The organism is Paenisporosarcina sp. P4_B8, assembly GCF_056402175.1.
The window spans coordinates 57,672-115,342 of the sequence record NZ_JBFUHX010000011.1 but is presented as its reverse complement, the minus strand read 5'-3'; the positions used below and the strand labels follow the sequence as shown (position 1 = coordinate 115,342).

Here is a 57,671-nt window from a genome sequence, read left to right as displayed (position 1 = left end):
ACATTATCTTCCTACACCTGCCCGTATTGTTGAAGGGATTGAAAAAGTGGTTCATTTTTAAGGGGGAAATGCCATGCTCGAAGTAAAACTACATGACATTGGAGAAGGGATGACCGAAGGAGAGATTGTCCATTACTTGGTTAAAGTTGGGGACTCCGTGCGTACGGATCAACCACTTGTTGAAGTACAGACCGATAAAATGGTTGCAGAACTTACTTCTCCCTGCTCAGGTATCGTAAAAAAAATCATTATCGATGCCGGCGAAACGGTTAGAGTCGGAACTAGCCTGATTTATATCGAAGCGGATGAATCAGTAAAAACAGTACAAAAAACATCCCCTGAAATGAAACAGGAAGTAAAAAACGAAATGATTACTCCAACTGTCTTTAAAGAAAAGAATACGCAGACGACTTTCACCCGTGTCTTGGCAGCGCCATACACTCGTAAAATAGCACGTGAACATAATATCAATATAGAAGATGTCCAAGCGACTGATCCATCTGGAAGAGTGACGGAGGAAGATGTTTATCGATTCCTGAAAGGTCATCAAACTAAAACTCATCAAGAATCAGTTATGGCGGTCCCTCAGTCAGCAGTTCGTCAGGAAACACCTGATGAAATTCCGTTTAAAGGCATACGTAAAAAAATCGCGGAAAAGATGACGAAATCATTATTCACAATTCCGCATGTTACCCATTTTGATGAAGTGAACATGACGAACTTATTTAAAATGAGAGAAGAATTGAAAGCGTCCGGTGAATCGGTCAGCGTCTCTGCTTTCCTCATTAAAGCTCTAGTCATTTCATTAAAAGACTTCCCAATTTTCAATGCCGAACTTGATGAAGAAAACAGTCGGATTCTTCTTAAGAAAAATTATCATATCGGGATCGCCACAAACACAGATAGCGGCTTGATTGTTCCTGTAGTTCACGATGCGGATAAGAAATCGATTAAAACGATTCATGCAGATGTAAAAGGTTTGACAGAAAGAGCGGTCGCCGGGAAACTGCAACCGTTTGAAATGCAGAACAGTACATTTACTGTAAGTAATGTCGGTCCGCTTGGCAGTACAGGTGCTACACCTATTATCAACTATCCGGAAACGGCATTGATTGCTTTCCATAAAACTAAAAAACAGCCGATTGTCAATGAGCTGGATGAAATTGTCATTGGTCATATCATGACACTTTCCATGGCTTTTGACCACAGAGTCGCAGATGGTGCAACCGCTGTAGCATTTACAAACCGCTTTGCGAGCCTTATTGAACACCCACATAAACTGATGATGGAGATGATTTAATATGGTTGTCGGTGAAATCAGTCAACAACGAAATCTCATCATCATCGGTGGGGGTCCGGGTGGATATTCTGCAGCGATACGAGGTGCGCAGCTTGGGTTGTCGGTTACTTTGATTGAACAGTCCTACATGGGCGGGGTTTGTCTGAACAAAGGCTGTATCCCATCAAAAATCTTTACTCACGCGGCAAAGAAACGGGAAGAAACGGACCATTTACACGAACTTGGGATTGGTGAAGGTGATGATACTTTCAATTTGACTAAGCTGCTGAGTTATAAAGACAAAGCAATTAATGGTCTAAGAACAGGCGTCGAAAGTCTCTGTAAAAACAATAAAATTGAAGTGATTCAAGGCAAAGCTACTTTTCTCGGAGCAGACAAAATCGGTGTAGAAAATGGTCATCAGTTCGATATTTTTGAATTCGAGCAGGCGATCATTGCAACCGGGAGTTCTCCAATTCTGCCGGACTCCATCAAAGTAAAAAGTAAACGAATACTGTTATCACACGAAATATTTGAACTAAATGAAATGCCAGAGCACTTGGTCGTTTCAGGACAGGATTATATTGCCCTTGAAGTGGCTTCTAGTTTTGCGGCACTGGGTGCAAAAGTGAGCATTCTATTTGAGGACAAAGCAAATTTTGCTTTTGATGAATCCATCCATAAAGAATTGCTGCGTTTATTTAAACGTAGAAAAATAAATATCTATAAAGATGCTCATTTGCTCTCTACTGAAGATCATGATCATGAAATTGCTGTTACGTTCAAAAATGACAAAAACGTCGAAGAAACGATTCACGGCTCGCATCTTTTTGTAACGGGATACCGTAAACCTAATATTAAACCACTTGGCATAGGCCGCATCGGTGTTGCACAAACGGAGGAAGGCTACATTCACGTCGACGCATCTATGCGTTCATCGATTCCATCCATTTACGCAATAGGAGATGTAACCGAAGGTCCTTTGATGGCAATTAAAGCAATTAAACAAGGAAAAGCTGCGGTTGAAGCGATTGTCGGACATAAACCTGAAGTCGACATGACTTTCATGCCTGTTGTGGCACATACCATTCCACCGATTGTTTCGGTTGGTCTTACTGAAGTAAACGCCCGCAACTTTGGGTTCGATGTTCGGGTCAGTCAATACCCTCTTGGCGGCAACGGCTACGCAGCCATAACTGGAAAAAAGGATGGTTTCATCAAAGTGATTTCCGATCCCGCAACAGAAATTATTAGCGGGATTCATATGATCGGTGAAGGGGCTATCGAAATGTCCAGTTCCTTTGTTCAGTTACTAGAAATGGCCGCAAAAGAAGAAGACGTCAAATTCCCTCATTATGCTCATCCGGGAATGGGTGAGGGCATGCTTGAAGCGGTGGAAGGATTAATCGGACAAGCCATCCATGCCGGACCTGCTAAGAAGAAAGATTTATTAATCATTTGAATCGAGAAAATTTTTCACAGTAGCCTCCATTCCTTTGGTTTCAAGTTTGAAAATATAACTAATCTTGTAGGGGGAATTGTAATGAAGTATGGTCTGAAAAAAATCGGAGTTGTACTACTCGGTTCCGCATTGCTTCTAGGGGCATGTGGGGATGGGGAAAATAAGACATTTAAGATTGGTGTATCACAAATTGTCGAGCATCCTTCCTTAAATGCTGCTTACGATGGCTTCAAAAAAGCTTTGGAAGATGCAGGGATTGAAGCAGAGTACGATGTTCAAATTGCACAAGGTGATCCAAGTATCAACACGACTATAGCAGACAACCTTGTCAGTGCGAATGTTGATTTAATTTTTGCAAATTCAACACCAAGTGCTCAGGCTGCTGTGAGTAAAACAAGCGATATTCCGATTGTCTTCACTTCAGTAACAGATGCAGTTGGGGCAGAGCTTGTCAAATCGATGGAAAAACCGGGCGGCAATGTAACAGGAACGATTGATAGTCATCCTGATGCGATTTCCAATACGATGAAATTCCTGAAAGAGGAATTAGGAGCTAAAAAAGTTGGGATGGTTTTCAACTCGGGAGAGCAAAATTCAGTTGCCCAAGTGGAAGCGGTCAAGGCGATGCTGAAAGATATGGATATGACGGTTGTTGAGGCATCGGTTGCAACGTCTGCAGATGTAAAACAAGCAACAGAATCATTGATCGGCAAAGTAGACTCTTTGTACATCATTACAGATAATACTGTTGTTTCTGCGCTTGAATCGGTCATTGCCGTCGCAAATGAAAATAAATTGCCGATGATGGTCGGTGAATTCGATTCTGTCAAACGAGGCGGTTTAGCTGCATATGGATTTGAATACTATGACATCGGGTACGAAGCTGGTCAAAAAGCTGTGAAAATCCTTAAAGGTGAAAGTAAGCCAGCCGAAATTCCAGTAGACATTCCACAAAAGTTAAAATTCATCATGAACAAAGATACAGCAGAAACAATCGGACTTGAGATAAAAGACGAGTGGAAAGCTGAATACAGCAAATAAATCAGGAGGTGATTCTACATGTTTTCAGCAGTATTTGGCTCTGTAGAGCAAGGAATCATCTATGCAATCATGGCACTTGGTGTATATATTTCATTTCGTGTTTTGGATTTTCCGGATTTAACCGTTGACGGAAGTTTTGTATCAGGAGCTGCGGTTGCTGCCACGATGATCACCTTAGGATATCATCCAGTGGCAGCGACGGCGCTTGCCGTCATTGTCGGTTTTCTTGCAGGCTGTGTCACCGGCCTTCTACATACGAAAGGGAAAATCAATGCTCTACTTTCCGGGATTTTGATGATGATTGCGTTGTATTCCCTTAATCTTCGAATAATGGGACTGACCTCGGAAAATTCCATAGGTCGTCCGAATATCCCTTTACTAAATGCAGAGTCAATGTTCAATCAATTCCAGTCTTTTTGGGGTTCTCTCGGAATCGACACCGCGGTGAATAATTTCCTCAGCATGCTGGGGGTACAGCATTTGCCATCTACCTGGGGTACTTTATTCATTATGACCATCATCGTTTTGCTCATTAAATTTGTGGTGGATTGGTTCTTAAGAACCGAAATTGGCCTAGCGATTAGAGCGACCGGCGATAATAAGAAAATGATTCGTAGCCTGTCAGCCAATACTGACACACTCATTATTGTAGGACTTGGTTTCTCCAATGCTCTGGTGGCATTCTCAGGTGCACTGATTGCTCAATATGCGAAGTTTGCCGATATTGGGATGGGAATAGGAATGATCATCATTGGTCTCGCTTCCGTAATTATCGGTGAAGCAATATTCGGGACGAAAACCATTGTCCGTACGACATTTGCCGTTATAGCAGGAGCTATTATTTACCGAATTGTACTCGGACTTGCACTGAGAGTGGACTTTCTTGATACGGGAGACATGAAATTGATTACAGCGGTTATTGTAATCGGCGCATTGATCCTCCCTCAATACTTTGATAAGCGAAGAGAGAAAAGCAGAAAAGCCAAACGGCATGCGGAACGGTTAATGGAGTATCAATCGCGTTTAAAAGGGGGAGCTGCAGTTGCTGAAACTCGTCCAGATTAACAAATTATTCAATGAAGCCACAACAGATGAAAAAATCGCTTTGGACCAGATCAATCTCCATTTAAATCCAGGTGATTTCATGACGGTTATCGGAAGCAATGGCGCAGGGAAATCCACTATGTTGAATATGATTTCCGGCGCTCTGTCTCCTGATTTTGGTGAAATAGAAATCTCCAATAAAAATGTTACAAAAATGCCGGAGTATAAGCGTTCGCAGATGATTGGACGTGTATTTCAAGACCCGATGGCTGGTACAGCACCTTCGATGACGATCGAGGAAAATCTAGCAATGGCCTATTCACGCAATAAGAAACGTTTATTAAGAATCGGCGTTGACAGGAAACGACGGGAACTATTTCGTGCATCTCTTGAAACACTTCATTTAAATCTTGAAAACCGCTTAAATGCGAAAGTGGGTTTACTTTCAGGTGGTGAAAGGCAAGCTCTTTCTCTATTAATGGCAACCTTTACACAACCGTCGATTTTACTACTGGATGAACATACAGCGGCACTGGATCCTTCCCGTGCGGAACTGATTACCAATTTAACAAAACAACTGGTTGAAAAGGATCAACTAACCACGCTGATGATCACGCATAATATGCAACAAGCTTTGGACTTAGGAAATAGATTGATCATGATGGACAAAGGACAAATCATTTTGGAATTTGACGCACAAGAGAAGAAGAATTTGACCATTCCGAAACTAATGGATGAATTCCAGCGTATACGTGGCGAAAAACTTACCAGTGATAAAGCCTTATTGTCTGTTTGATTCAGGATGCCTTTTCAAAGTGAGTTCTGAAAGAGTCTCATTCTTAAACATGTTCAATTTTATATAGCTTGTAGTTATTGAACCGATAAACAACTAGTTTAATAACTTAAGGAGTGATTCGAATGCTTATTGCAAAGATCAAAAGAACTGATTCAAGAGAATTATATTCCGTATCTGTGAATACAGAAACAAATTCAATCGAATTTGAAGGTAATGAGTTAGGTATAAATGATATACCCTTGGACATCCCCGTGACTGGAACGGTTTATGGTACATTATTGAACTTTCATGGTGGCCTTGAACGACTTGGTGATAAAGTCAATGATAAACCATACCTTTCGCCTCCAGTTGCTCCTGTTTTATACATTAAACCTGAAAATACATTGAATCGATACGGAGCAAGCATACCGGTCCCTAAAAGCGAATCGAAACTTGAAATGGGTGCTTCACTTGGAATTGTCATCGGCAAAACAGCAGTTGCGGTAACGGAAGAAACAGCAATGGATTATGTGGCAGGCTATACGATCGTTAACGACGTGAGCGTTCCGCATACAAGCCTATTTCGACCAGCTGTACAACAAAAATGCCGCGATGGATTTTGTCCAATCGGACCATGGGTTATTGATAGGGACGAAATGAAAAATCCGGATGATGTAACCATCCGTGTGTTCATTAACAATGAACTGCGACAGGAAAATTCAACAAAGAATTTAATCCGCCCCGTTGCCCGTTTACTTGCTGACGTGACTGAATTCATGACCTTAAGTCCAGGAGACGTATTACTCGTAGGGGTACCAGAAGATGCGCCACATGCAAAAGCAGGAGATAAAGTCCGGATTGAGATAGAAGGTGTCGGCAAACTAGAAAATGTACTGGTTGACGAAGAATCTTTCAACCGGAGGTGGGCGCAATGAGAACAGCAAGGATATCCTATGGCGGCGCTATCCATCAAGCGATTGAATGGGAAGGCCACCTGAAGCTTGATGATGGACGGATTGTTGAGGAAAGTGAAGTTGTGTGGTTGACGCCAATCGTCCCGCGTACCGTATTTGCTTTAGGGCTTAACTACGCGGATCATGCAGCCGAACTGGCATTTGATGCACCATCAGAACCACTGGTTTTTCTGAAGGGACCGAATACGTTTATCGGCCATAATGCATATACCCGTCGCCCTACTGACGTCACGTACATGCATTATGAATGCGAATTGGCCGTCATTATCGGGAAGACAGCTCGCAATGTGAAAAAAGAAGAGGCTTATCAGTATGTCAAAGGTTACAGTGTAGCAAATGATTATGCACTTCGGGATTATCTTGAAAATTATTACCGTCCGAATTTGCGTGTCAAAAACCGTGATACGTGTACACCATTTGGTCCTTGGCTCATCGATGCGAATGATGTGGCCAATCCGATGGAACTGAAGTTAACTACACATGTCAATAACAAGCTTGTTCAAGAAGGAACGACAGCGGATATGATTTTTGATATTCCGACGCTCATAGAATATTTAAGCAGCTTCATGACATTGAGTGAGAATGATGTCATTCTTACAGGCACTCCTAAAGGTTCCGTCAATACTGCAGTCGGTGATGAAGTCGTGACAGAAATTGAAGGAATCGGACGATTGGTCAATACCATTATCGGGGATGAAGCGTTCTCGAACCGGTAACGTGAACAGGAGGAAACCGCATGCCGCATTTTACAGTGGAATATACGGATAATATCAAAAATGAGGCGAATATCGCGCTGCTATTTGAAGAAGTTCATAAAGTCCTCATTTCACGGGACTCCGTTTTCCCTATAGGGGGCATCCGTTCAAGGGCAATTGAATTAAAAGATTACCGGGTTGCTGACGGGGCTGAAGACGACGCTTTTGTCCATGCCGTATTGAAAATAGGAGCAGGACGTTCGGCAGAAGTTAAAAAAGAAGCTTGCGCTGCATTATTTGCCGTATTGAAAAATCATTTTTCGGAACTCATGTCTAAACGTTACATGGCATTGTCGATGGAACTGATCGAATTCAGTGAGGCCGGCACATATAAGCAAAATAATATCCATTCACGATTTAAATAGAAGTCTATGCTCTGATTTATTCATCAATTTAAATATTAATATCAGAAAATTTAAATTACTATCATGGTCAGTATAGATAGAACCGAAATAGGAGGGAATTAAATGGGCGCTCGAACAGGAAAAGAATATATCGAAGGCATAAAAAAACGGAACACAGAAGTGTGGATTCACGGTGAGAAAGTGGAAGACGTCACGACACACCCTGCCTTTAAAAACGTCGTGGAAAGTGTAGCTGGACTATATGATCTGCAACATGAGAAGCCAGAGAAGATGCTTTATACTTCACCGACTTCAGGAAAAAAAGTTGGGCTTTCCTTTATTGCACCGAAAACCAAAGAAGATTTATTTAGAAGACGTGAAATGCATTCCGAATGGGCTGGTTTTTCCGGTGGCATGATGGGACGTTCTCCAGACTATTTAAATACTAGCATTATGGCTTTTGGTACTGCCAGTGAATTTTTCGCACAAGAAGGTGGAGGCAGTAAGCAATTTGCCAAAAATGCCAGAGACTATTATGAATATGCACGTGAAAATGACATCAGCTTAACTCATACATTAATCCACCCACAAGTGAACCGATCGACATTGACTCAATCGGATCAAAAAGATCCTACACTATCCGCACGTATAACCAAAAAGACACCAGACGGAATTATCGTGAACGGTTGCCGCCTGTTGGCCACTTTAGGTGGTATCACTGACGAACTGGTCGTTTTCCCTTCCACTATCAATCGGACTCCAGGAACGACGGACGATCCGTATGCTTTCGCATTTGCTATTCCAAATAATACGGCAGGGCTGAAATTCTTGTCTCGTGAATCATTCGACTATGGGAAGAGCAAATGGGATCATCCGCTCGGTGCCCGTTTTGACGAAAGTGATGCGATCATCTCGTTTGAAGACGTGTTTGTTCCATGGGAAAGAGTATTTGTAAGCGAAAGTACAAACATCTGTAATCGCACGTATACGGAAACGAATGCGGTCATACATATGACGCATCAAGTCATCGCCAAAAACACGGTGAAAACAGAGTTCATTCTCGGTGTGGTCGTCAACATGATGGAAGCAATCGGAATTGACCAGTTCATGCATGTAAAAGAAAAAGCTAGCGAAATCATGGTCATTTTGGAAGTGATGCGTTCTCACCTGTACCGCGCCGAACACAACGCCAAAATCGATCAATATGGCAATATGACACCTGACTTTGAACCGTTGAACGCAGCCCGTAACTGGTACCCGAAAATGTACCAACGCATGAATGAAATCATTAAAATTCTTGGCGCATCCGGCTTGATGGCATTGCCAACAGAAGCAGACTTCAGTAGTACGGATGTCGGAACATTAGTTCATCGTTACACGCAAGGTGCCAACATCAATGGTGAGGAAAAAGTTCAATTATTCCGCTTAGCATGGGATATTTCAATCAGTGCCTTCGGTAACCGCCAAGCACTGTATGAGTACTATTTCTTTGGAGATCCAGTGCGGATGTCAAATGCTTATTACGATCAATTCGACAAGCAACCATATAAAAACATGGTGAACGACTTCCTGAACAGAGCGAAAAAAGAAGCGGGTATTTTATCTTAATCAAATAATAGACTCGTTAAGTTAGTGGAAGGGAGATTAGAATATGCACAACGACGAACATGAAGTGGATGATCGATTGTTTCGTAATGCAATGGGAAGTTTCGCAACGGGTGTCACAGTCATAACGACCGAAGTCGCTGGTGAGGTACATGGCATGACCGCAAATGCGTTCGTGTCGATTTCATTAAACCCGAAACTTATTGCCGTCAGCATTGGTGAAAGAGCTAGAATGCTACAACATATCAAAGAAGCAAAACAATTTGCTGTCAATATCCTGACGTCCAAACAAGTAAATGAGTCCAAGCAATTCTCCGGTCAGTTAAATTTAGAGGATGAAATAACGTTCTCTTCTTATAAAGGACTTCCTGTTCTTCCGGATTCACTGGCAGTTGTGACGTGTAAACTGCATAGCGAATATGTAGCTGGCGATCATACGATTTTTATCGGGCAAGTAACGGGCGTCAAACTGGAACAACATGACCCGTTGCTCTACAGCCAGGGAAAATATCGTGAACTGAAAGAACTTCAGGAATAACATTGACGTACATTAATTCCTTAAAGGAGTAGATGAATTTGGCATACAAAGAAGCGAAAAGAAAATTAAGAGGGTCCATTTGTCCGGTCGTTACCCCGTTTACAGAAGACGGTGCAATTGATGAAAAAGCATTTATTGAGTTAATTAACTGGCAAATTGAAAGTGGCAGTCATGGGATTTCCGTTACGGGAACAAGCGGGGAACCGAGCTCTTTGACAATGGCTGAACGAAAAAGAGTGATGGCCCTTGCAAAAGAAACTATAGACGGCCGTGTCTTTTTCGCGCCTGGAACAGGGTCGACAAACCATGACGAAACAATGGAATTGACAAAGTACGCTGAAGAAATCGGCGCAGATGCTGCGATGGTAATTGTGCCTTATTACAACAGGCCAAATCAGGAAGCCCTTTACCAGCACTTTAAAACAGTCGCTGATTCAGTGACAACACCGATTATCATTTACAATATCCCGGGTCGTTCTGCAGTCAATATGGAAGTAAGCACGATGAAACGTTTAGTGGAAGATTGCCCGAATATCGTCGGTGTAAAAGAAGCGAACAAAGACTTCGAGCATGTCAACCGTGTATTGCTGAACTGCGGCAGAGACTTCCTTTTGTATTCAGGAATTGAACTGCTGTGCTATCCGATGCTTGCCATTGGTGGGGCCGGATTCATCAGCGCAACAGCGAACGTTGAACCGGTGAAAGTGGCCGAATTATACAATGCATGGGAAGCGGGCGACGTAGCAAGATGTCAGGATTTGCACTTCGAATTAATGCCATTAAACGATGTGTTGTTTAAAGATACCAACCCTGGACCTGCAAAAGTAGCGCTTGGCATGATGGGGAAAATCAATCCGAAACTTCGACTGCCTTTAGGATTCCCTTCAGAGGCTCTGAAAAAAGAAGTTCGCGAAACACTCGTCGACCTTGGGAAACTTCCAAAGGAAGCGGCTATAAACTAATAACTTAGTTGATGATCACTACAAACTTAAGAATATAGGTGATAAGTATGGTATCTTCACGAGAAAAAGTGGCGTTTAAACATGAAACGCAAGACAATATCCTACTCTATATCAATGGGGAATTCACTTCTGCTGCTAGTGGCAATACGATAATCAATATGAATCCATTTACAAATGAACAAATCAACGAAGTTGCTGAAGGACAAGCAGAAGACATTTATAAAGCAGTAGCTGCTGCACGTGATGCCTTTGACCATGGTCCTTGGAAGACGATGAAACTTACAAAAAGAATGGAATACATTTATCGGATAGCGGACTTGATTGATGAAGAAGTAGAGAGAATTGCTTACTTGGAAGCGCTCGATACGGGACTTCCAATCAGCCAGACCAAAAAAATGGTTGGCCGTGCTTCGGAAAACTTCCGGTTTTATGCACGCATGGTGGAAAGCCGCCTCGTCGGCGATGCCTATCAAGTGGACGATGAATTTATCAATTATACAATCAACACGCCTGTTGGTGTAGCAGGGTTAATCACTCCGTGGAATGCACCATTTATGCTGGAAACATGGAAAGTGGCTCCAGCACTGGCAACCGGCAACACGGTTGTGTTGAAGCCAGCAGAACTGTCGCCACTGTCGGCGAACTTGTTAGCTGAAATCATTCATAAAGCAGACCTGCCAAAAGGTGTCTTCAACGTGGTTCATGGCTATGGAGAGACAGCGGGGGATGCGCTCGTTAAGCATCCTGAAGTTCAACTGATTTCATTTACCGGGGAGACAAAAACCGGCTCGACTATTATTAAAAATAGTGCTGATACTTTGAAAAGCTGTTCGATGGAACTAGGTGGGAAGTCACCGATTATCGTCTTTGATGACGCTGACTTTGAGCGGGCAATGGATGCATGCGTCTGGGGAATTTATTCCTTTAACGGGGAAAGATGTACCGCGAACTCCCGCTTGTTTGTTCAGGAATCCATAAAAGATGAATTTATTGAAGCGCTGAAAAAACGTGTAGCAAAAATCAAGATGGGAGATCCACTAGAAGCCGACACAGAAGTGGGGCCCTTAATCGATAAAGGTCATTATCAAAAAGTAAAAAGCTACTTGGATATTGCCAAAGAAGAAGGCGCGGAAGTCATTACGGCAGTTATCCCTGAAGAAATGGCAAAAGGGAATTTTGTTGCGCCGACTCTACTGTTGAATGCAGAGAATCATATGCGCATCGCCCAGGAAGAAATTTTCGGACCGGTACTGACTGTCATGACATTTAAGGATGAAGAAGAAGCTATTAAACTGGCTAACGATATCAATTACGGGCTGGCAGGATATGTATGGACAAATGACATCAAACGTGGTCACCGTGTAGCGCATAAAGTGGAAGCTGGCATGTTATGGGTGAACGCTCAAAATGTGCGTGATTTAAGAACTCCATTTGGAGGCTCGAAGTATTCGGGAATCGGTCGTGAAGGCGGACATTACGGTTTCGAATTTTATACCGAGCAGAAAATTATTCATGTTTCCATAACCGATCATCATATTCAACAATTCGGAAAATAACGGCAGAGGGGGGTGACCACAATGGATTTTTCTATCATTCGAATCGCGAGGACAGTTCTTCATGTAACCAATTTACAGGCTTCCCGTGAGTTTTACGTCAATGGTTTAGGCATGATTGAAACAGAAAGTGATGACCAGCATATTTACTTAAGAGGTCTCGAAGAACATGCTCATCATAGTCTTTTATTAAAACAAGCAGAAAAAGCAATGGTGGAAGTACTCAGTTACAAGGTGGCGAAAGAACAGGATCTTGACGAAATCGAAAAGCTCTTTACATCCAAAGGATTGAAAACAAAATGGATGCCTTCCGGAACGCAGCATGCGATCGGAAGAACACTGCGTGTGCATGATAACTCTGGAATTCCATTGGAGTTTTTTGCTGAAATGAAGACAACCGATCGCATGCTCCAACGCTATGACTTATACCGCGGAGCGAAAATTCAACGGATTGACCACGTTAATTGCGCAGTGCCTGACGTTCAAAGAGCTTATGATTTCTACGTTGACCACTTAGGCTTCTCCTGTTCAGAATATACGGAAACTGAAAATGGTGACTTGTGGGCAGCGTGGCTTTACCGCAAGCCAACCGTTCATGACCATGCATTCATGAGTGGTCCAGGACCAAAACTTCATCATTTTGCATACTCTCTGACAGACCGAATCAGCATTCTTGATTGTTGTGACGTCCTTGCCAGTATGGGCTATGCACAATCCATTGAACGAGGTCCAGGACGTCATGGCTTGTCAAATGCATTCTTCCTATACTTGAGAGATCCGGATGGCCATCGTATTGAACTTTACACCGGTGATTACTTAACTACCGACCCAGACTTGAAGCCGAAACGCTGGGATTTGAATGATCCACTTCGTCAGACATTTTGGGGACACGAAGCTCCAGACCGCTGGTTCAATGAAACGAGTTCGTTTATTGATATTGAGACTGGCGAGGAAATCTCTTACAAAGAACCGGTTTTGGAACAAAGAAAACCAGAAATTATGGCTTGAGTGTATGTAATTGATTGATTGCTTAAAAAGTCAGCGAACTCCTTTTTTTCAAGGATTTCGCTTTTTTCTTTTTTCCTGTTATACAATGGAAGCTGACGACTTTTGTTTTAATGAAACCAATGAAGATGAGATTCGTATATGTATTAATAGGTTTGTGAAAGGATGGATGAAAAAGTGAATACGTCACTTGAATACCGTTTATATGACCGTACCAGTTCATATAAACCTTTATTTCACTATGAAGTGATAGATTTACATCAAGTTCTTGCGCGCAGAGAATGCGATTTTTATGTGAAAGAAGGAATAGTCTATAAACAGACATCATCTGCTATTGAAGGCGAATGGCATGTAATTTATGTAGAAAAGCAAAAAGAAGGCGAAAAGGAAAAAGAAGAATTCAATCTTAACAATACGTTGAAATTGGAAATGCGTAGATTTAATGAAAGAGAAAACTATCCACTCCTGCAAACGCTGGAGTTCGAACACCACATTGACATTCTTTCCCGAATCGGTTCCGTTTACCACTATATAAATGGTCAGGAGTGGGAAAAAGATTCCGCGGAAATCGATGAAGATCGTCGTGTCTATGTTCTTTACCTAATAGAGACCGGATATAAAATGGAGGGACTCAATAAATGAATAAGACAAAAAAATTGATGGTAGGCGTAGCGACGTCGGTTATGGCCATAGGGTTGACCGGTTGCGGCCAAGATGAATACGAATCTAATACCACATTGCCACCTGAACCTACTGAGTACGATTGCGATGACTGGGAATGGGATGAAAACGAAGCAACCTACTATTGTGACGATAGCAGATCCTCACATTTTGGTGCATATTATCTTTTCGGCAACATGTTCAGTAACAAATCTGCGTTAAGAAAATCACCACATTATTCGACTAACTTCAATAACTACAAAAACACACAAAGCAGTACAAGTGGCTATAAATCAGGAATCGGCAGTGGCTCCAAAGGAGGATCTGGCGGGTGAGTGATCCACTATTTCATTTGGATAGACAAAAAGTATATGAACAAGTTCCTTACTTTTTCCCGGACTTATACGAAGTAGAATATGCTTTATTGGATATTCGGAAACACTCACATGCTGAATTACAGGAAATCAGAACAGCGGCGGAACGAGTTGGGGCAATATTCAGAAAAGCGGTTCCTCTATTAAGGGAACTAGATGATAATACGCTCCTACAACTTGGTTTTCCAATTGAAGCTCTAACATATTGTCGCTTGAAAACAATTCCCCAAGAAACCATTATTGGCCGTCTTGATTTTGTAGTTTCACATTCTGGAATCAAACTGATGGAATTCAATTCCGATACCCCGACGTTTATCAAGGAAGCTTTTCAGGCGAACGAGTATGTATGTAATTACTATGGAGTTGAAAATCCGAATAAATCATGCGTGGACTTGTTACGTAAAGAAATGAGGAAAGCTGTTGCCGCTTCCTGGAAGCATTTAGACCGTCCTGGTACGCCTAAGATCGTCTTCACTTCCCATGGTGACAATATAGAAGATCTATGGACGACACGTTTCTTACAGGAACACCTTGATTTGCCATCAGAATACGTTAGTCTGGACCAGCTTCAAGTACTGACGGAACCTGTGGAGGTGAATGGGGTTATCACGGATTCTGGCCTTTTTACGCCAAGTGGGGAACGGATCGACATTTTATACCGACAAACGTACCCGGTCGAACATTTAGTGAATGACAAAGACCCAACGACCGACGAGAACATTGGGCAGGAACTGATCAAACTCATTATTGAGAAAAAAGTGATGGTCATCAATCCTCCTTCTGCTTTTTTATTGCAATCAAAGGCAGTCCAGGCACTTATATGGGGCTTACATGAGGATGACCAGTATTTCACCGCTGAAGAACATCAAGTGATTGAGCAATACTTTTTACCAACTTATTTGGAACCTGATGAATTCTTAAAAATGAATATGCCCTATGTCCGAAAGCCCTCTTTTGGACGTGAAGGCGATACGGTAGAAATATTCAACGGAGCTGGCGAAACCATTGACGAAGAGCCCCAGAAAACTTACGTCGATAATTTACCAGTCTATCAAGCTTTCTATCCATTGCCAGAAACAGAAGTCCAGACGACTTCTGGCAGAAAACAGGTCCATTTGATGTATGGCTGCTTTTTGCTAAATGATCAAGCGGGAGCAATTGGTATACGTGCAGGTGGGGCAATAACGAATAACTTATCATATTTTTTACCGATTGGCATAGAAGATAGATTGAAGGGATGATAACGATGATGGAATACATTACAGGAGAAACTGTTGGAAACTTTTTAGCACACTTTGGAGTTGGCGTCTTGCTCATGCTTTTGGGGCTTACCGTTTTTGCTTTTACCACAAAGTTTTCTGAGTTGAAATTGATTAAAGAAGGCAATATTGCAGTGGCTTTAAAATTGTGGGGGAAAGCAATTGGTCTGGGCATTGTCATCTATACCGTATGGGCTGGGAGCGTGAATTTGCTTGATGCCTTTATCTGGGGTCTGGTGGGTATTGCGACTCAAGTAATCGCATACTGGATTGTGGAATATGGACTCACGCCAAAAACAGACTTGGCGAAAGAAGTGGAAAATGGTAATTTAGCCATTGGATTCAGTTTGTTTTCGATTTCTATCGTTGTAGGATTGCTTGTTGCAGCAAGTTTGACATATTGACAATACCCCTTTGAACTTTAAAATAGTTCAAAGGGTTTTTTTATGTTCATCACTATAGTGCTAGAAAAATGTGAAAAATAATTATTTTTGCTAGAAACAAAATAATGCAGGATTTCTGTCCCTTTATTCAGAATATACTAATTTAAATTCTTGCATCTTCAAGTAGCAAGCATGCCTTCCTTTATATTATTTTCCGTTTTCACAAGTTCGACTTTCATGGCCATTGTGTTCTTTTTAGTAACAGGTGAAGGTAACGTTGTACGATTTGTAACCCTTGCCTTTCTGGTATTGCAATTATCTTCAACGGGTTCGAACTTGCCAATTCCTATATTACCAGAGTATTTACAAGCACTTAGCCGATTCTTGCCATTGACGTATTCAAATGCGGGCTTTAAGTCCATCATTTCATAAGGGGATACAAGTTTCTTATTGGCAAATGTCTTCGTACTGTCCTTCTTCTTGATTGGTTTTGCTGTCTTAATGTTGGTAGCATTCCTCTTCTTCTATAAAAAGGGGCATGCGCAAGTTGCAGTATCGGTTTAATAATTGATTGAATTACTGAGACATTAAATGCATATAAATTGATAAAAGCACAGCGATTGCTGTGCTTTTATCAGCGTGTAATAAGTCGTCTATGTTTCAGAAAGTGAGGAATATATGATGAATCTTCAATCAGTTATCATGGAGGAAGCCAATTGAAAACGCGAAAACGAACAAACGTTCTGTTGTGAGGGATCTTGCATTTTATAAGCAAAATTCAAAATTGGATACGAACTCGATAGGGGAGTGAACAATGCAAAATCAGACGGAAACGATGATTGAAGTAAAAAATTTAGTGAAGAAATATGGAAGTTTTACAGCTGTTAATGCTATTGATTTTTCCGTAAAAAAAGGAGAAATTTTCGGACTTCTCGGACCCAATGGTGCAGGAAAATCGACCACTTTAGAAATGATGGTTGGGCTTCGAAAAACTGATGGGGGAACAGCGATTATCGGAGGATTTGATATTGCAAAAGACTTGTTAAAAGTAAAAGAAGTCATCGGAATCCAGCTTCAATCAACCACATTGTTTGAATTACTTACCGTTGAAGAAATTTTGAGGTTGTATGCAAGTTTTTATCAAAAAAATGTCTCGATTCCCGAGTTGATAGAGGATATGGTATTAACGGAGAAAACAAAGAGTCGTATCAAGACTCTATCGGGGGGGCAAAAACAACGACTAGCAATTGCGCTTGCCCTCGTGCATGATCCTTGGATTCTATTTTTGGATGAACCGACAACTGGACTTGATCCTCAGGCAAGAAGGACGCTTTGGGATATCGTATTGAAATTAAAAGAAAAAGGAAAGACCACTGTTTTAACCACCCATTACATGGATGAAGCGCAAGTTCTTTGTGATCGGATTGCCATTATGGATCAAGGGAATCTGATTGCTTTAGATACTCCTTCAGGTCTCATACAAGGTTTAGAGTCTGATAGTGCAGTAGAATTTCAGTATGAAGGGAATTTCATGACAGAAGAGCTTGAAACGCTTGATGGGGTGAAGCAAGTTGGGAAGCATAAGGATACCTATGTACTTTATACCGATAATCTGCAAGAGACCTTGATTAGCTTGATTCAACTTACATCTGAAAAACAGATCCAATTGATCAATCTTCAGACCAGAACTTCGACCTTGGAAGATGTCTTTATACATATGACAGGAAGGAGTCTGAGAGAAGAATGAAAGCTTATTTACAATTAACGCTATCACAATTACGAATATTTTTTCGCAATCGCCAAGTTCTTTTCTGGACGCTTGCATTCCCTATTTTTCTAATGGTTATGCTCGGTTCTTTTTTAGGAGACGGCAATGGGGTTTCAGTCTCGATCGGTGTAGTGGATCAGGACCAAACACCACTTTCAAAAGAATTCTCAAATACGATGGGTAAGATTGAAACAGTTAATCTTGAAATTATCCACAATAAAGATAAAGCACTTGAGCAAGTAAAAAAAGGAAATCTTCAACTCGTTGTTGTGATTCCTCAAGGGTATGAGAAAAAAATGAAGGCAGCTTCAAACACAACGCCGTTTGAGCTACCGTTATATTACAACGAAACCGACGTCGCGGTTTCGCAAATAGGTTTAACTATTGTCAATAGTGTCGTGGATGGGATTAGTAAGGAAAAAGCAAAGTACTCGCCAGTCATTGTGACTCATGCAAGTGGTATTGAAGCCTTAGACTTAAAGTATATTGATTTCTTGGTGCCAGGAATTCTGGCCATGATGATTATGAGCAACAACATGAATGGCGTAGCAGGTCAGATTGCCGCATGGAGAGAGCGCGGGATTTTGCGAAGAATGCAAGGTACCACGTTAAAAGCATCCACTTTTATCGCTGCTCAAATTACAGCCAGATTACTGCTGAACGGCATGCAAGCACTTATCGTATTAGGAGTGGCTCACCTTATTTACGGAACCCAAGTAAACGGGTCTTGGCTTAGTTTAATAACATTCGTTATTTTAGGGACACTTGCTTTTATGGCGATAGGCTTCATCATTGCAGGGGTGGCTAAAACACCTGAAAGCGCCGGACCGATTGCAGGATTTTTATCCTTTCCCATGTTGTTTTTAGGAGGCGTATTTTTCCCAATTCGCGAAATGCCAGAATTTCTTCAGCCGATTGTTAACGTTTTACCGATCTCTCATTTAAGCCATGCATTACGGGAGACGATGAATGTTGGGACTTCGTTTATGGAACTTGGTGCGGATGCTCTAATATTAGGCTGTTGGTTAGTTGGTGCTTTCATCATGGCTAGTTATACATTTAAATGGGAATAAGAATTAATGATTATGAAGGAGATACTGATGGAAAATCAAAATTACAAAACACATGTAAAAGTAGACCCGCTTTATCATTATGTACTGTCGTTATTATTAGTTGCGACTTTGGTCGTGTCGATAATCAATGTGGTCCGCTCATTTAATGCAGGGGAAAACATCTTGCAATCTATTCTATTGTTACTTATGGTTGTGTGTATTATTATTGTCGCAATTCTGGTAAGAATGAGCCCATTAAAAAACCAAGATCGAACAATTCGAGCAGAAGAAAACCTGCGCCATTTTGTGTTAACAGGTAAATTATTAGATTCAAATCTAAGTAACGGTCAAATTATTGCCTTGCGTTTTGCCGGTGAACAAGAGTTTCCAACTCTTTGTGAACGTGCAGTCAATGAAAACCTGTCCCCAGATGATATAAAGAAAGCGATTGTTTCTTGGAAAGCAGACCATAACAGAATTTAGAAATGAGTTGAAACCCCGTTGAACATTATTCAACGGGGTTTCTATTTGGATTTTTGTATTTAATTAATAGATAGGAGGTATTTACATGCCACCATTGCCATAGTTGAACTGCCATTCGATTCCAAACTTATCTTTCACACTGCCGTAACATTTACTCCAGAACGTTTCCTGTAAATCCATGCCTACAGTTCCGCCTGTTTTCAGTTGATCAAACAGTGATTTGATTTCGTCCAGATCCTCACTGACTATTGCTAGGCTAATGTTATTTCCTTCAACGAAGGGCATACCAGGGAATGTATCAGAAAACATGACGACACTGCCACACATGTTTAAACGTGTGTGCATAATAAGGTTTTTAGCTTCTTCAGGCAATGGATACTCTTCATTTGGCGGCATTTCACCAAATGTCATTATTTTTGGTTCTTCTGTTTTAAATACCTGCGCATAATACTCTACAGCTTCCCGACAATTCCCGTTAAAATTCAAATAAACTTCAATAGCCATTCATGTCACTCCTCTAGTTTTAATAGTGTTTTAATATTTTGAAAATAGTCCAACACTATTGTAAGTATACCACTATGCGTTTTATCCATATAGACTGACTAATTAAAACGGCTATGATAAATGTTGCTGTTGATATTCCATAAAACAGCTACGCTTTCCTAGTGCGAGCGCCAAGAGTCCTCGGCGCTTCGAAAACCAGTACTCCTGTTTCTGTTTCTGTTTCTGCATCGCTGCGCTAGCTTCGAAACATGAAAGAGCGTTGGAACGGTAATCAACCATATAGTTTAACTGTGCCAAAAACAAAAAATGTAATTCCAATTAGAAAATTACATGCCTATTGTGCTTTAAATCATCTATTCTGAAACACTTAATTTTTTCACATATGATACTACTTGTAGGCAGTGTTGAGAATTGTTTCGATATGAGTTTCCAACTCTGCATTTGGTAATGTCATGCTCTATGAGCATGCAATCATTGCAAGAGCTATTGTCTCAGCATTAGTTGCAGGCCTACTGAAGCAAATTGCATAATAAGAACATTTTATGTAACAGGAAAGAGATAACCCATTATTTCCTTTTTTGTTTTCCATAAAATGCAGGATTAACCAGTTTATTCATCGAACAAATGTAAAAGGACGAAGATAGGGGGAAGAGTTCAATGGGGGATGTTGAATTGAAAGAAGCTTATGGTTCATATGAAATACCATGTGAAATCCATCAATTGTTCCAACTAGAAGAAGAATTCTCTAAAAAAGGACTTTCACTTGGTCAAATTGGTTTTCAGCCAATCGACCAATTAGCACCGTATCCAATTACGCCACCTGATTTGATTGCGTTTGCTAGCACTGGTGGTGGGGGTATTCATTTCGGTTTTTTGACTGATTTTCATTCCATATCTCATTTAAACGAAGCACCAATTGTTTGTGTAACACCAACTAATGATCCGCCTCTTCGATACATGGCACGCAATATTCGGGAGTTTTTAGACTTGGCCTTTTCCGTTCCATATGCAGAGATGCTAGAAACCATATGGATGTTTGAGGATGAAAAACAACTAATTGAACTGATCGAGGAATTCGAGGTGTATTCCAGTAAATGGCATAAAGAACGAGAGTATATCCTTATGCGTTGCCGTGAGGTTTTTGGCACTAATAAACTAGACGTGGTCAGTTATTTACATGAAGTGAAAAAAGAAAGAGCCGAGTCTATCCATATGACTACTTTAGATGGACTCGGCGCGGCAGATCGAAATTCGGCAACGACTTCGAAAACGAGCTTTACTTTTTCTGAAGATCGAAAGTGTGATGAAAAAGAAATAGAACGAATGCGACTATTTTTGATTCAAGCCAATGAATCGGAAAAGCTGGCATTCGTCCGTGGCGCGAATTATTGGTATATCGTGACTTCTGGCTATGATGAAGCGGTATGGGAATTGATACAGGAATTGCTGACATCAATGGGGCTGCACGATGAGGCAGAACATGTTGCAGAAAGATGTTAATTGTCTTTAAATCGTGATTACTTCTTGCTCCAGATGTTTTGATAAAGATTGCTTACGGTAATTTTCATCGATTCTTCTTCACCCGGAATATTACCATCAGCTTCTTGGACATCTGTCGGGCCAATATAAAACCCAAATTCATCGCCGTCTCTAAAATTGATCCCACTCGTACCTAAAGTGTAGTTTTCATAGGTCTTACCATCAATTTCTGTAGACATTTTTGCAGACATTTCGGATGTGAATGTGTTTCCATTTATCACGGCATGATGAATTCCTGAGATTAGTGAAGCTCCATTCTGCGAATATGTTCCACTTGATCTGAAAATAATTTCATACACACCATCATGATCAGACGTTCGAATGTGGGTCACATAAATGCGGTGAGTTCCATCATTGTACAAATCTTTTCCAAGATTACTTTCCAAATTGGTGAGATCTACGGTTAGTGAGTAGGTTCCTTTGACAGTGTGACCTTTTTCATCATGATATTTCTTCGTGTCGCCAACAATAAACGGCATGCCTGTTGTCCATGTGCCCAGTAGACCTGACATCCATATAAATAAAAAGGTGCTGACTAAAAGGCTTACTGCCAGTAGAGATTTAATTTTACTGATTTTCATTATTTTCTTACCACCCTTCGAACTCCTATTTAAGTGTACGCAGGAAAAGACTGGAAGGTTTCGTTGTTTTGGAATTATTGATTTTCTAAAAAACCTCTTGACTAAATATTTCAACAATTGTATCATTAAGAAAATTTTCCCATAAAGTAAACTCAGAGATTAAGATTATTAAGGAATATTTATTGCTCAGAGAGCTGTCGGTCGGTGAAAGACAGTCAATAAACTCCCCAACTCGCTTATGAGAGGTCAGGCTGACATGTAGGTCTGAACGGTTCACTTCCGATAAAGTCTTAAGAAGGTTTGTTCAGTTTGCAAACCAATAAGAGTGGTACCACGAAGGGTAAACCTGTCGTCTCTTTTGAGCGATGGGTTTTTTTGCGTCTAAATCAAGGGAAGGAAAGATGAAGATGAAAATCAGAGAAGCTAACGTTACGGATGCAGACGGTATCGCACGTGTGCATGTGGATTGCTGGAGAACTACTTATAAAGACATCGTCCCAGAAGAGTTTTTGAATAAACTCTCCTATGAAAATCGTACCCAGCTGTGGATTCAAAATATTTCAAACGAAACTAATTATGTGTTCGTAGCTGAACGGGACGGGAAAATCGTTGGTTTTACTGATGGTGGAAAAGAAAAGTCAGGAGAATATCCAGGTTATATGGCTGATATTACGACGCTTTATATCTTGGAAGAATTTCAAGGCTTAGGAATGGGCAGGCAATTGCTGCAACAAGTCTTTTTGAAACTTAAGGAAAATAATATGACATCCGCGCTCGTATGGGTATTGGAAGATAATCCTGCAAAATATTTCTACGAAGCAATGGGTGCCAAAGTCATTGAAAACCAAAAAGACATTACAATTGGCGGCAAACAGTTAAATTTAATAGGGTATGGTTGGAGAAACATATAAGAGATTAAAAAAGGGGATTTGAAAATGAGTAAAATTATTGAGTACTATTCCAAGTTTGATGAATGGGGAAGACTTGACCGAGAGCCATTAGAGTTTCAGATTAATTGGCATTTCATTCAGAAATATATGCCGGCAACAGGCAGTGTGCTGGATAACGGAGCGGGCCCTGGAAAATACGCCATGAGGTTGGCACACCAAGGGTATGAAGTGACATTGACGGATTTAGTTCCTAGATTGGTTGAAGTTGCTCAAGATAAAGCAATAGAAATGGATCTAGATGCACACTTTAAAGGTTTTCACGTGGTCGACGCCAGAGATCTGTCTGTTTTAGCTGATGAGAAGTTTGATGCTGCACTTGCGCTTGGACCGATGTACCATTTGCAAAAAGAAGATGACCGACAAAAAGCGATTCAGGAACTGTACCGCGTGACCAAACAGGACGGTATTGTGTTTGTTGCCTTTATGCCAAGAAGCAAGCATGTCCTGACCTCTTTAATGGATCCTTGGAACTGGAGTCCAAACGATAAGATGGATGCGATAGTGGAATTCATGAAGACCGGTGAGTTTAATCATAGCGATGAAGGCCGGTTTACGGGAGCATATTACTTTAATGTAGAGGATATTAAACCATTTATGGAGTCCCAAGGGTTTGAGACGTTGGATTTGATTGGATCGACCAATATTGGAACGCTTTTGACGAGCGAACAATGGGATTATTGGAGAAATCGTGGGGATGAAGAGTTCAATCAGTTGCTGGAGCTTCTGAAAGAAACAGCGAGTAATCCGCATATGCTAGGCGTTTCTTCGCATTTGCTTTATATAGGGAAGAAGAAATAGTAAGTAATAAATTGTGGGAAATCGCGTATTAAAAAAGGTTCCATTGGCTCCTCTAACTACGAACATACGTATGTTATAATAGCAAGGTAATAGAATAGGTACTCAAGGGTGGTTGGCTCACTCCCGTTAGAAAGGGGGTGGTGCCATGTCAGTATTCGAAGCATTAATGTTTGCATTATCGTTCGCAGCATTGATTGTGTCAATTCTGTCTTTTAACCATAAAAAATAACCCATCCTTGAGTTAGCCGCTCAGATGGGTTATTCCTACCATTTTGTAGCCAATCCCCTTGATGGGAACCTGCTATTACGTCGATCGTTGGTGTTAGCGCACCAGCGATCTTTTTTATTTTACTCATATCTTACAATCAGTATACCAATTTCTTAGCTGAGTATCAAATACTGACATAGCCTTGTGTAAAATGAAATTCCAATTTAAAATGCCAAAATGGACGCTATAGAACATTTGTTTGTATAATGGGTTTAGAGTCATTTATCTGTAGTTTTTCAGAAGAAGGGAGCAATAGCAATGCCTCGAAATCCTGGAATAACTGATGAAACCATAATAAAACTGTACAAAAATAACATGTCTTTCAAAGAAATGAACTCAATTGTCGGACTTTCTGATCGTGCAATTCGTAATGTTCTATACAAGCATGGAATACCCATGAATAGAGAACAGTATTCAGGTCAACCAAGAAAACATCAAGTGAACGAGAATTTCTTTAAGGTTTGGACGCATGAAATGGCATGGGTACTTGGTTTATTGGTTACTGATGGACACATTCATAATTCATTTCATAGTATTTTTTTTACTCAAAAAGATGAACGTATCCTGCGACTGATCGCTAACTATATGGAAACTGATTATGTACTAACTCCATTTGGGAAAACTAAGACAGCAGCAACATTAATCATTAATTCAAAAGAAATGAAACAAGATCTTGAATCACTCGGAATTACAGCAAAGAAATCATTAAATGTGCCTTTTCCAAAGGTTTCAGATAAGTTTTTGCCATCATTTGTACGTGGCGTTATTGATGGCGATGGCTGGGTAGGTCATGAAGGATATCAAGTGAACGTTACAACCGGTAGTTTAGCCTTTGCAGAAGGATTATTAGCGGTATTTCAATCCTGGAGCTTAAAATCGGATATAAGTACTATCACCAGTCAAAAAAATCATACGATTTACCGTATTTGGGTACGAGGAAAAACAAGTCTTCAAATACTTTCTGACAGACTGTACAAAGATGTAGATTCTGAAAACTTTCATATAGTTAAACGAGTCTATATGACACAGCATAAAGATAATCCATATGTAGTTGATGACAATAGAAAGATTCCAATGTGGAAAATTGTCGATGGGAAAATCATTCACACGCCAAATACGAATAGAGTTTCATTCAGAACAAATATCAGTAAATCAGTTTTAGACGCGTTAAAGCAGCTAGCATTGAAGCATGATACAAATGTGAATCATTTAATTGAAAATGGTTTGAAAAACGTTCTGGTACAAGAAAAAATCACTTTGGACAAAACTGATAAACCACTAGATCGGATTCAGTATAAAACGACGTATGATCGTCAATTAATAAGGGATGTAAAAGAGTACGCAAAGAATCATAACGTATTCATTAATGACGTAATTGAATATAGTGTGGAATTTATCGAATTGCATGTTGAAAAGAGGAGTCTCAGGGGAAAATGAGAACTCCTTTAGTTTGAAATTAATTTTAGTTGACATAATATAAATTATAGGAAGCTACGTCTCATGAACCAAGTATACTTGTAACAGTGAGACAGAATTAATTTTACAAGTATTTTATGGGGATTTTTAAAAACATTTACTATTCATGATATACATCTATATTTTCTCAACTTTTTATCGTTCCTTTAGAGAACTCTTTTGTTTGCAACTAATGAATATGTCTCTGAAGTGTATATTTCTACAAGCTTTAAATCAGCATTTAATACAGATCACTGCATTGGTCATTGGTCATTGGTCTTTCTTTTTGAATCCTTATTCTACAATCAGTTTTTCTTATTAACAAATTTATCCACCTTCAAGAGTTAAGTTTTATTCCCCATTTTCAAGACTTCATTAGTTAAAATATGACAAGCTTATAAATGAAAAAAAGTGTTACAAACAATTAAGTGGATTTTATTGCCCGTAAATATTCAAGCTTATTCCTCCATTTCCAGCGCATATAGAGAAGGAATATTCTCCCTTTTAAACTATGAGCTTTAAACACTTTTATCTCGTCAACTTCTTGTCCACCAAAGCTTCTTTTAAACTCATTAATGTTTTGTTCTTGTTCTTTATGTGGATCTATAAATATACCTGAAAAATCATACCATTTAACACCAATTTGACTGTAGTATAAGATGTTTTCCCAATGTAATAACCGATTGGCTCATAGTGATTGCGCTGGTTTAGCCGGTTAAGAAAAAAAACTAAATTAATCTTCTAACTAACATAAAACTTTCCGCAAATGGTACACCAACTGTTGAGCCTCTAAGCTTTGCCAATGCTTCAATGATTTCAAGTGTTCGAGGATGAGGGGGTTGTTTTAATTGTGATTGATAACAGTTCATTGCTTCTTTCTTTATGTCGATGAATTTCGAGATATCACTCCATACATTTGGCATATAGGCATTGTCTACTGTGGGAAGATTCCATTCTGTTTCTGAAAGGGTTTCATATGCATAAATATTCTCCACCTTAATGCCATTAATTGGTCTTAATGCTACCATTGCACTGTGAGAGACAACAGTATGGTCCATATGCATATCACCTTTATGAGGAATAAATGCAATGTTTGGTCGAATATCTTCCACAACTTTTAGAAATTCAGCATTGATTTTCACTAAAGGAGTTTCTCTTAAAGTCACAATGGGAAAATCTAAAAAGATCGTTTCCTTTACACCTAATACTTGATGAGCAGCTAATGCTTCTGAACGTTCTTCTTTGATCTCTTCATCTGTATTACTTTTAGTGACCTCACAAATAAACACTTCATGACCTTGCGCTGCATACTTCGCAATCGTGCCGCCAACACCTAATACCTCATCATCATTGTGTGGTGCAAATACCAACACCTTCATCCATTCACCTCTGATTGTTTCTTAACTTTCCAAGGGAAATATCACTTAAATTTATAGCCCGCTCTCATTTGCACATCATCAATATTCTCAAACTCGGTAACTCGAAGTAGCCCACCTTTACAAACAATATCGATATAGTTGCTCGTAATTTGTGCAATTTGCCCCGGTATCCCGACATATTTTTTATTTTCCAAATAATCCGCTCGCCAAAAGATCAATTTATGCTGTCCATTATAATGAGAAAAAGCACCTGGGTATGGTTTAGAAACCGCCCTTATTAATCGTTGAATTGCCTCTACAGGTTCTTGCCAATCGATTCGTCCATCTTCAGGTGTTCTCTTTAGTAGATAGGTCGCTTCTTCCTCATTCTGTTTAACCGATGTAACGGTTCCATCCAACATCTGAGGTAGCACCCGATGCAACATGCGTTGAAGTGCTTCATTACTCTTTTCTTGAACATCGATTGCATAGTCAGAATCTTCAATTACATACGCTTCCTGTGCAACAATATCGCCAGAGTCCATGCCTTCATCTATAAAAAATAGAGAGCATTTTGTTTCTCGTACGCCTAATAAGACTTGCCAAACTAAAGCGGCTCTTCCTCTGAATTTTGGAAGGGGAGTGGGATGAAATCCGATTGTACCAATTCTTGCAGCATGAATAATTTCTGGTTTTATGAGTTGAGACAATCCGACCACAAAAATATAATCTGGATGGTGTTCAGTAATCTCTTTCACATAGAGATCTTCGTTTATATTTTTAAACCTCCGAAATGGAATGTGATGAGCTTCGGCCAACTCATGAATTGGCTCATATCCAGAAACATTTTTTGAATATTTTTCATCCAGTGAAAATACGAGATCCACCGGAAAGTTCAGTCTAATCATTTCTTCAAGTACCACTTTACTTGAATCAACAGAGCCAATTAGGATTGTCTTCATTTCCATCTCCTTACCGTTTTAAAACAATTTAATCGTCGAATTGCGCTCCTAGAATTAACCTCTTTTATATTTCTCTTCACCAAATAAAACAATCGCGACCGTTTTACAGATGATTTTAACATCGAGTAAAATGGAATAATTTTGAATATATGAAAGATCATATTCAATTCGTTGTTCCCACGATATAGAATTGTTTCCGTTCACTTGGGCAAGACCTGTCATTCCTGGTTTCATCTGAAGGCGTTGCATCTGAATCGGTGTATATTCCTCCACTTGTATATGAACTGTTGGTCTAGGTCCTACTAAACTCATCTCGCCTACCAAAACATTGACAAGCTGCGGAAGTTCGTCTATTTTTGTCCTTCTTAAAAATTTTCCTAATGTAGTAATTCGATTTTCATCCTTTGAAAAATCTAAATTTCTCTCTGCTTCCACGTCAACCTTCATCGTTCGGAATTTAAATATATGGAAGTCTACCCCGCTTTTCCCCACCCTTTCTTGCTTAAAAAAAACGGGACCAGGCATCGTGATTTTCATAAGCAAGACAATCACAAGAATCAGTGGTGATAACAATAGCAATCCTAAACCACTACCAACTAGATCGATCAGTCTTTTAAAAAACAGGTTCAGATTACTGACTGTGTACATATTCCACAGCTCCTTCATCTTCGTTCCAAACCACTGAATTCTCAACATCTAGTTATCTAATAATCTTGATTTCGTTGTATTTCATCATCCGAATACGTTCTTCGTACCGACCAATGACATTTTCATTCACTTGATTGTGTAAATTATGGACGATCATCTTCGGTATGTTGACCCCACTTTCATAGGCATGCGGGTAACCTCCACCAAATCGTGGATTCACTTCCGAAATGATATATTCCCCATTTACTTTAAAAATGTCGATGTCAATGATTCCTCTAAAACCAATCACTTTCACAAAATCTTTAATGAGATCAAACAGTTTTTCATCTTTGATAGAAATGGATTTATCCGTTTCTCCTGCTCTCATCGCAAGCTTTTCTTTTGTAAAAATGGCGACGGGTTCACCTGAATGGAGATCTATATACACATCCGCGCCGATTTCAACCCCATCTATAAATTCCTGAATCATCATATTCTTATAGTTTTTAAACAATAATTCAACTTCCTCTTTTGATGTCACTTTATTGATATTGATACTTGCGCTGCCCTTTACGGGTTTAACAAATACGGGAAAGTCTACAACCCCAGCATCCACATTTCGATAAAATTCTTCTGTATCAATATAGCTTTTTATTGAATGAAAACCGTTTTTTACTAGAAATGTATTCAGCGAATACTTATCAAAGCACATCTCAACGTTCTCTAAATCAGACACAATCGGGATGGTGCCTACGTTTAAAAATTCTTCTCGATGTTTCGCTAACAAACTGATTTCCGGGTCGATTAACGTAAACACAGCCTTGACATCATTATTTTTACATATTGCTAGAATCGTACTTAAATAATCTTGATGATCAATCCTTGGAACGATAAAGTACTGGTCCGCATCATAAAGTGCTGGTGCGAGAGGACTACAATCTGTCGCGTAGACCTTGCCGATTCCTTCAAGCTCTTTTTTGAAGTATTGAACGATTTTATTCCTAGTTCCACAACTAAGAATCAATATGTTCATTTGAAAAGCTCCTCTCATTTCTTTTGAGCGCGAACCTTTAGTTGCTGAGCGGTGCTACTACTTATGAGCGACGACCCGGGATATATGAGCACGAAACTCGGGTTTATGTGCATCTTTTCCCCGGTTATAAGCACGTCGCACGTATCTATGTGCACCTTTCCCCCCGTTATGAGCGCGCCTTCCTCCTCCAAATTCCCAAAGAAATATCTTCACAAATAATGATCAGCTGTCCATTTTTCACGAGCTTCCATCATCACGCCATCTTTCTCGACATAGACAGCAGGAAAGAACTTAATAAATAACGGAGATAGACTCATGGAATACGCGCCAACTTTTTCATAAATGATTTGATCCCCAACCAAAACTTGAGGAGCGTCCTCTAGCACCATGATTCGGTCTTCCTCCATGCAGGTAAATCCAGAGATGACTTGTTTGTCGATAAGCTTTCTATCCTCACTATTCGTATACTGAACCCTAAAAAACTTGATCCCCTTATTTTTCAGTGGATTGATATTAATTTGACTACCATCCGTTGTGACAAAATGATTCGCACTCGTTTGCTTTACATCAACGACACTTGTGACAAAACTAAATGGAGAGGAAACAATCGACGTTCCTGGTTCTACAATTAAGACCGTATCTTCGTTGTTAAAGACTTTGCTTAATTCAGAAGAAATTACTTCGATATATTCATCAAACTGGGGTTTATCTTTAAGCCCTCCAAAAAACCCTCCACCGACATCCACATACTTTAGTTTTAGTGAATATTTTTGTGTAATTTCACAGGCCATTTTCGAAATCGCTCGATAGATATTTAAACTTCTTGTCTTTGTACTGCAATGTAAATGCAGGCCTGTTAAGCTGATCGTTTTTAGCGCATTGACAGTATCAATCGCTTTCTTCAAATCCCCATTTTCATAACAAAACCCAAATCGCCCACCCTCTGCTCCCATAACGGTTTCATTAGGACAGGCACGCTCCAAATCAAAGTTCACGCGAATGCCAACTTCAAAAATTTCCCCACTAGACCGATCCAACTCCCTAAGCCAATCTAGCTCCCTTTGCGAATCAACGTTCACAATACATCCATTCTTAACCGCTTCGATGAACGTTACTTTTGATTTAGCGACCCCGTTATAAATGATTTTTTCTTTTTTATACCCCAGCTTCTTCGCTAATTCATATTCATCGTCTGAAACCACTTCTGCATAGATTCCGCGCTCTTTAAAGTAATTCAATAACCAAGGCAATCCGTTCGTTTTGAATGAATAGCCAATGAGCGAGTTACCCCAATGTTTTTGAAGTGCATCCTCTAGCTGATTGAGATTTGACTGTAATTCCTGTTCATCGATTAAAAAATAAGGTGTTTCTAAGTGATCATGCGTCAACCTTTGATTTCTCACCATTTTCCACCCTTTGAAGAATTATTCACCCATTACATGTTCTTCGTGATTTCTTCGATTACTTACAATAAAAATACAAATCATGAGGATTAATTGATACACACTTGAAATGAAAATCCCGATACAAAAGCCCATTAATCCATAAAATTGATACAAGACAAACGCACAAACCATATATAAAATCACATTGGAGCCATTAATGATCAACTGCCAATTGATATGGTTAAATTTCAGAATAAAAGGTTGGATGACCGAACTAATCACACCGACAATAGCCGTTGCGGTTGTAATATAAATATATTTTAACGACTCATTTGCCCAATCAGGATATAAAAAACCTAGAACAAACGGACTGATCCAAATCGTAAAAACATATCCAATGATGCCAACAATCCCTGTCAGTAGCATAATCGACCCAAATGTTTTGTGATTGAATTTTTCCAGTCTCGCTATATAACTCAAAATCACCCCATTAATCGGCGTGATGGCCATGGACATGATTTTACCGATGATGGTCGCCGTATAATAAATCGTTACCGCAGCTGGGCCAAGTAATGGGAAAATTAATAGTTTATCTGCATAATTTAATACGTTTGTTAGTAGAGAGGAGCTGAGGAGAACGATACTTTTATAAGTTGTGGAGTTAAATAGGTCTGTGCGTACAACTGGTTCTTGCAATAGGGTTGAATTTTTGATGATATAGAGAACACTAAAACCGTATCCAAAAATAAAGATGAATTGCCAGTATCCCATCAAACTAAATAAAAATGTGCCCAAAATATAGCCAATGGTTAAGATCACATTATTGATTACAATCTTTTTATAGTTTAACTGTAGCCGAAAACTGACGCCTAAATATTCTCTTAATAAATTTAAACAGGAGATGAGGATGATTAAACTAATACTGATGAATGAAAACTTACCCTCATAATAGATAGTTCCAATGATCATCATAATCGTGCTTAACACGATACTGCTGATTAATAAAATATTGAAATCACCAGAAATTCGCTTTTTACTATATTCTTCATCTACTAATAATCGAATATTGTTTAACACATTGCCGAACGGAAAACTCAATACAGTAAAGAGACTGATTAAAGTAATGACCAAACCGTATTGCTCTTCACCTAATCGATCCCCAATAATCGGTAAAGTGAATAATTGAAGAATAATAATCGGTATGGCTGTAGCGACAATATTTAATAGTGAATCAATCAAAAACTTTTTCTTACTCAAATGGCGTACTCCCTACTAAATATTGATGTGCCAAAACGGCTTTTCTAGATTGTAGCCACGAAGTCAATGCCCCACTTAACCTTTTTTGTGTGTACACACAAGACTAACGTGTTCGATGGCAAATGGTTTACGTATTATAGATTCTTATATAAACGGAATAATTTTTGTTCTTCGATACTCCAATTGTATTTTTCTTTCACCGCTAAGCGACCATTTTCCCCCATTTCTTTTGCAATGTCAGGGTTTTTCAATAAATACAAAATAGCCTCAGCGATTTCATCAACATTTTCTGGGTCAACTGGGATGCCAAATTTGTATCTTTTCAATTCTTCCCTGGCATATGGAAAATCGGTTATAATGACGGGCAATCCCATCGCCATATATTCATAGACTTTTGTTGCAAAATGATCGCCTTTGTTATATTGGCCAACATTTAAAACTGTACATAGACCAATCCTACTTTTTTGCAAAATATCCGTTACTTCTTCTCGATTTACATGCCCTCTATAATTCACACACGCAAACTCTTTCATTCCACGAACGTCTTGAAGGTAACGATCAGGGGATAAGACGCCCCCCAATATCAAGTTAACCTTCGCTTTATAGGCAGCTTGAATGTTATACGTAATACCTCGATCATGGGTTAGCGTGCCAATATGACAAATCGTATTCTTTAGTTTTTCTTCCTTTTCATTAAAACGATCGTACAATTCGTGTAACATGGGAAAGTTATCGATAAATGCCGTTTTTTTCGCCCGGTTTTCAAAAGGATTTTTCAAACTATACGTACATGGAAAGACGACCGCATCAATTCGTTTAATCGAATAGGTTTCATACATGAAATATATTTTTGCGATGACCTTCCGTAAAAACTTTGGAATATATTCTTTTTCTTTAATTTGCATCGGATAATTTTCGTGGGAATCAAAGATGACTTTCTTTCCTCGTTTTTTTAACTTATTCCCGATTGGCATTAATTCAGGATCATGATAATGATAGATATCGGCATCTACTTCCACCGCTTTTTTAAATATCTTTTTCTTGGAGTTCAACATCCGATCAAGTCGGCTCTTTGGCTTAAAATTGGTCGAGATGATCTTTACTTGATCCACTGTTTCATTAGGTAATTGATCATTTACAATTAAGGAGACATCATAGCCATGACTTGCTAATGATTTACATTCCTTTTCAAATATGCGGATATCATAACGTTCATGAGCACTCGTCATATGACATACTTTTTTTATGATGGTCCCTCCAATATCCGTTCATTACATATTCCACTATTTGTCTCGTCTATAAGTTGCTCTTCTTGATATAGTCTGAAACCACTTTTGCCACAAGTTCTACATCCGTTTCCTTCAAATATGGATGCATTGGTAACGACAGAACACAATCACAAAGCTCGTTAGTAACTTGAAAATCTTCTTCATTAAATTGTAAATGCACAAATGCTTTCTGTTTATGCATTGGATTCACGTAATACACCATACTTGGAATCCCGTTCTTATTGAGATGTTGTTGTAACTGTTCCCGTTGCTCCCTATTCTTAAGCTTAATAGTATACTGGGCAAAGCTAGAAAAAAATCCATCGGGGATGGCAGGTGTATCAACCATTCCGCCCAATTTTTCATTATAAAGTTGATAGATTCGGTTTACGTCATCCAATTCATGCTGGATGAACGCGTCAAGCTTGACTTGTAAAATGGCTGCTTGGATAGTATCAAGTCGAGAATTCAACCCAATGCGAATATTGTCGTACTTACTTTCGCCTTTTCCATGAACCTTCAAAGACTTTAACAACTCTGCTAATTCATCATCATCCGTAAAAATTGCCCCACCATCTCCATAACAACCTAAAGGCTTCGCTGGGAAGAAAGAAGTTGTTGCGGCATCACCAAAACTGCATGCTCGTTTCCCATGAATATTGCCCCCAAAGCCTTGGGCAGCGTCTTCTAATACAAGTAAATGATATTTCTTTGCGATACGCTCGATTTCAAGATGATCAGCAGGTAACCCAAATAAATCAACAGGAATAATCACTTTTGGTGTGACTTTCCCTTCTTTCAACGTTTTAACAATGGCCTTCTCTAGTTGCGTTGGATCCATGTTAAAGGTATCTTTACATACATCCACAAACACCGGTGTTGCACCGCAAAACGAAACCACTTCTCCTGTTGAGAAAAATGTTAAATCTGGAATGAAAACGGCATCGCCTTCCCCAATCCCCCACGCCATCAGCACAAGGGTCATCGCTTCTGTTCCATTCGCACACGTGATGCAATGCTTCACGCCTACATATTCAGCTAATCGTTCTTCGAGTGCCTTTACTTCTCTTCCTTCGATATAATTGGAATGAAATAAAACACCTTGAATCGCTGAATCGATTTGATGTTTATAGGTTTGATATTGAGCCTGTAAATCACGAAACTGCATAGCCACTCTCCAATCCACACAAATTCCACCCGGAAAACCCAATACGTCCGTAACCCTAGAAAACCTTATAAATATTATGGTAAGGCATTTGCCTTGCACCAAATTGTCTGAAAAACTGCTCGATATTTTGCTTCATACTTCCTTCAAAATCAAATTTCCGATTCAATCTACTTGCTAATTTAATGCCTTCATAAATCAGTAAAGTTAGGGATTGATTGTTTCGATAGTCAGGATTTGAACCGGACATTAAATAATAAACCGTCTCGTCATCCCAAACAAAATAAGCTGCGGCATGAATTTGATGTTGCTCGTCCGCACAATAATATATTTTCCTAGCATTTCTTTGTTCACATGCTTTATCAATTCTCGAAACCGTTTCAAATGAATAAGGGATTTCTAAGTTTTGCCTCTCAAACGTCAGTTTATTTAAATGATAGATTTCATCGATTCCAAGACCTTCATAAACCTGCAAGCTTTTCTCTGCTTTTCTTATATTCTTTCGTATATTGGAATTGAAATTTTGATAAACTTCATCCAAATTGGAAGTATGGTGTATGACATACGTATACCTTGTTGTTTGCGAGTAGCCACGCCAATAAAAAGGAAGCCAGTTTGTAAAGGAATAATGAAAGTATTGTTGGTATTTTGTTAACCCCAGTTTCTCGATTTCATCTATGATGGTATTCATCATGTTTTTTTCATACGTCAGTTTTCTTTCGTATTTTTGATCTGGTGGGTATCGCATCCAGATGCCATTCGTTTGGGTTAACGTCGCTTTTCTAATTTCTTTCTCGGTTCCGATTTGTTGGAGATAGTATGGCAAGGACGCACGGATTTCGCCGTTTTCTTTAATTAAGATGACATCCCATTCATTCGGACAAACCGCTTCCATCCACCAGCCCTTTGAAAATATAGGAATGGTCGTTTCTTGCTCGCTGAATTGCAGATACTTTTCGAGTTCAGTCATGCCCCTGCCCACTATCACTAACTCGATGAAATAAATTAATAAAATCCAATGTACTCGCCTTCTCCAGTGGGAGTTGGACACTTTTCTTTTCAGCTGCTGACTTATAAATGGCAAGGACGAGTTCTAATGCCCTTCTGCCATCTTCAGCCGTCACATATGGTTCACGGTCCTGTTTAATCGCCTCAATGACGTCTGCATAGAGTGGCGTATGTCCAAAGCCATAAACGGTTGGCGGATTCTCGTGATACTTGTCTTTTACTTCCTGTGACTCGTCCAATTGATCCGCAAACAGCCATTCTTCAATAATATTTACTGATTTCCCACCGATTTTAACGGTCCCTTGATCCCCGAACACATAGAGCGTTTCCTCAAAATTTTGAGGATAAATGTTTGTTGTTCCCTCAATTACACCGTAACTACCGTTCGCAAATCGGACTAACGCAATTCCAAGATCTTCTACCTCGATAAATGGATGCTTTAAATTATCCGTCATTCCAACAACTTCTACAATGTCGTCACCCATCATCCAGCGCAAAAGATCAATATTATGAATGCATTGATTCATGAGCGCCCCACCGTCTTGCTGCCAAGTTCCTCGCCAAGGTGCCTGGATGTAGTAGTCCTCTCCACGGTTCCAGCGGATATGGGCTGTTCCGTGAAGTAGTCTACCAAAACGACCTGCCTCTACTGCTTCTCTCAATTTTTGAACCGATTTATTAAACCGATTTTGGTGGCAAGCACTTACTTTTAAATTTTTCGCCTCTGCTCTTTCAATAATCTGATCAGCTTCTTCTAAAGAAAGCGCGATGGGTTTTTCAATAATCAAATGGCTTCCCGAATCGATACAATCCAATGCAATTTGTCCATGTTTCCCGCTTTCTGTACAAATCGCCACTAAATCAGGTTTTTCAATTGCCAGCATCTGTCGATAATCCGTATAATTAGTTACTGCAACCCCTAAATCAAATGTTGAAATGGTCTGCTCCATTTTCTTTTCATCGAGATCACAAATGGCGACAATGTCTAACTTATTTTGAATAGCGGCGGCCAGATGATTCGGTGAAATCCTCCCGCAACCGATGATGGCAAATCGTAGGTTCGTCATTTCTCACCCTCACGATTTCTTATTTTTTTTCCAGGCACACCGACAATCACCACATTATCCTCCACATCTTTTACAACGACCGAACCTAAGCCGATTAAACTATTGGCGCCAATGGTTACTTGATTTCGAATCGTCGCTGCAGGAGAGATATAAACATTTTTCTTAATCCACACACTTCCAGAGATATTGACCAACGCGGCAATCATGACATGATCTTCAATGATGACATTATGGGCGATGTGACAAAGGTTGTTAATTTTTACATGATTCCCGATTTCCACATCCCCTAACGTTCCTCTGTCAATACATGTATTCGCCCCAATTTCCACATCTTCTCCAATGATCACACCGCCAAAATGGGGAACTCTAACATTGATCCCGTAAGTATTTTCAAAATAGCCGAACCCATCTGTACCAATCACAACACCTGAACGAATGATTGTATCTTTTCCAATCGTTACTTTCCCTTGGATAGAAACATTATTTTCGATTCGTACATTGTCTGAAATCACAACTTCTGGCCCAATATAACAATGGTGACCAATGTAAACCTGTTTACCAATACTCCTCGTTTCAACAACCGATGTTGCACTAATATATTCAACCTTGGTCTCTTCATGAAAAAATTGATTGAGTATCGTAAAGTAAATGGCTTTTGGATTGTCACAAAAAATAAAGTTTGCCTTCTCAAAAGAACTTGTATCAAATTTTAGTGAGACAATGAGCGAATTTGTAATGTCTTTTCCCATAATGGCTTGTATTTTTTTTTCGTCTTTAATCCATGAAATTAAATTGGCAGCAATATTTTCAATGGAAACATAGCTATGAATTGTGAGTTCTGAATCACCGATAAATGTGTAGGGCATTTCTTTAGTGTCTAAAAAGTCTGTGATATCTTTTATACGAATCACCCTGTTATCTCCTTCCAATCAATCACTTGATCTAATGCGGTGAAATTGTCATACATAAAATCATATCGTTCACTGATTGATTGTTTGAGGAAGTCCTTTAGCTTAACTTCCATTGTTTCAATTTCAGTAGAATACCAGAAAGGATGGGTCAGAATGTGCAGCTTTTCATATTTTCCAGATTCAATCGTTTCAATTGGGTCTTCTCGCCAATTCATTCTTGAATCTGATACGTATTTCATGCTTTTGAAGTATTTGGAGGAATAGGAGTTGATGATTTGATGGAATTGAATATCATTTTCTAGTACGAGTTTTGAAGGTCGATGCATGGAAACTACTTTCACTTCAGTATTTAGTAAGTTACCGAGAATTTTGGCTTCCATTTGTACAGCTTTCTGCATATCTTCAATAGTTTGCATATCATATCGTTTTTCATCAAAATGAAGGCCAATTTCGTGACCTAACGACTGGATTTGTTTTAGCTTTTCGAAGGATTCTTTTGAAAAGCTATTATAAAAATTAGTGGATAATAGAATGAAATAGGTTGATTTCACTGCTAAGTCATGTTCTAGTCTGGCCATTTCTAGTGCTTTTTCAAGTGAGAAATCAACATCATGCCGAATAATAACCGATTTTTCGACTGTTTCACTATCAGGATACAAGCAAAACTCATACCCTTTGTTACGTAATAATCCCAGCAGTTCGATGTAGGCTTTTGTTGTAAACTCCATTTCGTCTCTCCTCACAACAATTCGATTTTTTCTCGAATCAAAACATCCTTCATGGCATTTTTCGTATCAAAAATTGCCTTCGCATGTTGCTGAACGAAATCATAATCTACCTTTGTATGGGCAGTTGTGATCATTACTAAATCAGCACTTTCAATAAGCTCCGTAGTTAATTTTGATTCACTTTTTTTGATCACACCGTATTCATCACGATATTCTGAAATATAAGGATCATAATAGATCACATCAGCAGCGCTTTTTTCTAATACTTCGATAACTCGAATCGCTGGGCTTTCTCGATAATCTTCAATATCCTGTTTATACGCGACACCAAGGACTAAAATGCGCGATGCACTTAATGCCTTTTTCGATATGTTTAAAATTTTACTTGCTCGTTCCACACAGTATTCCGGCATTCGGTCATTGATCATCATGGAAGACTCAATCATGGATGTGTGAAACCCATATTCACGCGCTTTCCACGATAAATAATAGGGATCTAGCGGAATACAATGGCCCCCTAAACCTGGCCCTGGGTAAAAGGCCTGAAATCCATAGGGTTTCGTTGCAGCAGCATCAACCACTTCCCAGAAATTAATGCCCATTCTGTTACAAAGAATGGCTAATTCATTGACGAGACCAATATTGATATTTCTGTAGGTGTTCTCTAAGATTTTTTCCATTTCTGCAATCGCAGGTGATGAAACCCGATGAATCGGTGCTTCTAAAATGCTCTCATATAAACTAGCTGCGATTTCCGTACATTTTGGAGTCATTCCCCCAACCACTTTTGGGGTGTTTTTCGTTTTATAGCGTAAATTCCCAGGATCGACTCGTTCAGGCGAAAACGCAAGATAGAAATCGACTCCACATTTCAGACCCGATGATTCCAAAATCGGCTTCAGGAGTTCTTCTGTTGTACCGGGATAGGTTGTAGATTCTAAAACGATTAACATGCCTTTATGCATATAAGGAACAATACTCTCTGCCGAAGCTTTCACATAACTAATATCCGGTTGCTTATAGAGGTCTAACGGTGTCGGAACACATATACATACACAATCTGCCTGTGCAACCTGTGCAAAATCTGAGGTGGCGGTAAGGTAGCCTGATTGTACGATTTGTTCAAGGTCTTCGTTCACAACATCTCCAATGTAATTGATACCGGAATTCACCATAACTACTTTAGAATCTTGTATATCGAATCCGATTGTCCGGTACCCCGCTTTTGCCTTCTCCACAGCAAGAGGAAGACCAACATAACCTAGCCCTATGACCCCCAGTGTTGCTGTCTTATTAAGCAATTTTTCCTTTATAGTCTCCATTTTTGCACCCACCATTTTTTTTTGAGCTTGCCATCAAGTCTTTTCGTGTCTGTTAACTCCGGAATTAGTTAGCCATATAACAAAAATTGCAAATAATATTCCATGAGTTAAAAGACTAGTAAATAGGGCTGCATCAACTAGTGCAGTTCCAGGAATGATGATAATTCCAGTTGATAAAACTAATGGAGTATTTTTTGACACACTATCTAATATCTTTAATACTCCCCCTAAGATCAACATAAAAAGTAGAATTCCAATTATTCCGAAATTCAAATAAGCATCCCCGAATATACCTACGTTAGGGCTAAAGTCTCTACCAAATACTTTTTGTGCTACTAAATAAACTGGATTAGTACCATATGGATTATCAATGATAAAAGAAAGGAAAGATGCGGACAACTTATATTTCGTCATGTTCTCATAAAAATCAAAATATAAAAAATGTAACTGTGCAGGAACATAAAATAACCTTCTTAAAAAGAGCGATAACATATTTGGGTTATTAGAAATACTGTACAAAATATATAAACTACTTAGTGAAAATATTAAGGCAGATGTGATAAAGAATAATATATTGTTCTGATAACCTTTTTTAAAGAAATAATAAATTCCAAAAATAAGAATAGGCGCAAAAAGATAACTCTTATGTCCTGTCATCGCAAAAATTAAAATTTGTAAAATTAAGGAAATAACAACTAATATTCTATTTTTCCTGATCAATCCATAAATCAACAAGAACATATTTGTTATATGCGCTTGCCAAGGCAATAAATAAGCCATTAACCAATTATCACTAATAGCGTTAAATTCTTCTCTAGTTGAATAAACATCTGAAAGATCAAAATTTATTCTTTGTAGACCACCAGTAACGATTAAAAAAACATAAACAATGATGGTTAAGAAAAATAATATTAAAAATGATAAATTTTTTCCCTCTTTTAAAGTAGGAAGTTTTAGCATTGGGGTTTTTACTAGAATATAAAAAAGTAATAAAAATGACAGTGAAATGGTTAGAAAAAATTCTCGTGAATGATCCTGTAACCAATAAAGTGATGAAATAGGTAAAAATAAGTTGATAAACAGTACATATACTACAATTTTGCTTGGATAACTTAGATTTTCTAATTTAATTATAAAAATACTTAAGATGAAAACTACTAGGTAAGATTCGAATAATTTAAAGATTGATATCTTAATAGTAAACCCTTCATATTCAAATACTGGATTTACAAATAAAAAGTAACCGTATTCCAATAGCATTTTGAAAACGATTATTACGAATAGTGTATATAGATATTTTTTTTTAAATGTAATATTAATAATAGACAGATCACATCCTCACATAGATATGTATTTAAGGAAAATTCTCCACCTAAAAATTTTGGTGATGTAAAATCATTGATGAAGTAATCCTTCCAGAATTCTTATCCATTTTTCCTTTAAAGAGCCCATCCTGACCACCAATCTATAAAATTATAGTAACTGTTCAAGCTTTCTAGTTAACACTTTAAAATCATAGTCTTGTGCGGCTTTTAATGCATTTTGACTATAAATTGCAACTTCATCCTGAGGCATATTAGACAGGTTAATAATGGCTTCCGCAAGCTGATTCGTACTAGCATTATCGATCACAATGCCACATTGATATTTTCGAATGAGATCGTACCCATATTCACAACCTGAAAGCGTTGGTTTCCCACTTGCAAAGTATTCAAACATTTTATTTACACTCGTACCAAACCGTTTGAGCCCGTTTTGTGAAAAAAGCTGAACAATATTTAAATCGGACTTACTGAGAACATACGGGATATGATTTTTATCGACAAACCCTTTAAATTGAATGTTTTTAATTCCATGTTCGACACAATATTTTTCTAAATTCTCTTTCTCTGTTCCTCGCCCATAAATTAAAAACTTTATATGATTAACACCTTTTTTCTGGATGATGTCTGCAATTTCTACAACTAGATTTACATTGTTTGCCTTCCGAATCGATCCTGTGTACACAACCTTAAACAGTTTGGGGTTGTTTAAATCAGGATCCACTACTATATAACGCTTTATATTTTCAGTGAAACGCTCTAAATCAACACCATTATTAATGTGATGCACTTTCGTTAAATCAATCGGTCCGCCGCGTTCTTTGTTCCACCCTCGTTCAATTATGTAATCTTTCCCACCCTCCATCGTAAAAATCAATTTGTCACACTTTTTATAAATCCATCTTTCCCCACGATATAGCAGATTGACGACTAAGCTATTTCTTTTTATCGATCCATATTCGATTAAGGACTCAGGCCATAGATCTCGCACTTCACAAACACAAGGAATGCCAAACTTTTTCGCGAGTTTAATGCCAGCTATTAAAGTTAGCGGATGAACACTTGAAGCGAGGATCACATCAGGCTTCCCGTGAATTTTTGCAACCTCTTTTGCGACGGGGAACAGATTTCGATAGAATACGATCATGTTTTTAATTCGTTGTTTGCCATTTCCGACGTAACTAGGTGTTTTGATAAAAACATAGGGAATGCCATTTACTTCATTTGTTATGTATTTTTTATTTCCTGTATCAATATTCTCGTCTGTATTATGAAGAGTGCTTGCACAAAAAATGGTAGCTTGATGTCCTTGGCGGATTAAGTTTTCAGCAAACCAAAAATGCCGTCCCCCTAGGTCTTTAAACGTATCGGTGGCATAATGATTGAAGATCCAAATGTTCTTTTTCAATTTTTTGAGGCTCCCCACAGTTTTTTGATTGTGTCCGCGACTCTTCCCAAGTCCTCATCGGTCATTTTTGTATCAGATGGCAAACAGACACCATTTTCAAATAACTTTTCTGATACATTGGCTCCTATAAAATCGTATTTCGCAAAGTATGGTTGCAAGTGCATCGGCTTCCAAGTTGGCCTTGATTCAATGTTTTCTTTTTCAAGAGCTTTCATAATGTCTAGTGGACGAACTTTTCCGCTTAGGGTCAAGGCAGTTAACCAATAGTTCGGTTCATTCCAATCGTGAATGGGCATAAACTCCACACCATCCAGGCTTCTTAACTCTTTTTGATAAAATTCAAAAATGTATTTTTTCTTTGCCACTCGTTGTTCTAGCACTCTCAGCTGACCTCGACCAATTCCGGCAACGACATTACTCATCCGGTAATTAAATCCTAATTCACTATGCTGATAGTGCCTTGCTGGATCTCGACTTTGTGTAGCCCAGAATCGAACCTTAGCAATCCTTTCCGCATTGTCCGAAACTATCATCCCGCCGCCTGAAGAAGTAATAATTTTGTTACCATTAAAAGAAAAAACACCATAGTCTCCAAAAGTCCCAGTATGCGTACCTTTGTAGTAGGTTCCAAGCGATTCAGCCGCATCTTCGATCAACGCAACCTGATGTTTTTTGCAAAGCCGGGCGATCGGGTCCATATTCGCCGATAACCCATATAAATGTACGACTATGACGGCTTTCACCTTCGGATATTTCTGGAACGCTTCTTCTAATGCGGTAGGACTCATATTCCACGTTTCAGCATCACTATCAATAAAAACTGGAGTGGCATTTTGATAAATGATGGGATTGGCCGTCGCCGAAAAAGTTAACGACTGACAGAAAACAATATCTCCTTGCTCGACGCCAGCTGCTTTTAGAGCCAAATGAAGAGCTGCCGTTCCTGATGAAAGGGCGGCTGCAGATGTACTTCCCACTTTTTCTGCCAGCTCTTTCTCAAACAGATCGACATTTGCCCCAAGTGGTGAAATCCAATTCGTATCAAAAGCCTCTTGAACAAATGCCAGCTCAAACCCTTCCTCACTCATATGTGGCGATGAAAGATAGATTTTCTCTGACCTTGGATTTGGTTGAGAATTCCCATCACTCTTAGACTTCTCGTTCCGGATACCTGACAAGATATTCCTTCTTTCTACTCGTTATGGGTATTGCATTTTTTGTGTATTCGCGCTGGGTGCTGCGGTTGCTAGTATTACCAATTGATTTTATTGAATTACACTTCGGAAGCTTTGTTGATTAGCAATTTTAAGTAACAAATCTTTAAGATTTTCATTATTTAAATCAAGCATCTTATCCAATAAATTCTTCATATCTATATTGTTAATTGGTGTGGACTTACCAATATAAATTTTCGGAAAAACATGTTCGTTTTGAATTTCGTCTTCGTTTAATAATTCTTCAAATAATTTTTCACCCTGTCGAATTCCTGTGAATTCTATACCAATTTCATCTTCTTGATACCCGGATAAGCGGATTAAATTCTTTGCTAAGTTCACAATTTTTACGGGTTCTCCCATATCAAGGACAAATATCTCTCCATTTGTTGCAAGTGTTCCTGCTTGAATGACAAGTCTCGAGGCTTCAGGAATCGTCATGAAATACCTAGTCATCTCAGGATCTGTAACAGTGACTGGTCCGCCTTTCGCAATTTGTGCTTTAAATAGAGGAACCACACTTCCGCTAGAACCTAATACATTTCCAAACCGTACAGCTGCAAAGTGCGTTTTACTATTAACCGCCAAGTTTTGGATAATCATTTCTGCAAATCGCTTCGTCGCACCCATGATATTCGGTGGGTTCACTGCTTTATCAGTTGAAATCATTACAAAGCAGGAAACACCAATTTCTTTTGCTGCCTCTGCTACATTCAGAGTTCCGTAAATATTATTTTTGACTGCTTCTCTTGGATTAAATTCCATGAGTGGTACATGTTTGTGGGCAGCTGCATGATAAACTACATCTGGTTTATAAATCTCCATAATTTCAAAAATCCGACTGCGATCTTGGATATCAGCAATTATTGGTATAACTTTAGTATTAGATGAAACTAAGTTCCGCATTTCCAAATCAATTTTATAAATGGAATTTTCTCCATGTCCTAATAGAATAATTTCTTTAGGTTCGAATCTCGCCACTTGTCTGCATATTTCTGAGCCTATGGAGCCACCTGCTCCAGTTATAAGAATTTTTTTATTCGTAAGTTGATTTGCAATTGCGAGCATATCAAGTCTTACTTCCTCACGCCCAAGTAAGTCCTCTAAACGAACATCTCGAATTTCATTCACCGATAACTTACCAGTCATTATATCTTCTATCCTAGGAATAGTTTGAGTTTTCACGCCTGTCCCAACACAAATTTTCGTTAATACAATCATTTCCTGTTTAGACAATGAGGGAATTGCAATAATAATTAACTCGATTTTGTTTCTTGCAACAATCTCTGGAATATTAATTATTTTCCCTAATACTTCAACTCCATAAATTTCAAGATTTTGCTTAAAGAGATTATCATCTATAAAACCAACTGGTTGTAATTGCCTATCCTGATTTCTTAATAATTGACGAACCACCATCGTACCTGCTGCTCCTGCTCCTACTATTAAAGTCCGTTTTGTTTGCAAGTTTAATTTTCGTTTCTTTAAATCAGCAGCTAAGCGCAAGGAAAAACGTGAACCACCAATAAAAAGAATATGAACCATCCATGTGATGACTAACACGCGAACGTAAATATCTTGATTGACTATTACTTGCATAAGCATTACTGAAATAATCGAATAGGTCACTGCACGAACTATTGAGGTAAGTTCACCAATTGAAGCATACAACCAAACCTTTCGATAAAGTCCATAATGCCAAGCAAAAAAATGATGGGCTGAAAAAATAGTTATTACGCTTAGAATTAACACTTTTTCTGTTAAGACATTTAAATAGGGGTATAAAATTATATAACTAGCAAACATCGAAAAAACAGTAATAAAAGAATCCAATACAAAAAGTAATGTTTTCCATTTCTTTACCGTCATTGAGCACATACACATACTCTTTTCTTTAGTAGGATTTATATAAAAAATTTTTTTCTTGGAATCTGCTCGGGCTGTAGCTTACTAATATTTTGATTATTAACAAGTTCAATCGATTGTTTTTTCAAGTTTCTCGTATAGTCTTTTCCTAATTTTTTATCTACTATGTTCCATGCATCTTTCCAGTTAAACATTCGGTTAGTCATATTGTGGGCATCTGATCCAATAAAATGGGTCAATTGATATTCAATCATTTGAATACTCAAGCGTTGTAATTTTCTACCGAACCCGCCTGCTACACTTGTTGCGGTTACTTGTGAATATGCACCATTTTTTATTAATTGATAAAGTTTTTCTGGATTCCTTGCAATTTCAGCATTTCGCTCTGGATGGGCAATCACGGGCTTAATCCCTTTTACTAGTAAGTTATAAAACAACTTCTCAGTATATAGTGGAATATCAGACGCTGGCAGTTCGATTAATATCATCTTAGAATTGTTTAATGTTAATAGGTCTTCATTTAAATCTAAGACACTTTCCAGTTCTCCAAATAATCTTATTTCTTGCCCGGTCAATACAGATAAAGGGATTTTTGCAGCTGAAAATATTTCATTCAGCTTAAGAACGTTCTTAACAACTATTTCTTTGGGGTTATGGTAAGAAGGATGTCGGTGATGGGGTGTTGCGATAATAGTAGATATCCCTTCAGAAACAGCTTGTTTTGCCATATTGATACTCTCTTCTAATGTTCGTGCGCCATCATCAAGACCGAAAGCTATGTGTGAGTGTATATCAATCAACATTCCCATCCTCGTAAATGTATTTTTCAGTAATCTTTAACATGAATTTTTAGTTTTGAATCCTTTGCTGACCTAATTACTTAGTTTGACCGTAATAATAGGTGGTTTGATAAGGTGAGTCCTTCATCATTTTATTATTTAATACAACCCCTAAAAGCTTGCTTCTAGAACTCATTAGTATATCTTTTGCTCGAATGGCTCCTTCTTTTTCTGTAGAACCACTTTTCACTACCAAAATAGATCCCTCACATTTATTTGCCAGTATTTGTGCATCTGCTACGGCAAGTATAGGAGGTGTATCAAATAAAACTAAATCAAAACTAGCTTTTAATCGGTCCATCAATTGAGACATCATTTCTGATTGAAGTAGTTCTGCTGGATATGGGGGAATTGTCCCGCTAGGTAATAGAAACAAATTAAGTACTGGAGTTTGTTGTATAACATCTCCTAGTGAGGCTTTTTTCATCAATAAATTTGTTAAACCTTTTGTATTGTTAATATTAAAAGTATAGTGAATTGTCGGTTTCCGTAAATCTGCATCTACAAGCAGCACTTTTTTTCCTTGTTGAGCAAACACAATAGCTAAGTTTGAAATGGTCGTTGATTTTCCTTCTCCAGGATTTGGTGAAGTAATAATAATGGATTTCAATTCTTTATCTACCGAAGAATACTGAATGTTTGTTCTTAATGTTCGATACTGCTCTGAAATAGGAGATTTTGAATTTTCAATTGTTATTAGTTGCGTCTCCATTTTCTTTTTCTTTCGATTAGCCATTCATATCTCCTCCTTACTTAAGCTGCTTTTTATTAAGTCTTGCTATTTTTTCCTGTTCTTTTATCTCCATGGATGAAATAGAACCTATCACTGGTAATGAAAGTAGCTTTTCAATGTCTTGCTCCGAAGTTAATGTATTGTCAAGGTACTCTAAAAGGAAAGCGAGCCCAATGCTAAGTACAAATCCAATAACCATTGAAATAGCTATGTTTAAAATGGGTTGGGGCTTTACAGGTTCTTGTTCATCACTTGCAGTGGCTCTTGATAATATACTCACATTATTGATGTTCATAAGATCAATTACTTCACGCTGGAAAATGTCAGCAGTCGAATTGGCAATGTCACGAGCTATAAATTGATCCGCATCCTGGACAGTAATTGTTACAACTTGAGAATCGCCTTCACTATTGACATTTATTTTTTTGTTTAATGATTGAGTAGTCATATTTTCAAGTGCCAATTCCTTTATAACAAGATCAAGTATCGCTGGACTTTTTATGATAATGCTATAGGTATTTATTAGCTGTAAATTTGTTTGAATATCTACATCAGGCATTTCGTTTGTGTCTTCTTGATTTATTAAAAGCTGAGTTGAAGACTCGTAGATCGGAGTTAAAAAGTAAAAACTAATTACTCCACTAAGAGCAGTTACTAAAACTGTTATTGAAAAAATCAGAAGCATTCTCTTTCGAAGTGTTTGGAAAAATTCTTGTAAACTAATAGTTTCTTCCATAATCTATAGTTCCCCCTTCCCAGCTATAAATTTATATATATGATAAAACCATTAACAACATGACATTAGAAGGATTTTTCACGGTAACAAAGTCTCGATTTTATTGAAATCCTTATTAACCCATTAAAATACCATCTAAATTAAGCAATTTCGACGGTTTGTAAGAAAACTGTTGTCAGTGAAACTGATTATTCCAATACTCACCATCCCTTGGAAGCCAATATAAAAATGGTTCTGTTGCTAAGAAACAATCTAATCCTACTTGTACTCCATTTTTTTGCGATAACACTGTCCCAGGATAAACTCAATACTTTTTGCGGCCTAAATTATTACGTTAATCGTTTCTGAAGTAAATTTGTAGCAATGAGACAGAACCTAAAAACGTGCATAATTCACGATTTTTTTAATATCTTCCTATTTTAAAGAACATAAAAAGCTCGTTTCTATTTACGAGAAATGAGCTTTTTTCAGTTATAACTATTTAGCTGGTGGAATTGGAAGCTTTTCTTCCTCTTTATAACTTTCGTTATAATCAAAATTATCAATGTAATAAACATGCTTTTCATATGTGAATGTGCCGTCTCCATTGACTTTAACGGACGAAATTTCTTCTCTTGCTGCTATTTCTTCGATAACTGAAGTAACAACATTATCCCTGATATTCAGTTCGTACAGTTTCCAGCCAACTGTTATCATTCCATAAGCTGGACCGATAATGACAAATAAGCGATTTTCATCAATCCACTCAACAACTTTGGGTGTATATTGACCTGAATCGTTATCTTTTAGTTTATAAATGGTTTCTTCTCTTGTTTGAAGGTTTTCTATTACTAGCAAATCTTCTCCTTCTTCCCATGCATCTGCGAATATCCCATTAATTGTTGCTTGATGGGAACCATCAGGAGATGTTTTCCAGCCTGAAAGAAAGTCTGCCTTATAATTTGTTTCTATTTTTGCATCAAAATGAGATGGCGTTTTTTCAGTCAACACACCAGAATGACAAAACAGGAAAAAACCGCTGAAATCATATGATTTCAGCGGTTTGATCATTTGTATCCAATTTGATGTTACGTTTCTTCATTTGAATCAGGAAAACTGTGGTCAGAGATAAACTGATTACCCCAAATACAACGACCATCCATTGTAAACCGATTAGATCCAACAATGCTCCTGTTGCCAATAAAACGACCTGGAAAATTACGCGCTCGAGCATGTTTCGGAACGAGAAAAATCTGCCGTGAAACGCTTTTGGCATTTGCTTCTGGAATATTGTCATAGCAGTTGGGAAAAAACTACCCACCGCAAAGCCAAATACCGCAAATGCGGTTACCGACAAAACTGGACTGGCAGCAAAAATTAAGATTAATTCAGCAACGCCGATTACAAATGCAAAGAAAAATAATATCGTACTCGTATGCCATTTATTTGCAATATACTTAACAACAACAGTACCCAGCATAAATGCAATACCTTCAGCGGCATAAATTGCCCCTTTGATGGATGATGAATCCTGCAGCTCACTGATATTGATAACCAGCAAGTTAAACGATCCTATAAACAATAAAGGAATTAAAGTCATGACCAAAGTCATCATGACAGCTGGATATGATTTTAAAATCGGAAACACTTCCATGAATCCGCCTTTACTTGATGAAGCTACTTTCACTTGTGCTTCTGTACCCTGACCTTCATCGATGCGGAGCATATAAGTAAAGATCAACAGACCGGCATAAGCGATGATAGACATATAATAAAGCGATTCCAATGACCAATAGACCAATACGACACCTGCAAGCGCTGTTCCAATAACACGAGCCATAGTAGCGACATTCATATGCCAGCCATTCATTTGCAGCAACTGATCGTCTTTAACCACTAATGGTATGGTTGCCTGCAAAGCTGGAAAATAAAATGCTGCCGACAATTGGATGCTGATCATGAAGGCGACCATCCACCAGATGGAGCCTGTTCCGATTGCAATCAGCATGAAGCTGACACTGATCATACGACCGAATCCCGAAATCAACAATACCGTCTTTTTCTTCGATTGATCGATTATTTTGCCGGCCATTGGTCCAGCTAAAATTCCAGCAAGTAAACCAATTGCCATGATGACTGACTTCAGGAAATCAGAAGGAATTCGTTCCTGCATAAACTCCAAATTTCCAATGATTCCAGTCCAGAGACCAAGACCCGCAATCATTTCCCCCACTAAAATAATCCATACATTTCGATTCTTCCACATATAATCCCCTGTATACAACAAAGGAAGCCATTATAGCTCCCTTGTTGTACCCCTTCTATTTCTTGCTATCTTCGTTTGTTTTCAATGCTTTCCATAATCTTACGACAGCCCCGTCTTTGTCTGTATCGACAATAAACGAGCCGTTTGAGTAGCGATCTGACACACGGATTGGTTTCGTTTCAACAACTTCACGAACGCCTTTTGCTGTCTCGATAATTACTTGTTCATTATCTTCAACATAGAATACGCCGCTTACGCGGTGAGCATTCGATTTTAATTCGCGTAACACAACAACTCCTCGTTTTGCACGAGTGCCTTGTTCGAATTCTTTTAATGCCATTTTTTTTACGGCGCCTCGATGAGTCACGAGGAATAAATCTCCGCGTGCATCAGCTGGAATGATCGTTGCATTTGCTACAACATCGCCATCTTTCAAGTTAATCCCTTTCACTCCACCAGTTTTCACACCGGTAACAGGAACTTCCTGCATATTGAATCGTACAGCATAGCCGTTATGCGTGACGATGAAGACATCTTCGGTTTCCGTTACGAGATCAATATACATAACTTGATCGCCTTTTTTCAAATTCATCGTATTCAATGCTCGTGAATAACGCTGAACTTGATATTCAGCCAGTGTAGAACGTTTAATCTGACCCAGTTTTGAAACTGCTAAAATATAGCGGTTTTCATCAAAGGTTTCGATTGGAATTGCTTTGATGATTGTTTCGTTCGAATCAAGTGAAACGATACTCGATATATGCTGGCCAAGGTCCTTCCAGCGGATATCAGGTAGTTCATGAATCGGCTGATAGATGTAATTTCCTAAACTTGTGAACAGTAGCAAGTGATGTTGCGTATTCATCATCGACTCAAATAATAGATAATCTGAGTCTTTCATTGTGAAGTCTTTACCGTTAGAAGCACTGTATGAACGTGTACTTGTACGTTTTACATATCCGTCTTTCGTCACGGTAACCATAACCTCTTCACTCGGAATCAAGACATCCAGCGTTAATTTGATTTCTTCGATTTTGTCTTCAATAACGGACCTCCGTGGCTCAGAGAATTGCTTGCGAATAGCTTGCAATTCTTTTTGGATGACTTTTGTCAATTTTGATTCGTTATTTAATATTGCCATCAATTCACTAATTGTCTTTTGCAATTCAGCTTCTTCATTTCTCAAGTCCGTAATATCGGTGTTTGTTAAACGATAAAGTTGAAGAGAAACAATCGCTTCAGCTTGCGCTTCAGTGAATGCAAAAGCACGGATTAAATTATTTTTCGCATCGCGCTTATCCTGAGATGCACGGATGGTTTTAATTACTTCATCCAAAATGGATAGGGCTTTCATCAAACCTTCCACGATATGAATGCGGTCTTTTGCTTTTTGTAAATCATATGCAGAACGTCTAGTCACTACATCTTTTTGATGCTCAATATAAGCATCAAGCAATAATGGCAATGTCATCATTGTCGGACGACGGTTATGAATCGCAATCATGTTGAAGTTGTAAGCTATCTGCAAGTCGGTGTTTTTAAACAGGAACTGCAAAATACCTTTTGCATCAATATCTTTTTTCAATTCGATTACGATGCGTAAACCAGTGCGGTCGGATTCATCACGGACCTCTGCAATACCGTCCAGACGTTTATCGAGCCGTTGTTCATCTATTTTCTTGATCAATATCGCTTTATTAATTTCAAAAGGTATTTCGGTAATAACGATTTGTTCTTTACCGCCTTTTAGAGCTTCGATTTCTGCTTTCGAGCGGACAATGATTTTGCCTTTTCCTGTCTCGTAAGCTTTTCGGATACCATCGACACCTTGAATGATGCCTCCAGTAGGAAAATCAGGTCCCTTCAGAACCGTCATTAATTCATTAACAGTAACTTCAGGATTGTTCATGCGCATTAACACAGCGTCTAGCACTTCATGCAATGCATGAGGCGGCATGTCTGTTGCATATCCAGCAGAAATCCCTGTTGCACCGTTTACAAGTAAATTAGGGAAACGAGCTGGCAGTACAGTTGGTTCCAACTCGGAATCATCAAAGTTTTGTACCAAGTCAACTGTGTTTTTATTGATATCACGAAGCATTTCTCCTGCGATGGCCGACAAACGTGCTTCCGTGTAACGCATAGCAGCAGGTGGATCACCATCTACAGAACCGTTGTTCCCGTGCATTTCAATCAACATGTGGCGAACTTTCCAGTCCTGACTCATCCTTACCATGGCTTCATAAACGGAACTGTCACCATGTGGATGATAGTTACCGATTACGTTACCGACAGTTTTTGCTGATTTACGGAACGGTTTTTCGTTTGTATTTCCTTCATGGAACATCGCATATAAAATACGACGTTGTACGGGTTTAAGTCCATCTCGGGCATCAGGTAATGCTCGATCTTGAATGATGTACTTACTATAACGGCCAAACCGGTCGCCGATGACTTCTTCTAAGGGTAAATCTTGATAACGTTCGGTTTGTGTCATTCTGAATCCTCCTCAGCATGGATGAGTTCGTTTTCTAGAATATTGCTGTCTTCATCCAGACCAAAATTAACATTATTTTCAATCCATCGTCTTCTTGGTTCAACTTTGTCACCCATCAATGTAGTGATGCGTCTTTCCGCACGTGCATCATCATCAATTTCTACTCGAATCAATGTTCTTGTATCAGGATTCATCGTTGTTTCCCATAATTGTCCGGCATTCATTTCACCAAGACCTTTATAACGCTGGATCATATATCCTTTACCGATTTTTCGGATGGCTTCGTCAAGTTCAGCTTCCGTCCAAGCGTACTGAAGAACTTCTTTTTTGCCGACTCCACGGTAAACTTTGTAAAGGGGTGGCAAAGCAATATATACTTTTCCTGCTTCAATCAATGGTTTCATATAACGGTAGAAGAACGTCAGAAGCAATACTTGAATATGTGCTCCATCCGTATCGGCATCTGTCATGATGACGATTTTGTCATATGCGATATCCGGAACTGAGAAATCAGCGCCTACTCCACCGCCGATTGCGTGGATGATCGTCGAGATTTCTTCGTTTTTCATGATGTCCGCAAGTTTTGCTTTTTCGGTATTGATAACTTTTCCTCGAAGTGGCAAAATCGCTTGGAAACTGCGGTCTCGTCCTTGTTTCGCAGAACCGCCGGCAGAGTCACCCTCCACCAGATATAATTCGTTTTTCGCAGCATTACGAGATTGTGCAGGAGTCAGCTTCCCAGATAAAATTGAAGCTGATTTCTTTGATTTTTTTCCGTTACGTGCATCTTCTCGGGCACGACGAGCAGCTTCTCGTGCTTGTTGTGCACGAATCGCTTTACGGACAAGTGAGGCACTCAATTCAGCATTTTCTTCAAGAACATACAACAGTTTCTCGGAAACTACCGCATCCACTGCTGCACGAGCTTCACTCGTACCTAATTTACCTTTCGTCTGTCCTTCAAATTGAAGAATAGCTTCAGGGATACGCACTGAAACGATAGCTGAAATTCCTTCACGAATATCTGCTCCATCCAAGTTCTTATCTTTCTCTTTAAGTAGACTTGTTTTGCGTGCATATTCGTTGAATACGCGTGTCAAGGCAGATTTCGCGCCTGTCTCATGGGTTCCACCATCACGCGTACGGACATTATTAACAAACGATAAAATCGTTTCAGAGTAGCCATCATTAAATTGGAAAGCAAACTCTACTTCGATGTCATCCTGAACACCTTCAACATAGGCAACTGGATGCAATACATCTTTTTCTTCATTCAAATAACCGACAAACGCTTCGATGCCGGTTTCGAAAAAGAATACGTCTTTTGTGCCATTACGCAAATCATTCAGTTCGATTTTAAGCCCTTTTAATAGAAAAGCAGACTCTCTCAAACGTTCACATAATGTCTCATAATTGTATTTTGTAACCGAAAAAATGGTTGGATCAGGCAAGAAATGAATGGATGTTCCTGATTCTTTCGTTGTGCCGATTTGTTCAAGTGTTGTAACGGGGTGTCCACCATTTTCAAAACGCTGGCGATATTTTTTGCCATCGCGGTGGATTGTAACTTCCAAAAACGTAGATAACGCATTTACTACCGATGCACCTACTCCGTGTAAACCACCACTTGTTTTGTAGCCTCCTTGTCCAAATTTACCACCTGCATGCAGAATGGTAAAAATAACTTCGGGTGTAGGTTTTCCGGTTTTGTGCATTCCAGTAGGCATTCCGCGTCCAAAGTCGCGAATGCTGATACTTTGATCTTCATGTATATTGACAACGATATGATCACCAAACCCAGCAAGTGCTTCATCGACTGCATTGTCGACAATTTCATACACTAAATGGTGTAAGCCTCTAGCGTCCGTAGAACCAATATACATTCCTGGACGTTTTCGAACTGCTTCCAGTCCTTCGAGTACTTGAATTGCATCGTCGTTATAAGCTGATATTGATTGATTTTTTGCCAAATCGTTCTCCTCCAAAAAACAAACAGATGTTTTCATTGTATAGAATGAATGTCACCTTTGCAATGAGTCTAGTAGTATATTCCATGATCAACAGGTAATTTATAGGATAAATGAAAGTTCACCTAAAGCGTTGTGACCGGTTGTGACACATGATAAACTATTTGTAGATATTAAGAGTTCGTACTAATTATTAAAGGAGTACTATATGAATACTGTTATCGCTATTTTACTAGCTTACTTGCTAGGGTCTATACCATCCGCATTATGGATCGGGAAACTTTTTTACAAGACGGATATCCGTCAACACGGAAGTGGGAATTTGGGTGGAACGAATACTTTTCGGACTTTAGGTCTTAAAGCAGGTTTAGTTGTGTCAATTTTGGACATTTTAAAAGGAACTGCAGCTACTTGTCTACCGCTAATTCCTTTCTTCGTAGATACAGGCCTTCACCCGTTATTTCTAGGCGTAATTGCAGTAGTTGGTCATATGTATCCTATCTTTGCTAATTTCAAGGGAGGCAAAGCCGTAGCTACTTCAGGCGGGATTCTGTTAGGGTACCACTGGCCGATTTTCGTTTTAATGCTGGTTTCTTTCTTTGTCGTACTGAAGATATCAAAAATGGTCTCTTTAACTTCGATGGTTCTAGGAGTAATTGCCTTGCTATATACGGTAATCTATAACATTTTCTTTGAAACCGATATTCCATTGTTGGTAGTGATTGTTTTACTTACTGCATTCATTCTTTACCGTCATCGTGCTAATATCACCCGGATCAAAGCGGGAACCGAGCCAAAAGTGAAGTGGATATAATACAATACGATTAGACCACGAAAGGTTGGTGTCGCATGAAAATCGTGATTTCACATGAAGCAATGCAATGGTTTAAAGAAGACATGGAAGCAAAAGCCGGCGAATATATTCGGTTTTACGCCCGCTACGGTGGCTCCAGTCAGCTCCATGACGGATTTTCACTCGGTGTAACGAAAGAGCAACCGATGGAACTATCCGTTGAATTAGTTGATGAAGGTATTCATTTTTACATTGAAGACCGAGATATTTGGTATTTTGACGGACATGATTTACATGTCACTGTTGATCCGAAACAAAAAGAACTTACATATTCATACGTAAAATAAGACAAAGCAGACGGTATCCATTCTGTCTGCTTTGTCTTATTTTTTTGTGTCTTTTGATGGTTGCTTTTTCATCTCTATTATTGGTCAATAAGCAATATAGAATCATCAAAAAAGTATGTAAAAAAACAGATAGACCGTAAACCCTATCTGCTCTTCTTTAATTTATTAATATTGTCTTTCATTTTCTTATTCAAATTGAGAAGGTAACTCTCATCTTTTTCACGCTTTGGTAACGTTCCAGACGGCTTATCCGTTAAGAAGGTAGTTTTCTTCTTTTCTTCTCTCAATTCATCAACTCCCATACAAATCTTTGTACAATTATACTGTCTGTATGGTCAAAATATGAGAGGTTTAAACAAAAAAGACTGAGAATATTCATAAGCTACCCTTTCACTTCATTGAACGGCTATCTCTTAAACGATCTACAGCTTCATCGCTTCTCTTAAATAAATCTCTTGTATACAATGATGGTGAAGTTCGTGGAGCTGTTCGAGTAGCCTTCTCTCGTAAAAAAGGAGACTTAACATTACCTCTGCGTCTTTTAGCTACAGTTACTACCATTCCTTCTGTTGTACTTGTACGCYCTACCATTTTCTCCACTCCTTTACTATCATTTACCTTTATTCTATCAAACTTATACTTTTTTATCTATAATGTTGACCACTTAAGAGACTCACTCTTCAAGTGGTTTTTTTAACCAACTATGTATCATAGAAAGATTAATAATATGATCTATATCAATATCCAAAACATGTTCCTTTTCCGATTCAATAGAAATGACTACTGGAAATATTTTTTCGAGATATGGAATGAGGACGGTATGCTTGTCTATATGAACGACTACTTTCTCATTTATGGAATTCATTTGTTCATCCGTCATATTAACTCCAAGAATTGTACCTACTTCTTGCCTAAAGAAATTATCATTGTTTTTCTTGAATACCGTGATATTTTGTCTGCAAGTTTCTCCATAGGAATATAAAAAATCTTCTAAACTCTCCTGATAATTCTCTAATTCATTCCATTCTTGAGTTTCAAAAGAAGATATTTGCATTCTGTCCAATATATCTGTGAATTGCAAACTTCTATTTTGTGTTTGAACAATTACCTTCTGCATTTCCTCATTGATGCTTTCCACATCATTGATTTGTTCCATTTCAGCTCCGCCGATTTTCTTAATAGTTGGAGTTAAAAACAAGGCTAAATCAACAAAGATGAACATCCCTGCTAACAATGTGTATCGTTGCCATTCTTGCACATTAAAACCAGTATGATTAAGCAACAGCACAACCCCAATAATGAAAAGGAAATACCATGTTCTCCGCAAATTTTGTTTATGCTTTTTAAAAAATTCTTCAAATGCCCAACTTATGTATAGAATTACCGCCGCAAAGCCAATAAGAATGAACCACTTGTTTTTTTGGGTAAAGGAGAGAATTGAATCGCCCCATAACAGCTTTACCAAAAACAGAACTATTATAAGAATTATAGGTCCTAGAACCTTTTTGTTGAGGAGTTTCTTGTACCATCTATTTGATTCCTGTTGATTTTCTACCATGATTCACCTCCCACCTAATTTTACCATAATTTACGAATAGAAACTCCGAAAGTGATGCAATATTCCTTCTATTTGCAAATAAAATAATATTAATGTTAGGCGAAAGTTTTCTATTATATTGGTTCTCCAATTTCTTGAGTATCTTCTTCCGATACTCATTTTTCCACTATCAATTAAGTAAAACCTAAGACAAAACCCACTTTGAGCGTCAACTCAAAGTGGGTTTTCTAATTGGCAAAACGTTGCAATTGGTTCAGCATATTTTCTTTACGTAATATCGCTTCTTGATGCTGTCCGAATAAATCAAAATGTGGATAAGCTTCCTTGTAGTCGATCCATTCAGCCTTCAAGCCATATTGCTTTCCCCACGTAATCAATCGGTCTACGTCTGCGCAACCGACTTTCGTAACCGTCTTGCAGCCCGGGAATCGGTCATCCAGCCAGTAATGCGTCAAAAAAGCGATTTCGCCTCTGCTGACTGCATCTTTCCATGCCGTCAACTCGTGGCGTTTCAATCCAAAAGCCATCAGCTCTTCACCTTGGCGATTTCTGCATATGTAGCGTCCCACTCTGCATTCACTTTTTTAAGCGATACAGGTCGGAATGTTTCTTTTTTCACCAAAACATGTTCTGACTTTGCTGTT

Annotated in this window: 59 protein-coding genes and 1 other annotated feature (2 of these 60 cut by a window edge); of the genes, 28 read left to right on the top strand and 31 right to left on the bottom strand. The window is 38.7% G+C overall.

Annotated elements, in window-relative coordinates:
- The 22 genes from AC1DSK_RS11980 to AC1DSK_RS11875 all read left to right on the top strand — a co-directional run.
- Nucleotides 1-61, top strand: partial view of an alpha-ketoacid dehydrogenase subunit beta gene (locus AC1DSK_RS11980; RefSeq protein WP_477547560.1) — the final stretch only. It extends 956 nt beyond the left edge of the window; 61 of the gene's 1,017 nt are visible here — the last part of the coding sequence; the start codon falls outside the window, past its left edge; it ends in the stop codon at nt 59-61.
- Nucleotides 62-73: 12 nt separating this feature from the next.
- Nucleotides 74-1,300, top strand: coding sequence for a dihydrolipoamide acetyltransferase family protein (locus AC1DSK_RS11975; protein WP_477547559.1), 1,227 nt, complete (start codon nt 74-76; stop codon nt 1,298-1,300).
- A 1-nt stretch (nt 1,301) separates the two neighbouring features.
- Nucleotides 1,302-2,741, top strand: a complete 1,440-nt coding sequence (locus AC1DSK_RS11970) for a dihydrolipoyl dehydrogenase family protein (RefSeq protein ID WP_477547558.1) — start codon at nt 1,302-1,304, stop codon at nt 2,739-2,741.
- Nucleotides 2,742-2,822: 81 nt separating this feature from the next.
- On the top strand, nt 2,823-3,782 hold the full coding sequence (locus AC1DSK_RS11965) for an ABC transporter substrate-binding protein (RefSeq protein ID WP_477547557.1): 960 nt from the start codon (nt 2,823-2,825) through the stop codon (nt 3,780-3,782).
- Nucleotides 3,783-3,800: 18 nt separating this feature from the next.
- Entirely contained in the window at nt 3,801-4,847 is a 1,047-nt protein-coding gene (locus tag AC1DSK_RS11960) for an ABC transporter permease (RefSeq protein ID WP_477547556.1), read from the top strand.
- Entirely contained in the window at nt 4,825-5,622 is a 798-nt protein-coding gene (locus AC1DSK_RS11955; protein ID WP_477547555.1) for an ABC transporter ATP-binding protein, read from the top strand. The genes AC1DSK_RS11960 and AC1DSK_RS11955 overlap by 23 nt, the downstream gene beginning before the upstream one ends.
- 122 nt (nt 5,623-5,744) lie before the next feature.
- Complete coding sequence (locus AC1DSK_RS11950; protein WP_477547554.1) at nt 5,745-6,536, top strand: fumarylacetoacetate hydrolase family protein; 792 nt, start codon at nt 5,745-5,747, stop codon at nt 6,534-6,536.
- Nucleotides 6,533-7,291: a fumarylacetoacetate hydrolase family protein gene (locus AC1DSK_RS11945; protein WP_477547553.1), complete on the top strand. Its 759-nt coding sequence runs from the start codon at nt 6,533-6,535 to the stop codon at nt 7,289-7,291. The genes AC1DSK_RS11950 and AC1DSK_RS11945 overlap by 4 nt, the downstream gene beginning before the upstream one ends.
- Before the next feature lie 20 nt (nt 7,292-7,311).
- On the top strand, nt 7,312-7,695 hold the full coding sequence (locus tag AC1DSK_RS11940) for a 5-carboxymethyl-2-hydroxymuconate Delta-isomerase (protein ID WP_477547552.1): 384 nt from the start codon (nt 7,312-7,314) through the stop codon (nt 7,693-7,695).
- A gap of 102 nt (nt 7,696-7,797) precedes the next feature.
- Nucleotides 7,798-9,282 carry a 4-hydroxyphenylacetate 3-monooxygenase, oxygenase component gene (gene hpaB, locus AC1DSK_RS11935; RefSeq protein WP_477532131.1) on the top strand — a complete coding sequence of 495 codons (1,485 nt, stop codon included), beginning with the start codon at nt 7,798-7,800 and terminating at the stop codon, nt 9,280-9,282.
- Nucleotides 9,283-9,346: 64 nt separating this feature from the next.
- Nucleotides 9,347-9,817, top strand: coding sequence for a flavin reductase family protein (locus tag AC1DSK_RS11930; RefSeq protein ID WP_477547646.1), 471 nt, complete (start codon nt 9,347-9,349; stop codon nt 9,815-9,817).
- Nucleotides 9,818-9,855: 38 nt separating this feature from the next.
- On the top strand, nt 9,856-10,779 hold the full coding sequence (hpaI, locus tag AC1DSK_RS11925) for a 2,4-dihydroxyhept-2-ene-1,7-dioic acid aldolase (RefSeq protein ID WP_477547551.1): 924 nt from the start codon (nt 9,856-9,858) through the stop codon (nt 10,777-10,779).
- Between the two features lie 47 nt (nt 10,780-10,826).
- A complete protein-coding gene (gene hpaE, locus AC1DSK_RS11920) occupies nt 10,827-12,335 on the top strand; it encodes a 5-carboxymethyl-2-hydroxymuconate semialdehyde dehydrogenase (RefSeq protein ID WP_477547550.1) in 1,509 nt (502 codons plus the stop codon).
- A gap of 21 nt (nt 12,336-12,356) precedes the next feature.
- Complete coding sequence (gene hpaD, locus AC1DSK_RS11915) at nt 12,357-13,340, top strand: 3,4-dihydroxyphenylacetate 2,3-dioxygenase (RefSeq protein WP_477547549.1); 984 nt, start codon at nt 12,357-12,359, stop codon at nt 13,338-13,340.
- Nucleotides 13,341-13,502: 162 nt separating this feature from the next.
- Complete coding sequence (locus AC1DSK_RS11910; RefSeq protein ID WP_477547548.1) at nt 13,503-13,979, top strand: hypothetical protein; 477 nt, start codon at nt 13,503-13,505, stop codon at nt 13,977-13,979.
- The gene (locus AC1DSK_RS11905; RefSeq protein WP_477547547.1) at nt 13,976-14,332 is read left to right on the top strand and encodes a hypothetical protein; all 357 of its coding nucleotides are present in this window, start codon (nt 13,976-13,978) and stop codon (nt 14,330-14,332) included. The genes AC1DSK_RS11910 and AC1DSK_RS11905 overlap by 4 nt, the downstream gene beginning before the upstream one ends.
- Nucleotides 14,329-15,612: a glutathionylspermidine synthase family protein gene (locus AC1DSK_RS11900; RefSeq protein WP_477547546.1), complete on the top strand. Its 1,284-nt coding sequence runs from the start codon at nt 14,329-14,331 to the stop codon at nt 15,610-15,612. Before AC1DSK_RS11905 ends, AC1DSK_RS11900 begins: the two co-directional genes overlap by 4 nt.
- Nucleotides 15,609-16,034 carry a DUF350 domain-containing protein gene (locus AC1DSK_RS11895; protein WP_016427246.1) on the top strand — a complete coding sequence of 142 codons (426 nt, stop codon included), beginning with the start codon at nt 15,609-15,611 and terminating at the stop codon, nt 16,032-16,034. Before AC1DSK_RS11900 ends, AC1DSK_RS11895 begins: the two co-directional genes overlap by 4 nt.
- A 216-nt stretch (nt 16,035-16,250) precedes the next feature.
- The gene (locus AC1DSK_RS11890) at nt 16,251-16,445 is read left to right on the top strand and encodes a hypothetical protein (protein ID WP_477598237.1); all 195 of its coding nucleotides are present in this window, start codon (nt 16,251-16,253) and stop codon (nt 16,443-16,445) included.
- A gap of 382 nt (nt 16,446-16,827) precedes the next feature.
- Nucleotides 16,828-17,760: an ABC transporter ATP-binding protein gene (locus AC1DSK_RS11885; RefSeq protein ID WP_477547544.1), complete on the top strand. Its 933-nt coding sequence runs from the start codon at nt 16,828-16,830 to the stop codon at nt 17,758-17,760.
- On the top strand, nt 17,757-18,854 hold the full coding sequence (locus AC1DSK_RS11880; RefSeq protein ID WP_477547543.1) for an ABC transporter permease: 1,098 nt from the start codon (nt 17,757-17,759) through the stop codon (nt 18,852-18,854). Before AC1DSK_RS11885 ends, AC1DSK_RS11880 begins: the two co-directional genes overlap by 4 nt.
- Nucleotides 18,855-18,881: 27 nt before the next feature.
- On the top strand, nt 18,882-19,316 hold the full coding sequence (locus tag AC1DSK_RS11875) for a DUF6526 family protein (protein ID WP_016427243.1): 435 nt from the start codon (nt 18,882-18,884) through the stop codon (nt 19,314-19,316).
- Nucleotides 19,317-19,397: 81 nt separating this feature from the next.
- On the opposite strand, the gene AC1DSK_RS11870 is transcribed toward AC1DSK_RS11875, so the two are convergent.
- Nucleotides 19,398-19,820, bottom strand: coding sequence for a VOC family protein (locus tag AC1DSK_RS11870; protein ID WP_477547542.1), 423 nt, complete (start codon nt 19,818-19,820; stop codon nt 19,398-19,400).
- Between the two features lie 657 nt (nt 19,821-20,477).
- Between AC1DSK_RS11870 and AC1DSK_RS11865 the strand changes: the two genes are divergently transcribed.
- On the top strand, nt 20,478-21,320 hold the full coding sequence (locus AC1DSK_RS11865; RefSeq protein WP_477547541.1) for a hypothetical protein: 843 nt from the start codon (nt 20,478-20,480) through the stop codon (nt 21,318-21,320).
- 17 nt (nt 21,321-21,337) lie between these two features.
- Here AC1DSK_RS11865 and AC1DSK_RS11860 read toward each other — a convergent pair whose 3' ends face one another.
- Nucleotides 21,338-21,940 (bottom strand): hypothetical protein, encoded by a 603-nt coding sequence (locus AC1DSK_RS11860; RefSeq protein ID WP_477547540.1) that lies wholly within the window; start codon nt 21,938-21,940, stop codon nt 21,338-21,340.
- Nucleotides 21,941-22,086: 146 nt separating this feature from the next.
- Nucleotides 22,087-22,300, top strand: a binding site (T-box leader).
- Nucleotides 22,301-22,347: 47 nt separating this feature from the next.
- Here AC1DSK_RS11860 and AC1DSK_RS11855 point away from each other — a divergent pair.
- The 3 genes from AC1DSK_RS11855 (at nt 22,348) to AC1DSK_RS11845 (ending at nt 25,393) form a co-directional block, all read left to right on the top strand.
- Nucleotides 22,348-22,851 (top strand): N-acetyltransferase family protein, encoded by a 504-nt coding sequence (locus AC1DSK_RS11855; protein ID WP_477547539.1) that lies wholly within the window; start codon nt 22,348-22,350, stop codon nt 22,849-22,851.
- 24 nt (nt 22,852-22,875) lie between these two features.
- Nucleotides 22,876-23,688 (top strand): class I SAM-dependent methyltransferase, encoded by an 813-nt coding sequence (locus tag AC1DSK_RS11850; RefSeq protein ID WP_477547538.1) that lies wholly within the window; start codon nt 22,876-22,878, stop codon nt 23,686-23,688.
- Between the two features lie 526 nt (nt 23,689-24,214).
- Nucleotides 24,215-25,393 carry an LAGLIDADG family homing endonuclease gene (locus tag AC1DSK_RS11845; protein ID WP_477547537.1) on the top strand — a complete coding sequence of 393 codons (1,179 nt, stop codon included), beginning with the start codon at nt 24,215-24,217 and terminating at the stop codon, nt 25,391-25,393.
- Nucleotides 25,394-26,139: 746 nt separating this feature from the next.
- Here the strand turns inward: AC1DSK_RS11845 and AC1DSK_RS11840 are convergent.
- From AC1DSK_RS11840 to parE, 24 genes are all read right to left on the bottom strand, one after another.
- A complete protein-coding gene (locus AC1DSK_RS11840; RefSeq protein WP_477547536.1) occupies nt 26,140-26,790 on the bottom strand; it encodes a PIG-L deacetylase family protein in 651 nt (216 codons plus the stop codon).
- A gap of 41 nt (nt 26,791-26,831) precedes the next feature.
- Nucleotides 26,832-27,731, bottom strand: coding sequence for a methionyl-tRNA formyltransferase (locus AC1DSK_RS11835; protein ID WP_477547535.1), 900 nt, complete (start codon nt 27,729-27,731; stop codon nt 26,832-26,834).
- Between the two features lie 54 nt (nt 27,732-27,785).
- Nucleotides 27,786-28,379, bottom strand: a complete 594-nt coding sequence (locus tag AC1DSK_RS11830) for a sugar transferase (protein WP_477547534.1) — start codon at nt 28,377-28,379, stop codon at nt 27,786-27,788.
- A gap of 52 nt (nt 28,380-28,431) precedes the next feature.
- On the bottom strand, nt 28,432-29,391 hold the full coding sequence (locus AC1DSK_RS11825) for an ATP-grasp domain-containing protein (RefSeq protein ID WP_477547533.1): 960 nt from the start codon (nt 29,389-29,391) through the stop codon (nt 28,432-28,434).
- 209 nt (nt 29,392-29,600) lie between these two features.
- Nucleotides 29,601-30,797: a type III PLP-dependent enzyme domain-containing protein gene (locus AC1DSK_RS11820; RefSeq protein WP_477547532.1), complete on the bottom strand. Its 1,197-nt coding sequence runs from the start codon at nt 30,795-30,797 to the stop codon at nt 29,601-29,603.
- A gap of 18 nt (nt 30,798-30,815) precedes the next feature.
- Nucleotides 30,816-32,033, bottom strand: coding sequence for a lipopolysaccharide biosynthesis protein (locus AC1DSK_RS11815; RefSeq protein ID WP_477547531.1), 1,218 nt, complete (start codon nt 32,031-32,033; stop codon nt 30,816-30,818).
- Nucleotides 32,034-32,167: 134 nt separating this feature from the next.
- Entirely contained in the window at nt 32,168-33,262 is a 1,095-nt protein-coding gene (locus AC1DSK_RS11810; protein WP_477547530.1) for a glycosyltransferase, read from the bottom strand.
- Between the two features lie 67 nt (nt 33,263-33,329).
- Nucleotides 33,330-34,487, bottom strand: coding sequence for a DegT/DnrJ/EryC1/StrS family aminotransferase (locus tag AC1DSK_RS11805; RefSeq protein WP_477547529.1), 1,158 nt, complete (start codon nt 34,485-34,487; stop codon nt 33,330-33,332).
- A 37-nt stretch (nt 34,488-34,524) separates the two neighbouring features.
- Nucleotides 34,525-35,436 (bottom strand): GNAT family N-acetyltransferase, encoded by a 912-nt coding sequence (locus AC1DSK_RS11800; protein WP_477547528.1) that lies wholly within the window; start codon nt 35,434-35,436, stop codon nt 34,525-34,527.
- On the bottom strand, nt 35,429-36,541 hold the full coding sequence (locus AC1DSK_RS11795) for a Gfo/Idh/MocA family protein (protein WP_477547527.1): 1,113 nt from the start codon (nt 36,539-36,541) through the stop codon (nt 35,429-35,431). The genes AC1DSK_RS11800 and AC1DSK_RS11795 overlap by 8 nt, the downstream gene beginning before the upstream one ends.
- The gene (locus tag AC1DSK_RS11790; protein WP_477547526.1) at nt 36,538-37,452 is read right to left on the bottom strand and encodes a DapH/DapD/GlmU-related protein; all 915 of its coding nucleotides are present in this window, start codon (nt 37,450-37,452) and stop codon (nt 36,538-36,540) included. The genes AC1DSK_RS11795 and AC1DSK_RS11790 overlap by 4 nt, the downstream gene beginning before the upstream one ends.
- Nucleotides 37,449-38,180, bottom strand: a complete 732-nt coding sequence (locus AC1DSK_RS11785) for a polysaccharide deacetylase family protein (RefSeq protein ID WP_477598234.1) — start codon at nt 38,178-38,180, stop codon at nt 37,449-37,451. Before AC1DSK_RS11785 ends, AC1DSK_RS11790 begins: the two co-directional genes overlap by 4 nt.
- A gap of 11 nt (nt 38,181-38,191) precedes the next feature.
- Entirely contained in the window at nt 38,192-39,502 is a 1,311-nt protein-coding gene (locus AC1DSK_RS11780) for a nucleotide sugar dehydrogenase (RefSeq protein WP_477547524.1), read from the bottom strand.
- Nucleotides 39,503-39,535: 33 nt separating this feature from the next.
- Nucleotides 39,536-40,762: an O-antigen polymerase gene (locus tag AC1DSK_RS11775; protein WP_477547523.1), complete on the bottom strand. Its 1,227-nt coding sequence runs from the start codon at nt 40,760-40,762 to the stop codon at nt 39,536-39,538.
- A gap of 213 nt (nt 40,763-40,975) precedes the next feature.
- The gene (locus AC1DSK_RS11770; RefSeq protein WP_477547522.1) at nt 40,976-42,232 is read right to left on the bottom strand and encodes a glycosyltransferase family 4 protein; all 1,257 of its coding nucleotides are present in this window, start codon (nt 42,230-42,232) and stop codon (nt 40,976-40,978) included.
- Nucleotides 42,229-43,320 (bottom strand): DegT/DnrJ/EryC1/StrS family aminotransferase, encoded by a 1,092-nt coding sequence (locus AC1DSK_RS11765; protein WP_477547645.1) that lies wholly within the window; start codon nt 43,318-43,320, stop codon nt 42,229-42,231. The genes AC1DSK_RS11770 and AC1DSK_RS11765 overlap by 4 nt, the downstream gene beginning before the upstream one ends.
- Before the next feature lie 177 nt (nt 43,321-43,497).
- Nucleotides 43,498-45,315 carry a polysaccharide biosynthesis protein gene (locus tag AC1DSK_RS11760; protein ID WP_477547521.1) on the bottom strand — a complete coding sequence of 606 codons (1,818 nt, stop codon included), beginning with the start codon at nt 45,313-45,315 and terminating at the stop codon, nt 43,498-43,500.
- Between the two features lie 35 nt (nt 45,316-45,350).
- Nucleotides 45,351-46,115, bottom strand: a complete 765-nt coding sequence (locus tag AC1DSK_RS11755) for a tyrosine-protein phosphatase (RefSeq protein WP_477547520.1) — start codon at nt 46,113-46,115, stop codon at nt 45,351-45,353.
- 73 nt (nt 46,116-46,188) lie between these two features.
- Nucleotides 46,189-46,887 (bottom strand): CpsD/CapB family tyrosine-protein kinase, encoded by a 699-nt coding sequence (locus tag AC1DSK_RS11750; RefSeq protein ID WP_477547519.1) that lies wholly within the window; start codon nt 46,885-46,887, stop codon nt 46,189-46,191.
- A 13-nt stretch (nt 46,888-46,900) separates the two neighbouring features.
- A complete protein-coding gene (locus tag AC1DSK_RS11745; RefSeq protein ID WP_477547518.1) occupies nt 46,901-47,620 on the bottom strand; it encodes a YveK family protein in 720 nt (239 codons plus the stop codon).
- Between the two features lie 477 nt (nt 47,621-48,097).
- Nucleotides 48,098-48,670, bottom strand: a complete 573-nt coding sequence (locus tag AC1DSK_RS11740; protein ID WP_477547517.1) for a DUF4652 domain-containing protein — start codon at nt 48,668-48,670, stop codon at nt 48,098-48,100.
- Nucleotides 48,645-49,865 (bottom strand): MFS transporter, encoded by a 1,221-nt coding sequence (locus AC1DSK_RS11735; protein ID WP_477547516.1) that lies wholly within the window; start codon nt 49,863-49,865, stop codon nt 48,645-48,647. Before AC1DSK_RS11735 ends, AC1DSK_RS11740 begins: the two co-directional genes overlap by 26 nt.
- Before the next feature lie 55 nt (nt 49,866-49,920).
- Complete coding sequence (gene parC / locus AC1DSK_RS11730) at nt 49,921-52,362, bottom strand: DNA topoisomerase IV subunit A (protein WP_477547515.1); 2,442 nt, start codon at nt 52,360-52,362, stop codon at nt 49,921-49,923.
- A complete protein-coding gene (gene parE / locus AC1DSK_RS11725; protein ID WP_016427209.1) occupies nt 52,359-54,332 on the bottom strand; it encodes a DNA topoisomerase IV subunit B in 1,974 nt (657 codons plus the stop codon). The genes parC and parE overlap by 4 nt, the downstream gene beginning before the upstream one ends.
- A 205-nt stretch (nt 54,333-54,537) precedes the next feature.
- Between parE and plsY the strand changes: the two genes are divergently transcribed.
- Together plsY and AC1DSK_RS11715 are read left to right on the top strand one after the other, a co-directional pair.
- Nucleotides 54,538-55,143, top strand: a complete 606-nt coding sequence (gene plsY / locus AC1DSK_RS11720; RefSeq protein ID WP_477547514.1) for a glycerol-3-phosphate 1-O-acyltransferase PlsY — start codon at nt 54,538-54,540, stop codon at nt 55,141-55,143.
- 35 nt (nt 55,144-55,178) lie between these two features.
- Nucleotides 55,179-55,469, top strand: coding sequence for a HesB/YadR/YfhF family protein (locus AC1DSK_RS11715; RefSeq protein WP_477547513.1), 291 nt, complete (start codon nt 55,179-55,181; stop codon nt 55,467-55,469).
- Between the two features lie 143 nt (nt 55,470-55,612).
- Here AC1DSK_RS11715 and AC1DSK_RS11710 read toward each other — a convergent pair whose 3' ends face one another.
- From AC1DSK_RS11710 to AC1DSK_RS11690, 5 genes are all read right to left on the bottom strand, one after another.
- On the bottom strand, nt 55,613-55,756 hold the full coding sequence (locus AC1DSK_RS11710; RefSeq protein ID WP_477547512.1) for a hypothetical protein: 144 nt from the start codon (nt 55,754-55,756) through the stop codon (nt 55,613-55,615).
- Nucleotides 55,757-55,859: 103 nt separating this feature from the next.
- Nucleotides 55,860-56,060, bottom strand: a complete 201-nt coding sequence (locus AC1DSK_RS11705; protein WP_477598232.1) for a hypothetical protein — start codon at nt 56,058-56,060, stop codon at nt 55,860-55,862.
- Between the two features lie 82 nt (nt 56,061-56,142).
- Entirely contained in the window at nt 56,143-57,027 is an 885-nt protein-coding gene (locus AC1DSK_RS11700; protein ID WP_477598230.1) for a type II toxin-antitoxin system SpoIISA family toxin, read from the bottom strand.
- A gap of 227 nt (nt 57,028-57,254) precedes the next feature.
- Nucleotides 57,255-57,554 carry a hypothetical protein gene (locus tag AC1DSK_RS11695; RefSeq protein WP_477547509.1) on the bottom strand — a complete coding sequence of 100 codons (300 nt, stop codon included), beginning with the start codon at nt 57,552-57,554 and terminating at the stop codon, nt 57,255-57,257.
- Nucleotides 57,554-57,671, bottom strand: partial view of an acyl-CoA thioesterase gene (locus tag AC1DSK_RS11690; RefSeq protein WP_477547508.1) — the 3' portion only. It continues 308 nt past the right edge of the window; only the last 118 of its 426 coding nucleotides appear in the window; its start codon lies beyond the right edge, outside the window; it ends in the stop codon at nt 57,554-57,556. Before AC1DSK_RS11690 ends, AC1DSK_RS11695 begins: the two co-directional genes overlap by 1 nt.

Coding starts and splice junctions, on each gene's coding strand:
- AC1DSK_RS11820 (WP_477547532.1), bottom strand. CDS start 30,797: ATGGTGAGAAATCAAAGGTTGACGCATGATCACTTAGAAACACCTTAT.
- AC1DSK_RS11950 (WP_477547554.1), top strand. CDS start 5,745: ATGCTTATTGCAAAGATCAAAAGAACTGATTCAAGAGAATTATATTCC.
- AC1DSK_RS11975 (WP_477547559.1), top strand. CDS start 74: ATGCTCGAAGTAAAACTACATGACATTGGAGAAGGGATGACCGAAGGA.
- AC1DSK_RS11875 (WP_016427243.1), top strand. CDS start 18,882: ATGGAAAATCAAAATTACAAAACACATGTAAAAGTAGACCCGCTTTAT.
- AC1DSK_RS11715 (WP_477547513.1), top strand. CDS start 55,179: ATGAAAATCGTGATTTCACATGAAGCAATGCAATGGTTTAAAGAAGAC.
- AC1DSK_RS11910 (WP_477547548.1), top strand. CDS start 13,503: ATGGATGAAAAAGTGAATACGTCACTTGAATACCGTTTATATGACCGT.
- AC1DSK_RS11895 (WP_016427246.1), top strand. CDS start 15,609: ATGATAACGATGATGGAATACATTACAGGAGAAACTGTTGGAAACTTT.
- AC1DSK_RS11740 (WP_477547517.1), bottom strand. CDS start 48,670: ATGATCAAACCGCTGAAATCATATGATTTCAGCGGTTTTTTCCTGTTT.
- AC1DSK_RS11885 (WP_477547544.1), top strand. CDS start 16,828: ATGCAAAATCAGACGGAAACGATGATTGAAGTAAAAAATTTAGTGAAG.
- plsY (WP_477547514.1), top strand. CDS start 54,538: ATGAATACTGTTATCGCTATTTTACTAGCTTACTTGCTAGGGTCTATA.
- AC1DSK_RS11850 (WP_477547538.1), top strand. CDS start 22,876: ATGAGTAAAATTATTGAGTACTATTCCAAGTTTGATGAATGGGGAAGA.
- AC1DSK_RS11800 (WP_477547528.1), bottom strand. CDS start 35,436: ATGACTGAACTCGAAAAGTATCTGCAATTCAGCGAGCAAGAAACGACC.
- AC1DSK_RS11940 (WP_477547552.1), top strand. CDS start 7,312: ATGCCGCATTTTACAGTGGAATATACGGATAATATCAAAAATGAGGCG.
- AC1DSK_RS11845 (WP_477547537.1), top strand. CDS start 24,215: ATGCCTCGAAATCCTGGAATAACTGATGAAACCATAATAAAACTGTAC.
- AC1DSK_RS11970 (WP_477547558.1), top strand. CDS start 1,302: ATGGTTGTCGGTGAAATCAGTCAACAACGAAATCTCATCATCATCGGT.
- AC1DSK_RS11810 (WP_477547530.1), bottom strand. CDS start 33,262: ATGACGAGTGCTCATGAACGTTATGATATCCGCATATTTGAAAAGGAA.
- AC1DSK_RS11700 (WP_477598230.1), bottom strand. CDS start 57,027: ATGGTAGAAAATCAACAGGAATCAAATAGATGGTACAAGAAACTCCTC.
- AC1DSK_RS11860 (WP_477547540.1), bottom strand. CDS start 21,940: ATGAAAATCAGTAAAATTAAATCTCTACTGGCAGTAAGCCTTTTAGTC.
- hpaD (WP_477547549.1), top strand. CDS start 12,357: ATGGATTTTTCTATCATTCGAATCGCGAGGACAGTTCTTCATGTAACC.
- AC1DSK_RS11760 (WP_477547521.1), bottom strand. CDS start 45,315: ATGACGGTAAAGAAATGGAAAACATTACTTTTTGTATTGGATTCTTTT.
- AC1DSK_RS11870 (WP_477547542.1), bottom strand. CDS start 19,820: ATGGCTATTGAAGTTTATTTGAATTTTAACGGGAATTGTCGGGAAGCT.
- AC1DSK_RS11960 (WP_477547556.1), top strand. CDS start 3,801: ATGTTTTCAGCAGTATTTGGCTCTGTAGAGCAAGGAATCATCTATGCA.
- AC1DSK_RS11865 (WP_477547541.1), top strand. CDS start 20,478: ATGGGGGATGTTGAATTGAAAGAAGCTTATGGTTCATATGAAATACCA.
- hpaE (WP_477547550.1), top strand. CDS start 10,827: ATGGTATCTTCACGAGAAAAAGTGGCGTTTAAACATGAAACGCAAGAC.
- AC1DSK_RS11855 (WP_477547539.1), top strand. CDS start 22,348: ATGAAAATCAGAGAAGCTAACGTTACGGATGCAGACGGTATCGCACGT.
- AC1DSK_RS11905 (WP_477547547.1), top strand. CDS start 13,976: ATGAATAAGACAAAAAAATTGATGGTAGGCGTAGCGACGTCGGTTATG.
- AC1DSK_RS11880 (WP_477547543.1), top strand. CDS start 17,757: ATGAAAGCTTATTTACAATTAACGCTATCACAATTACGAATATTTTTT.
- AC1DSK_RS11695 (WP_477547509.1), bottom strand. CDS start 57,554: ATGGCTTTTGGATTGAAACGCCACGAGTTGACGGCATGGAAAGATGCA.
- parC (WP_477547515.1), bottom strand. CDS start 52,362: ATGACACAAACCGAACGTTATCAAGATTTACCCTTAGAAGAAGTCATC.
- AC1DSK_RS11825 (WP_477547533.1), bottom strand. CDS start 29,391: ATGAACATATTGATTCTTAGTTGTGGAACTAGGAATAAAATCGTTCAA.
- AC1DSK_RS11735 (WP_477547516.1), bottom strand. CDS start 49,865: ATGTGGAAGAATCGAAATGTATGGATTATTTTAGTGGGGGAAATGATT.
- AC1DSK_RS11755 (WP_477547520.1), bottom strand. CDS start 46,115: ATGTTGATTGATATACACTCACACATAGCTTTCGGTCTTGATGATGGC.
- AC1DSK_RS11890 (WP_477598237.1), top strand. CDS start 16,251: ATGGCCATTGTGTTCTTTTTAGTAACAGGTGAAGGTAACGTTGTACGA.
- AC1DSK_RS11965 (WP_477547557.1), top strand. CDS start 2,823: ATGAAGTATGGTCTGAAAAAAATCGGAGTTGTACTACTCGGTTCCGCA.
- AC1DSK_RS11765 (WP_477547645.1), bottom strand. CDS start 43,320: ATGAGTGAGGAAGGGTTTGAGCTGGCATTTGTTCAAGAGGCTTTTGAT.
- AC1DSK_RS11780 (WP_477547524.1), bottom strand. CDS start 39,502: ATGGAGACTATAAAGGAAAAATTGCTTAATAAGACAGCAACACTGGGG.
- AC1DSK_RS11795 (WP_477547527.1), bottom strand. CDS start 36,541: ATGACGAACCTACGATTTGCCATCATCGGTTGCGGGAGGATTTCACCG.
- hpaB (WP_477532131.1), top strand. CDS start 7,798: ATGGGCGCTCGAACAGGAAAAGAATATATCGAAGGCATAAAAAAACGG.
- AC1DSK_RS11750 (WP_477547519.1), bottom strand. CDS start 46,887: ATGGCTAATCGAAAGAAAAAGAAAATGGAGACGCAACTAATAACAATT.
- AC1DSK_RS11785 (WP_477598234.1), bottom strand. CDS start 38,180: ATGGAGTTTACAACAAAAGCCTACATCGAACTGCTGGGATTATTACGT.
- AC1DSK_RS11945 (WP_477547553.1), top strand. CDS start 6,533: ATGAGAACAGCAAGGATATCCTATGGCGGCGCTATCCATCAAGCGATT.
- AC1DSK_RS11830 (WP_477547534.1), bottom strand. CDS start 28,379: ATGTACACAGTCAGTAATCTGAACCTGTTTTTTAAAAGACTGATCGAT.
- AC1DSK_RS11745 (WP_477547518.1), bottom strand. CDS start 47,620: ATGGAAGAAACTATTAGTTTACAAGAATTTTTCCAAACACTTCGAAAG.
- AC1DSK_RS11835 (WP_477547535.1), bottom strand. CDS start 27,731: ATGAAGACAATCCTAATTGGCTCTGTTGATTCAAGTAAAGTGGTACTT.
- AC1DSK_RS11840 (WP_477547536.1), bottom strand. CDS start 26,790: ATGAAGGTGTTGGTATTTGCACCACACAATGATGATGAGGTATTAGGT.
- AC1DSK_RS11775 (WP_477547523.1), bottom strand. CDS start 40,762: ATGCTATTGGAATACGGTTACTTTTTATTTGTAAATCCAGTATTTGAA.